The following is a 57,461-nucleotide window of genomic DNA, read 5'->3' on the forward strand; positions in this document are numbered from 1 at the left end:
AAGGAGCGCAGCATGTTGCCGAAGGGGGCCATGCCGGGCCCCGTGTAGGGCTGGCGCAGTTCCAGGAGCAGGTCGGGGCGTACGGCTTCGAGGGCCGCGCGCAGGTCCGTCAGCAGGGCCACCATGGCCGCCCCGATGTCGCCCGCTCCGTCGTGCGCGTACACCATGGCCTGGTCGAGGAAGTCGAGCTTCAGTCCGTCGAGTCCGTACTCCCGGACCAGCCGAACGCAGAGGTCGACGATGTGGGCGCGTACCTCGGGGCGGCGCGGGTCGAGCACGTGCGCGCCGGGCACGGAGGAGGGGGCCGGCGCGCAGTGCGCCCACCGGTCGTGGCAGGCGGCCCCGGAACCGAGCAGCAGGGGGGCCACCCAGGCCAGGTAGCTCAGCCCGTGGGCCTGGACCCGGGCCACGTGCCCGGCGAAGTCGGGGAACTTGGCCAGGTCGGGCCGCCAGTCCCCGCAGCCCGCGTAGCCGCGCCCGTGGCCGAGCTCCTGCCAGCCGTCGTCCAGGATCAGGGCGCCGCAGCCGAGGCCCGCGGCCAGTTCGGCCTGGGTCTCGACGGCGGCGGCGCTCACCTCTTGGTTGAAGGCGTACCAGGTGGAGTAGACGGGGGTGCGGGCCCCCTCGGGCACCGGCATGGGGGCGATCGCGGCGCCGAACCAGGCGCGCAGTACCCGCGCGGCCACGGCCACGGACGGCGAGCGGGGCACGAGCAGGATGCGGTGCGGCTGCTGCGAGGCGGGCAGGTGGAGGTGGACGACGTGGGTGTCGTTCTCCTCGGACACGCCGAAGCGCAGGGTCGCCTCCGGGACCGGGTCGGCCGCGGCGAAGGTCAGCAGGGTGGCGCCGGTGTGGTCGTACAGGCAGCCGGCGGCGTGTCCGTCGACCAGCGAGACCCGGGAGCGGCCCTCCCAGTCCGCTAGGAGGGTGCGCTGCCAGGCGCCCTTGGGATGCCAGTATCCGGCGGCGTCGCCGAGGGGTACGGAGAAGCGGATCTCGACGGGGGCGCCGTCGGCCCTCACTTCCAGTACGCGCAGTCCGTCGGCGGGTCGGCCGAGGGACCAGGCGGGCCTCACGCCGTTGGCATGGGCGAGGACGGCGATCGAGACGCCGTCGAGCAGCGGCTCCTCGCGCGCGGGCGCCAGCCCCGCGGTGGTCACGGCCTCGGTGTCGTCCGCGGGGGCGGTGGTGGTCTGCACGGTTACTCCTTCACGGCGCCGGCGAGGAGGCCGGACACGAACTGGCGCTGTAGCGCCAGGAATACGATGGCCATCGGGATCGCGGCGGCCGCGGTTCCGGCGACGATCGCGCCGTAGTCGGTGTCGTCGAGGCCCTGGAGGGAGGCCAGGGCCACCGGGATGGTCAGCGAGGCGCTGTCGCGCAGGACGATCAGCGGCCAGATGAAGTCGTTCCACTGGTAGAGGAACAGGAAGATCGTCAGGGCGGCCAGCGCGGGCCTCATGGGCGGGAGCACCACCTTCCAGAACAGCCGCAGTTCACCGCAGCCGTCGATGCGTCCCGCGTCGAGGAGTTCGTCGGGCAGCGCGGCCATCGCCTGGCGCATCAGGAAGATGCCGAAGGGCAGGGCCAGGTTGGGCATGATCACGGCCTGGTAGGTGTTCAGCCAGTGCAGTTCGGCCATCATCTGGAAGAGCGGTACGAGCGTGACTTGGGCGGGGATCACGAGCCCGAGCATGAGCAGCCCGAACAGGGGTTCGCGGCCGCGGAAGCGGTACTTGGCGAAGCCGTATCCGGCCAGCGTGCAGACGGCTCCCGCGCACAGGGTGTAGACGACCGCGATGAGCAGGGAGTTGAGGAGCACCCGCCCGAACTGCGCCGTCTCCTGGAGCGACCGCAGGTTGGCCGCCAGGTGGCCGCCGGGCAGGAGCGGCGGCGGATTGTTGAAGATCTCACTGGAGCTGTGGGTGGCCCCGACCATGACCCAGTAGAAGGGGAGCACGACGGCGGCCAGGACGATGGCGAGTCCGGAGGTCAGCAGGATGCTCCTGCCGCGGTGGCGGGCGGTCACGTCTTCTCCCCCAGGAGGCGGAACTGGATGAAGCCGAGGATCCCGATGAGGACGGCCAGGGCGTAGGCGATGGCGGAGGCGTATCCGAAGTCGAAGTATTTGAAGGCGTTCTGGTAGAGGTACACGCCGATGGTCAGGGTGGCGTTGTCCGGGCCTCCGCCGGTGAGCACGTACGGCTCGTCGAAGATCTGCAGGGTGCCGATGGTGGAGAGCACCGTGGTGAGCAGCAGCGCGGGGCGCAGGCCCGGCAGGGTGACGTGCCGGAAGGACGCCCAGGCGCCGGCCCCGTCCACGGCCGCCGCGTCGTACAGCTCGGCGGGCACGGACTGCAGGCGGGCGAGCAGGATCACCGCGTTGTACCCGGTGTAGTGCCAGGTCAGTGCGACACCGAGGGAGACCTTCGCCCACAGGGGGTCGGTGAGCCAAGGCACGGGGTCCAGGCCGACGAGCTGCATCAGCCAGTTGACCAGCCCGAAGTCCTTGTTGAGCAGGACGGAGAAGATGACGCCGTAGGCGACCAGGCCGGTGACCATGGGCAGGAAGAAGCCCAGCCGGAAGACCGCGCGGGCGCGCAGCGTCCGGGAGTTCAGCGCCACGGCGAGCCCGGTGGCCAGGGCCAGCATGACCGGCACCTGGACGACGAGGATCACCGCGGTGTTCTTCAGGGCGGTCCAGAACAGCGGATCGCCCAAGAGCCGGGTGTAGTTGTCGGCGCCGACGAACTGCTCGGTCCCGCCCACGGTCTTGTGGAGGCTGATCACGAAGGACCGGCCGATGGGATAGATCTTGAAGGCGGAGAACAGCAGCAGCGCGGGCAGCACGAAGAGGTACGGGGCGAAGCGCCTGCGCCGCCTGGGCCGCGGGGCCGCCCCCTTGGAGGGGGCGGCGGGGGCCGTGCGGGCGGTGACCGTCGCGGTCATCGGGAGACCTTGCGTCCGGTCTGCCGGCCGAGCTGGTCGGCGGCTTCCTTGAGGACCTTCGCCGGGTCGGCGCCCCCCAGCAGCACCTTGGTCTGGGCGTCGGTGACCAGCTTGAGGGCGCGGGCGTAGTCGGCGGTGTAGTTGAAGGCGGGCGAGGGGGCCTTCAGGGCCTCCAGGAAGACCTCGCTGTTCTTCTGGCCGCTGAAGAACGGCGAGGGCTCGTGGAAGCCCGAGTCGTCGTAGGCCTGCATGAGCGCGGGGGCGATGCCCTTGTCCTTGAAGATCTGTATCTGGGAGGCCGGGCGGGTGAGCACGAACTCGATGAAGGACCAGGCGGCGGCCTGCTGCTTGCTGCTGCCCGCGACGGCGAGGTGCGTGGAGTTGACCGTGGCCGAGGTGGCGCCGCCCCGGCGGACGGCCGGAGGAAGCCGGACCTTCCACTTGCCGGCCTGGTCGGGGACCTGCTCCTCGACGACGCCGCCGAACCAGGTCGGCATGGGCAGGACGGCCGCGGTCCCCTGCTTCAGGGAGCTCATCAGGGTGTTCCAGCCGCCGGAGAGGTCACTGACCAGGCCCGCGTCGTTCATCGTCTTGATGAGGGTCATGGCCTTGACGGCCTCCGGGGAGTCGAGCGTGATGTCCCCGGCGAGGTTGAAGTAGAAGGTGCCCTGGAGTTGCAGGAGCATCTGGAAGAAGTTCGCGGCGTCGGCCTGGGAGGCGGGCTTGTCGATGCCCAGCAGGTAGGCGCCGGTCTTCTGCTTGATCTCCTTGCCCGCCTCGATGGTCTCCTCCCAGGTCTGGAGGGCGCCGGCGTCGACCCCGGCCTTCTCGAAGAAGTCGGCGCGGTAGTAGAAGCCCGCCGAGTTCGCCTCCCAGGGGAGGGCGTTGACCCGCTTGCCGTCGGGAGAAACGGTCTGCCACAGGCCCGGCGCGAAGGCGTCCCGGTGGGCGTTGGCGCCCAGCGGACCGAGGTCGGCGAGGCCGCCGGGGAACTTCTCCACATAGCCCGGCAGGTAGTCGACGCCGATGTGCAGGACGTCCGCGAGGCCCTGGCCGCCGGCCGCCATGCCGGTGGTGATCTTGTCCCAGATGGCCGGGTTGCCGATGTCCTCGATCGTCACCTCGATCTCGGGGTACTTCTTGTTGAACTCCGGGATGAGGGCCTTCAGCCCGGCGGCCGGTCCCTGCCAGGACCAGACCGAGATCTTGCCCTTGTCCTTCGCCCCGCTGGTTCCGCCCTGGCCGGTGTCACCGCTGCCCGAACAGGCGGTCAAGCCGGTGAGCCCGGCCCCCGCGGCGAGGGCGCCACCCATCTGCAGCACTCTTCTGCGTTCCAGTTCCATACCTGACCCACCCCTGCTCACACCGTTGCGGAACTCGACTGGCCAGGACTGTAACCACGCCTTCCCTCCACTTGCAAGAGTCGAGTGAAAACTTTCAGTTCGATCCGTCAGTCACTTTTGACAAGACCATTGCAAATCTTCAGACGGGATTGCTAGCGTGCCGCCCGCCCTGCTCCGCGCAGACGGCCGCCCCCATCGCACGGCCCCACCACCCCAATCAGGGAGAACCCGATGACGCGTTCCCGTGTGTCACTCCTGTCCGCCCTCGCCCTGCTCGTGCCGCTCACCCCGCTCGCCCTCGGCGGCCAGGCCTCGGCGGCGGCGCCGCGGGACACGGCCGCAGGGCAGGCCGCGCTCGCGGCACCCCCCGCGCCCGCGCCGCTCACCGTCACCAATCCCGGCTTCGAACAGGGCGGCACGGGCTGGCGGTTCACCGCCGGCACCGGCGTCGCGACGAACTACCCGCACGGTGCGGCACGGCTCGCCTACCTCGACGGCGGACCCGGCATGAAGGTGTCCCAGACCGTCACGGCCACGGGCCGGGGCGCGTACGACATATCCGCCTGGATCGCGACGGGCGGCCCGAACGGCCGCTACGTCGCCCGCGTCAACGGCGCGGTCGCCGCCTCCCAGACCTTGCCGAGCGCCTCCAACTACCGCCGCTACACCCTCAGCCGGATCGCGCTCGCCCCCGGCGACACGCTGGAGATCGCCTTTGAGTCGGGGGACGGCTGGGTCAACGCGGACGACGTGATGCTCTCCCCCGCCTCCCCGGCGAACCCCCGGATCAGCTCCTCCGACCCGAAGATCGTCGAGATGTTCGACTGGTCCAAGCGGAAGGCCAACAGCTGGGTCCACCTGCCCGGAACCCAGGGGCCGCTCAACGTCGACGAGGGCCGCACCGCCGGCAGCGGCACCGGCACGTACGCAGCCTCCTACTGGGCCGGCTACGCCAACCGCAGCGGCTACTACTCGCGCGACATGGCCCACCAGCTGGCCGGCGCCGGCGTCCTCGGCCTGCACGCCGAGAACAAGGCGATGCTCCGCTCCTTCGCCGCCTCCGCCACCCCCGCGCACAAGTACTACCCGGCATGGGCGTTCAACTTCGACGCGAAGACCTACCTCTCGATCGACTACAAGAGCCCCACGAACTTCGTCCGCGAGGTGCCCGCCACCTTCGAGCTGGTGCAGAAGTCCGAGGAGGCGTACCGCTGGAGCGGGGACCGCTCCTACATCGACGACCCGGCCCTGTGGGACTTCTACCGCCGCGCCACCGACGAGTTCGTCACCCTGCACGACGGGCTCAAGGACAACGGCGCGGTCAAGGTGGCCGAGGGCACCGGCAAGGGCATCTTCCAGGGCACGGCCAGCTACAACGAGCAGAGCAGCGAGCCCCTCGCCGAGGCGGGCGACGCGATCGGCTCCCAGTACCAGGCGTACGTGGCGATGGCCTCGCTCGCCCGGTCCAAGGGGGACTGCGTGCTCGCCGACCGGTTCGAGGCCAAGGCGCGGGATCTGAAGGCGTACTTCAACTCGACCTGGAGCGGCACCGGTTCGGGCGCGAACATGGTGCGCGGCTACACCACGGGCGGGCGCGCCCTGACCGGCTGGGGCAAGGAGAACAGCTGGTTCATGCCGATGAAGCAGATCGTCGAGCCCGGCGCCCGCCGCGAGGCCTACTTGGACTACATCGACCAGCAGGCCTCGGGGTCGGGCCGGCCCACCAACATCGAAGCCCTCACCTACCTGCCGGACACCTTCTTCCGGAACAACCGCAACGACACCGCCTGGAAGTGGATGAAGGACGTCTACGACCACAAGGACATCCAGCACGTCAACACCAAGCAGGGCACGAACGGCGACTACCCCGAGGTCTCGTTCACCCTCCTCGGCCAGACCGTCGAGGGCCTGATGGGAGTCGGCCCCAACGCCCCGGCGCGCACCTTGAGCACCCAGTCCCGACTGCCGTCGGGCATGGACTGGCTGGGGATCGACGACCTGCGGATCGGTGACTCGGCCTTCTCCCTGCGCCACGACGGGGCGACGAAGTCGTCGCTGACGCACAGCTCGGGCAGTTCCCCGTACACCTGGGAGGCCCGCTTCGCCGGCACCTACGCCACCGTCACGGTCGACGGGGTGGCCCGGCCGGGCGTCACCAAGGTGATCGACGGTGTGACGTACACCTACGTGACCCAGGTCGTGTCCCCGGGCCGCACGGTCACGGTCCAGGCCGGCTGACGACAGGGCCCGGGGCGGGCCGGCCGTGCCGCACGGCCGGCCCGCCCCGCCCGACGAGCGCCGTCAGGCGCGCTTCCCGCGCAGGAACCGGCGCAGCCTCGGCAGCGGCCAGGCGTTGATGACGTCGTCCGCGGTCAGCCAGCCGCGCTGCGCCGTACCGACCCCGTAGCGCATGTACGGCAGGTGCGTGGTGGCGTGCGCGTCGGAGTTCACCGCGAACTTCACGCCGTATTTCCTCGCGCTCAGGATGTCCTCGTCCCGCAGGTCGAGCCGCTCGGGGTGGGCATTGATCTCCAGGGCGGTGCCCGTCCGCGCGCACGCCTCGAAGACCGCGTCGAAGTCGGCGTCGATCGCGGGGCGCTTGCCGATCTTGCGGGTGGTGGGATGGCCGATGACGGAGACGTTCGGGTTCTCGCAGGCGCGGACGAGGCGGCGGGTGAGCTCCTGCCGGCTCTGGCCGAAGTGGGAGTGGACGGAGGCCACGCAGATGTCGAAGTCCGCGAGGAACTCGTCCGGCCAGTCCAGGGTGCCGTCCGGGCCGATGTCGAGTTCCGTGCCGTGCAGCAGGCGCATCCCGTGGCGGGCCCCGTCCAGGGCCTGAACCCGCCGGCGCTGGGCGAGGATCTTCTCGGAGGTCATGCGCTGCATGGAGAGGTTCGGCGCGTGGTCGGTGACCGCGTAGTACGCGTAGCCCCGGGCGGCAGCGGCGGCGACCATGTCCTCCAGCGACGCCGGCCCGTCGGTGAGGTCGGTGTGGGTGTGCAGGTCGCCGCGGATGTCCTCCTCTTCCAAGAGGGCGGGGATTTCGCCGCGCAGCCCGGCGGCGATCTCACCGCGGTCCTCGCGCAGGGTCGGCGGTATCCAGGGCAGTCCGAGCCGGGCGTAGATCGCCTCCTCGGTCTCGGAGGTGACGCCCGCGCCGCTCTCGGCGTCGAAGAGCCCGTACTCGGAGAGCTTGAGCCCCCGGCGCACCGCGAGGGCGCGGGTGCGGATGTTGTGGGCCTTGGAGCCGGTGAAGTACTGGAGCCCCGCACCCCAGGAGGCGGGGGGAAGGACCCGCAGGTCCACCTGGAGACCCGTGGCGGTCCGCACGGAGGTCTTCTTCTCCCCCCGCACGATGACCTCGGCCGTGGCGGGGAGGCTCGTCAGGGCTTCCATGAACGGGGCCGAGCGGTGCGCCGCCACCAGGATGTCGACATCGCCGATGGTCTCCTTCATGCGGCGCAGGGAGCCCGCGTACGCGCAGCGGACGCACCCGGGAACCTCCGACAGCTCGGCGACGAGCTGCTCGGCGATGTCCATGGCCGCGCTGACGAGGATGCGGCCCTCACCGGCCTTCCGCAGCACCGTGATGCCGTGCAGGATCTTGTCCTCGGTCCGTTCGCCGAAGCCCTTCAGATCCCGCAGCCGCTCGTGGTGGACCGCGTCGAGCAACTGGTCGACGGAGGTGACGCCCAGCTCCTCGTACAGGACCATGGCCTTGTGGGGCCCCAGCCCGGGGATCGTGATCAGCTCGCGCACGCCGGCCGGTACGGAGGTCCTGGCCTCCTCGACGACGGACATGCGCCCGGTCCGCAGGTACTCGAGGATCTTGTCGGCGAGCGACCTGCCGACGTGGGGGATCTCGCGCAGGCCCGCGGCGTCGAGTGTCGAGACGTCCTGCGGGTAGCCCCCGACGGCACGGGCGGCCTTCTCGTAGGTGCGCGCCCTGAAGGCCTCCCCGCCCCGGATCGCGATGAGGTCGGCGTACTCCTGGAGCAGCGCCTCGACCTGGTCGTTGGCTCGGGCCATGCCTCCAGGGTGCCCCGTGCGGGCCGCGCGGGCACGCCGGGCACCCGGCGGCCGTCCGCCCGGCCCGCGCGGAGGGTCAGCGTGCGGGAAGGGTGAGTTCGCCTCCCCGGTAGAAGCTCTCCCGTTCCTCGACGACGTAGGGGGCCATGACCTCACGCCGCTGCTTCTCCGCGTCGGAGGCCCGCCACGCGTCGCACGCCTGCCGGGAGTCCCAGAGCGACACTCCGGTGATCTCCTGCCCGTCCTCGGACCAGTAGGCGAAGGCGCGGCGCATGCCGTCGGGGTGGGAACCCGGGCGCCACGCCCTCTCGAACTCCTCCAAGGTGCCCGCCTCGATGCGGCGCGTCGTCACCCAGACGAAGTGTTCCTCCATGGCAGCCTCCTCAAGGCCGTCCGCTTCTTTGACCACAGTAGGTCCGCGGGGCCGCTCGCGCCTGCGAGGCGGCCGCTCCGGCGTCCCCCGGTCAGTCGACGCCCAGCAGTCGGCGCCGGTCCTCGCCGCGGGAGGCGAATTCCGCGCAGGGCGCCTGGTGGACCACGCGGCCCTTGCGCATGACGGCGACGCTGCCGGCGACGGAGAGGGCGAGCCCCACGTTCTGTTCGACGAGGACCACGGTCATGCCCTGCGCGCTCACCTCTCGGATCACCTCGCCCACTTGGGCGACGATGGCGGGGGCCAGGCCGTCGGACGGCTCGTCGAGGAGCAGCAGGCGCGGATTGCCCAGCAGGGCCCGCGCGATGGCGAGCATCTGCTGCTCCCCGCCGGAGAGTTCGTCGCCGCGGTGCCCGAGCCGCTCCCCCAGTCTCGGCAGCAGGCCGAGGATGCGCCCGCGGGTCCACGGCCCCCGTACGGCGCGGCGCGGGGAGGCGATCGCGAGGTGTTCGGCCACGGTGAGCGGGGCGAAGACCCGGCGCCCTTGTGGGACGACGCCCACTCCGGCCCGGGCGATGACGTCGACGCGGGAGCCGGCGATCTCCCGGCCGCCGATGGTCACGCTGCCCGTGTAGGGCCGGACCAGGCCCATGACGGTCGAGACGAGGGTCGTCTTGCCGACTCCGTTGCGTCCGAGGACGGCGAGGACGCCGCCGGCGTCGAGGTCGAGGTCGACGCCGTCCAGGACGGTGCCGCCGGCATAGCCGGAGCGCAGCCCCCGCACGCTGAGGAACGGATTCACGAGGCGGCCTCCGTGGTGCCGAGATAGGCGCTCTGGACCCGGGCGGACGCCCGCACCTCGTCCGGGGAACCCGTGGTGAGGTGTCTGCCGAGGTGCATGACCGTCACCGTGTCGGCGAGCTCGAAGACCATGTCGAGGTCGTGTTCGATGAGGAGGACGGTCACGTCGGCGGGCAGCGCCGCGATGAGTTCGGTGAGCCGGGCCGTCTCCGCCGGGGACATGCCGGCGGCGGGCTCGTCGAGCAACAGCAGCCGGGGTTCGGTGGCCAGGGCGACGGCGACCTCCAGCTGCCGCCGTTCGCCGTGGGAGAGCGCCCCCGCCGCGATCCCGTGCCGGCCGGGCAGGCCCACCCGCTCCAGCAGCGCGTGCGCGCGCGCGAGGGCCTCGGGCCGGGCGCTCACCTTCCGAAAGCCGCCGAGACCTGCGCCGCGCCGGCCGCCGGGCCGGCGCAACACGGCGAGCAGGACGTTCTCCAGCACGCTCTCGCGCAGGAAGAGGCTGGAGTGCTGGAACGTCGCCGCGACACCGAGGGCGACCCGGCGGTCCACGGGCGTCCGGGTCACGTCCCGCCCCTCGAGCAGGATCCGCCCGGCGGTGGCCGTCAGCGTTCCGGAGATCAGGCCGAACAGGGTCGACTTGCCGGCGCCGTTCGGTCCGATGACGGCGTGCCGCGTTCCCGCCCGCACGGTGAGACCGAGGCCGTCCACGGCTTTGAAGGAGCCGTAGTGCCGTGAGATCCCTTCCAGTCGAAGGAGATCTGAATCCGTCATGCGGCGGTCCTCTTCCGGGTCGGCCGGGGCGGGAGCCGTAGGCCGGCCAGCCCTCTCGGCAGCGTGTAGACGGCGACGACGAAGAACACTCCGAGCAGCAGCGGGCCGCGCCCGGCGAGGGCTTCGAGGTTCCCGAGGTAGTCGCGGGTGAGCCAGACGAGCGCGGCGCCGGCGCAGGCCCCCCGCAAGGAACCGGAGCCGCCGATGACGACGGCCAGCAGCGCCAGGGCGGCGATCTCGAATCCGGCGTCGCCGGGCGAGACGAACCGCTGCACCGACACCCACAGGGCGCCGGCGACCCCGGCCAGCGCCCCGGCGCCGCAGTAGACGGCCAGGGCGTAGCGCCGGGTGGGGTAGCCGATCGCGCTCATGCGGCGCTCGTTGTCGCGGATTCCGCGCAGGGCGAGGGCGAACGGGGTCGAGCCCAGGCGGGAGACGGCCGCGAAGAGCAGCAGGAACACGGCCAGGACGTACAAGTACACCAGCCCGTCGAGCTCCAGCGCGGGCATGCCGGGCAGCGGGACGACGGGCGGTATGCCGGACAGGCCGTCGGTGCCGTTCGTCAGCGACTTCCAGTTGACGGCGGCGCTGTAGGCGATCTCGCCGATGGCCAGGGTCAGCATCAGGAAGACCACGCCCCGGGCTCTGACGGCCAGCCATCCCGTGGGCACCGCCACCAGCGCGGAGACGCCCGCGGCGATGAGGAGTTGGAAGGCGCCGATGTCGGTCAGGCGGGTCGCCACGATCGCCGCCGTGTAGGCGCCGACGCCGAAGTAGGCGGACTGGCCGAGGGTCGGCAGTCCGGTCAGGCCGGTGAGCAGGTTCACGCTCACGGCGAGGACGGCGAAGACCAGGATGCGCGACAGGGTGCCGACCGCGTACGGGCCGAGGACGAAGGGTGCCGAGGCGAGCCCGGCGGCGACCGCGGCCGTCGTGAGCCGCCGCGCGGTGGCCGGGGCCGGTCCGGGGGCTGCGTCCGGCACGGCGAGCGCAGCGGATGCACCGGGTGCGCCGGGGGTGGACGGGCTCATGTGCGCACCGCCGGGGAGACCAGTCCGTGCGGGCGGACGACCAGCACGGCCAGCATGGTGCCGAAGAGGAGGAACGGTGCGTACTGCGGGAGCAGCGCCACCCCCAGCGTCTGCACCTGGCCGATGAGGAGCGCGCCGGCGAGCGCGCCGCGCACGGAGCCGAGGCCGCCCACGACCACGACCACGAGCGAGAGGACGAGCACGGTCTCGTCGACGCCCGGTCCCGGCCCCAGGATCGGGGCCCCGAGGACACCGCCGACGGTGGCCAGGGCCGCGCCGAGCGCGAAGACCCCGTACAGCACCTTGCGGATGTCGACGCCCAGCGCGCGGACCATGTCCCGGTCCGCGACGGTGGCCCGTACGAGCGCGCCGAGCGAGGTGCGTTCGAAGACGAGGTACACGAGGGTCGCGAGGACCGCCGCGACGCCGATGAAGACGAGCCGGTAGAGGGGATAGGCGTGGCCGAGGAGGTCCACCGTCCCGCGCAACAGGGTCGGCGGGTCCGTGGGCAGTACCTCGCCGCCGAAGGCCGCCGCCAGGAGATCGGCGACGATGAAGGTGATTCCGAGCGTCAGCACGGCCTGGTCCAAGTGCCCGCGCCGGGCCAGCGGCTGCGTGAGGAACGTCAGCGCCGCTCCGCCCGCGGCGCCCACCAGGACACCGGCCGCCAGCGCGAGGAGCAGGCCCGGGAGGCTTCCGTCGGACAGTGCGTAGGCGACGTAGGCACCCGCCAAGTAGAGCGTGCCGTGGGCGAGGTTGAGCACGTCCATCATGCCGAAGACCAGGGAGAGCCCGACCGCGATCGTGAACAGCAGCAGACCGAAGGCGACCCCGTCGATGATGCTGACGAAGTTGCCGTCCAACCATCCGGTCATGTCAGCCGCCCAGCCGGCCGAGCTCGGAGCTCACGGTGTTGGCGCCCTGCTTGACCTCGCGCAGGTACCAGGGCTGGACGGGCGTACCGCCGCTGTTGAAGCGCCAGGTGCCGCGCGGGCTGTCGATGTCCCCGGTCTTCGCGATGGCCGCGTTGACCGTCTGCGAGGTCACCGTGGAACCGGCGGCCTCGATGGCCCGGTCGAGGACTTGCGCCGCGTCCCACGAGGCCATCGCGTAGGTGGTCGGGGCGGAACCGTAGGCGGTCGTGTAGGCCGGTGCGAAGAGCTTGTTGGCCGCGTTGTCCAGGTCGGCGCTGTAGTTGAGTGCGGTGAGGACGCCGGTGGCGGCCTCTCCCTGGCCCTTGAGCACGCCGCCCTCGGTGAGGAAGCCCGGTGCGTAGAGCGGGATCCTGCCCGCCAGTCCGAAGTCCCGGTACTGCTTGACGAAGTCGACGGCCGCGCCGCCCGCGTAGAAGCAGAAGACGGCCTTCGCCCCGGACTTCTCGATCTGCGCCAGGTAGGGCTGGAAGTTCTTCGTACCGGGGAACGGTGTGTAGACCTCCTCCCCCGCGATCTCGCCGCCCGCCGGGAGGAAGGTGGACTTGAAGCCCTCCACCTCGTCCTTGCCCGCCTGGTAGCCCGCCGCGATCAGGAAGACCGGGCCGCCGGCCTTCCCGGCCACGTGCTTGCCCAGCGCCTTGCCCGGTTCGTCGTTGACGTACGAGGTGCGCCAGATGTATTCGGTCCCGGTCAGCGTCGTGGGCGAGGCGTTCGAGCCGACGAGCGGGACCTTGCCGTTCTCGAACAGGTCCTTGACCCCGTTGATGGTGGCCGAGCTCACCACTCCGCTCACCGCCAGCACCCGGTCCTGCTTGACGAGCTTCTCCGCCGCCGCCTTGCCCGAGTCGGCCGTCTCCCCCTCGTCGGCCACCACGATCTCCACCTCGCGCCCGCCGAGTCTGCCGCCGTGCTGTGCGACGTAGAGCTCGAAGCCCTGTCTCATGTCATCGCCCAGCGCCTTGTAGGTCCCCGACTGCGGGACGAGGAGTCCGATCTTCACCGGCCCGCTCCGCTCGCCGTCCCGCTCTGTTCCGAGGCTGGCACCACCACATGCCGTGGCCAGCAGGAGAGCCGTCGATACGGCCACCAGCCCAACGGGACGAAACCGACCTGCCATGGGAACTCCGTACGTCGTCAACCGGCCTTGAGGGGCTGGATGGTGGTGATGTGGGGGGAGGTGACACGTGTCTATCGCGTAATTGAGACGACCGTCAAGACTTCGCGATATTTTGGGACCGCAAGAGGCGCACCCCTTGACCCCGCCTCGACGTGTGTCGTAACACTGACCATCGTCAATTTCACGCTATGCCACGTGGGCGGCGGGCCCATGATCAGTCAGGGAGTGAACACCATGACCGACGATCCATCGCGGCGCGCAGTCCTGAGGAACAGCGGGGTGCTGGCAGGCGCCGCCCTGATCACCGGCCTGCCGGGCGGGGGTGCGGCCCAGGCCGCTCCGCGCGCCGACGGGCCCCCGCCCGTCGCGGAACCGCCGGCGGGCCGGCTGCTCGGGAGCAGGGAGGGAGGCCTCTGCGTTTTCAAGGGCGTGCCCTACGCCGCCCCGCCGGTCGGCGCACTGCGCTGGCGGCCGGCCCAGCCCCATCCCGGCTGGCAGGGGACGCGTGACGCGACCGCCTTCGGCCCGAGCGCACCGCAGCCCTACCGGGAAGGCGGCGACCAGGTGCTCGGAACGCACGGATCACCCCCCTTCGACGAGGACTGCCTCACGCTCAACGTCTGGACCCCCGCGACCGACGGCGCCAAGCGGCCGGTGATGGTGTGGATCCACGGCGGCGGCTTCGTCTCCGGTTCCGGCTCCGTGCCGGGCTACTCCGGCGAGACCTTCGCGCGTGACGGCGACCTCGTCGTCGTCACCGTCAACTACCGTCTCGGGCCGCTGGGTTACCTCTACCTCGGCGAGGGCGGAGCCGGGGGGAACTTCTGGCTCACCGACCAGCTCGCCGCACTGCGCTGGGTACGGGACAACATCGCCGCCTTCGGCGGGGACCCGGACGCGATCACCCTCGCGGGCCAGTCCGGCGGAGCGTTCTCGGTCGCGGCGCTGGCCGGCGCCCGACCCAAGGGCCGCCCGCTGTTCCGGCGCGCCATCCTGCAGAGCCCCCCGCTCGGGCTGAAGGTCCCCACCCGCGCCGAGTCGCTCCAGCGCACCGCCACCTACATGGACATCCTGGGGGTCGGGAACGTGGCGGAGCTGCGGGCCGTGCCCTGGCCCCGCCTGGTCGCCGCCACCCTCGAGATGTTCGGGCGCACCGGCCGCTGGGGGTACTGGTCCACGCCGTTCCTGCCGGTGCTCGACGGGGTCACACTGGACCGCGACCCCGCCGACCTGCTGGTCAGCGGCGCCGGGGCCGACATCGAGGTGCTGATCGGCTGGACCAGGGAAGAGGCGAACTTCGCCTTCGCGCTCAGCGGGCCGTACACCGCCGCGACCAGGGACCAGGTGCTCGCACGGGCCCGGGACACCTTCGGGAACCGGGCGCAAGAGGCGTACACGGCGTACGAGGAGGCCCGGCCCGGCGCCCGGCCGGTGGACGTGCTCATGGATCTGATCACCGACGACCTCTTCCGCATGCCCGCTCTGGCGCTGGCCGAACGGCGGGCGGCCCGCGGACGGCCGGCCTGGGCGTACCAGTTCAACCTCCCGACGCCCGCGCACGGCGGTCAACTCGGGGCCGCGCACTGCCTGGATCTGCCGTTCGCCTTCGACAACTTCGACAAGTGGTCCCAGGCGCCCTTCCTCGCGGGGCTGGCCCCCAGGGTCCGCGACGGCCTGGCCGCCACCGTGCACGCCGCCTGGATCTCCTTCATCCGCACCGGCGACCCCAACCACCACCCCATGCCGCGGTGGGACCGCTACGACCAGAACTCCCGCACGACGATGGCCCTCGACTCGGTCACCACCGCCGTGGACGACCTCGCGGGCTACTGGCGGCGCCTGCACCGGCAGGCGGCGCCGTAGCCGCGCGCGCCGGCCTACGCCGAGTGGCCCGAAGGGTGGCCCGACGGGTGGCCGGACGGGTCGCCCGACGGCTGGGAGCCGTGCGAGGGGGGCGAGTCGAGGGTCCCGCCGAGGGCGGCCTGGAAGGGGGTCAGGGCTGCCGGTGAGGGGCCGGTGACGATCCAGCGGTCTCCGACGAGGTACGCGCCTCCGTACTGGCGGGACTCCGCCAGCCACGCGGCGCGGCCCTCGTCCGTGGCGAAGGTGGCCAGCCGGAAGGCCTGGGAACCCACCTCGCAGGCTCCCTCCCGCACCTCCTGCGCGTCGACCGTGACCTCGGGGGTGCACCCGAGCGCGGTGGCGATCCGGTCCAACGGGGCGGGGGCGGCGGTGGGGCCCGGAGTACCGGCCGGGGAGGGCCGGGCCCCGGCCCCGCAGCCGGCGCAGAGCAGCGACGCCAGGAGGACGGCGACGCAGGGCACGAGGTGGCGGGCGCCGACGGCGGACGCCGGCCGTTTGGCTGCCACGGCCGGTCAGCCGGCCGCCGGGACCTTCTTGCCCGCGTCGTTCACCGCGAACCAGAGGCCCTGCTTGCCGTGTCCCTCGGTCTGGCCCGGCGCGGTGTCCCCGGAGAAGAGGTAGACCGGCCAGCAGTCGATCGTCAACTGCTCGCTGCCGTCCGGGCGCTTCACCGATCCGACGAGCTCCGGCGCAATTCCGGACACCTTTTCCTTGTCCACCGCCGCGGCCGGCTTCCACGTTTCCAGACAGGCGTCGAGACAGCCGAATTTCATGGGCCAGGCACTGTCCTTGTCGAAACGGTAGAGCGTACGCCCTTCGGAATTCACGAGGATCTTCCCCAATTCCGCGTCGGTGGCCACGGAGAGCGCCCCGCCCTCCGCCTGTCCGGCCGCCCCTCCGGCTTTTTTGCCGGCCGCCTTGTCGGCCGCCTTCTTCCCGTCCGCCGCCACGGCGTGCCAGGTGCCGCCGACGCCCTCGCCCTTCGCGTCGCCCGGCCTTTCGTCCTTCGCGTACCGGTACACGGGCCACCCGGCGAGCGTGAGCTGGCGGGTTCCGTCGGCCCGGTCGACGGCGCCGAGCAGCCCCGCGTCGATGCCCGCCGCGACCTGGGCGTCGTTGGCCGGTACCGGCGGCCAGAGGGTGGCGCAGTCCGCGGCGCAGTTCGACCGGGGCGGCGAGGCCGTGTCCTTGTCGAAGCGGTAGAGCGTGGCTCCCGCGCCGTCGGTGACCACGCTGCCGACCTCGCGGACCTCCCGGACCGACAGGCGGCCGGCGGGGCTCGAGGCCGCACCGCCGGCGTCCGCGCCCGCGGCGGGGTCAGTGGAGCCGTATCCCGAGTCGTAGCCGTCCCCGAGGGCCTGCTCGGCCCCGGCCGGCCGGACCGCGGTCACCGCGCCGGGCCCGCCCTCGCCGCTGCCGCATCCCGCGGCCAGCAGCAGTGCGGCCATCACCGATCCGGCGGCAGCGGCCGCTCGACGCTTGTTGCCCATGATGTCTCCTTCGGTCTCCGCCCGGCGCGCAATCGGTCCGGCGCGCTTTCCGTCCGGTTATTCATAAGCCCTGCGGGGCTCGCCGAATGAGAAATCCCGCGAATTTGTCAGATCACGCCAAACCGCGAACACGGCCCGGTGAAAGCCTTTCACCAACGGCCCTTACCGCCGGTTCATTCCTGAATACGCAGGGCGAGCGCCGGACAACGGCGCACCGCTCGCAGCGCTTTCGGCCGCAGCGGCCCCGGAACCGGCATGACTCCCTGCGCCGGGTAGCCGTCCTCGTCCAGCCGGACCACGTCGGGCAGCAGGTCCACGCACAGCCCGTGCCCCTTGCAGAGCGTCCAGTCCACGACCAGCCGTTCGGGGCTCTCGTCGCTGGGCAGCGGCAGGGCTCCCAGCACGCTCCGCCCGCAGCCGCTGCCCAGCGCGTGGTCGCGGAACTCCTCGGGGAAGACGGCGAGCGCGGAGGCCACGAACGAGGACGTGCCGTCCGGGTGGGAGCAGGCGCCCCGGCCGCGCACCCCGCGCATCCTGGCCTGCACCGCGTCGAGGGCGGCCCCGCCCCCGCCGGCCACCAGCCGCTCCACCGCGTCGGCCAGCGAGGGGAGCCCCCGTACGCACGGACCGCACTGGCCCGCCGACTCCCGTGCCATCCAGCGGGTCACGCGGGCCACCTCACCCGCCGGACAGGTGTCCTCGGGCAGCGGCAGCACGGCGCCGGCGCCGAGTACGGCGTCGTAGGCGGCCAGGGACTTCCGGGACAGTACGGCCTCGCGCGCCGACGCCGGGTCCAGCCACCGGCCGTGGTAGCCGCCGACCAGCACGCCCTGTCCGGGCACCGTGCCGCACAGGTCCAGTACGTACGCCAGGGAGGTGCCGACCGGCACCTCGACGACGGTCGCGCCGGCGACCGTCAGCAGGGTGGTACCGGGCTCGGTCGGCAGGCCGGCCGCGCGGTACTCCGACGCGCCGAGCCGTGCGGCGACCGCGAGCTGCGCGTACGTCTCGGCGTTGGACAGCAGGGTCGGCAGGCCGCCCAACCCCCGCTCGCTGGTCCGGACCTTCTGGCCGGAGGGCAGGGCGGGTCCGCCGTCCAGGCCGTTGACGAGGGCGGTGCCCTCGCCCGTGACGAAGCGTTCGGGAAGTCGGACGACGCGCACGCGGCGGCCCGCCGGGCCCCGTTCGGCGACGGCCGCGCCGAGGGACTGCTCCACGTCCGCCCGGGTGACGCCGACGACCACGTCCTCGGCGCCGAGTGCGGCCGCGGCGAGCAGGGCGCCGTCCAGCACGAGGTGGGGCACGTACAGCAGCAGGGCGGCGTCCTTGAGGCAACTCGGCTCCCCCTCGGTGCCGTTGACGACGACGGCGGTGCGGCCGTCCTGCCCCCGGGCGTTGCGGGTGACGGCCCGGAGCTTGCGCGCGAAGGGGAAGCCCGCTCCACCGCGCCCGACGAGGGCGACGTCCTCGGCGAGCTCCACGAGCGCCTCGGACCCGTACGGGGGCAGCGCGCCGTGCACGCTCAGATGGCCGGCGCGGTCAAGGCGGGCGGCCGTGTCGAGCCCGGCCAGCAGCCGGGGCATGCCCACGCAGCCGAGCGCGGGGCGCACATCGCCGCTCACCGCCGGCCCCGCACGCCGTCGAGCGGCTCGGTGGACCAACCGGACGGCAGACCCGCGGCCGGGTCCGCGTACGGACCGGCGGGCCAGACGGACTCCCCGCCCGCGGCCGGGTCCGCGTAAGGGTCGACGTAGGAGTCGACGTAAGGAACGGCGTAGGTGTCCGCGTAGGGGTCCGCGGACCAGTCGGCCACCTGCTCCCCGGACGAGCCGTCAAGCAGCTCCGAGGCCGCTCCCGGACCGCCGGCGACGGACGTCTTCGGACCGGGCTGCCGGGCCAGGCGCGCGGTCAGCAGCTCCGCCGCCCACTCCGCGGGCCTGCGCACGAAGGGCAACGGGTTCCTCGGAGGCGCCTGCCCCGGCGCGCGGGCGGGAACGGAGGGGGCGGACCGCGCGGGCGCCTCGGCGGCAGGCCGCGCGGGCCCGGTGCGCTGCTGCGTGCGCGGCGCCGTACGGGGAACCGCGCGCGGGCTCGTACGCGGCTTCGCGGCCGACTCCGCGCGGAGCCTCGCGCGGAGCCGGACCGCCAGCACCGCGGCGACCCCGACGAGGCACAGGGCGTAGGCGACCGTCACCCAACCGCTCGCGGAGCGGCCTGACTTGAGACCGTGCACCAGTGACGCCCCCCAGGCGGGGTACGCGCCCATGTGCAGGGCCCGCCACCACAGCGACCGGTTGCGGGTGGCGAAGGCGCTGCGGACGGCGCCGGAGACGGCCACGGCGACGAAGAGGTAGCCGGCCAGGCTGCCGAGCCCGACGAAGAGCCGCCCGTCCACGAAGGGCACGACCACGGCCGCGGCGTCGACCCGGGACCGGGCGACCTTGATCCAGACGTGCAGGACCAGGAAGCCGAGCCCGGCGACCGCGAGGCCGCGGTGCACCCCTTGGGCGACGAGGCGGTGGCCGGAGGCGAGCAGCGTGCGGTCCGTGGCCGCCAGGCCCCACAGGACGGCGCCGGTGAGGGAGACGAGCGAGAGCACGCCCGCCCCGTAGTCGAGGAAGTCCCACAGGTGCGTCAGGGCGCCGGCCCGGGCCGCAACGGACAGGGCGGCCAGGGCCGCGAGCGCCGCGGCCCCGAGGGCCGTGGGGTGCGGGCCCCCGGCGGCGGACAGGAGCGGGGGACGCCGCACGGCCCGGCGGCCGACGGCCGCGGCGGGGGCCGCGCCGGCGTGCCGGCGGGTACGGTCTCTCGCGCGGCGGGCCCGGTGCGAGGGTTGGGGCATGCGGGGCTGGGGCAGGGGCATGTGGTCTCCCATACGGCCGAGCCCGAGCACTTCCACCTCGCGCTCGGCGCCCGGGGGTAGACGTCGCAACCGCTCCTCGACGGGCGGGAGATGGGTGCCTCACCCACCGGGCCGGTTCCGGGAGCGGGGCCGGAGGGCAGAAGCATCGTGGAGCTTCGCAAGCCCTCCACGGGATTTATCGAAACGTGATAATTTCTGGCCCTCGCACAGCCATCGCATCGAACATCCCCGGAAGATTCCCTTCCAGTGGTGCGGTTGCGACGGGGTTGACACCTGATTCGCCGCCGCACCTCCCCGACGGCGATCGAGCCGATGCCGCGGGACTGCAGGCTTGCCACCCTCCCACGGGGCAGGTCATACCCCGGCTTGAACGAGGTAACGATGTGCGAACTTCTGAACCGCATCTGGTCCCGCCCACGCGGCGAGTGGACCCGAGTCCTGCGCAAGGAACTGCCCACACTGGCCGCGAAGATGGTGGAGGAGCTACTGGAGACCGTCCCGGGCTTCCCGGCACTCGTCGAGGACGTCGACGACGAAGTGGTCAGACAGAAGGTGGAGGAGGCACTGCTCACCGCCCTCGGTTACCGCGAGGGCGGCGGGGACGAGCGGCCCGACGCGTGCGCGGACCCGGAAGCCCGGTCCGAGCCCGAGTTCGAAGCCGGAACCGGTGCCCATGACCACGCCCACGCCCACGCCCACAGCCACGGTCGCGCCGACGCCGGGGCCGGGGCCGGGGCGGAAACCGAACACGCCCGGTCGCACGCCCACGTCCCGGGCGACTCCGTACGCACCCACGAGCCGTTCCGGAGCAGCGGGTTGCCGCCCCTGCAGGCCGTGCCCCTGCAACGGTTCGGCTCGGTCCGCGAGCGGGCCCGGCGCGAACTCTTCGCCGTGCTCACGGGAGACACGCCGCTGCGCGGACCGGCCCTCGCCGAGCTGGCGAACGCCGCCGGCTGGCCCCTGCCGGTCGCGGTCAGGGCGGTGGCCCTGGCCTCCCCGGGTGACACCCAGCAGCTCGCGGCCCTCCTCGACGACTGCCTCGGCGGGATGGTCGGGGGGCAGCCCTGCCTCCTCGTCCCCACCCCGGACCCGGAGGCCCGCAGCGCCCTGGACTGCGCGCTGCGCGGCCGCCTCGCCGTCGTCGGCCACCCGGTGGCACCCGGCGACACCGCCTCCTCCCTCCGCTGGGCGGTACGCCTGCTGTCGCTGACCCCCGCTCCTGCCCGGCCCGGCTCCGAGGCGCGGGCGCTCTTCGTGGACGACCACCTCTCGACCCTGCTGCTGCTCCAGGACGAGCCGCTGGCGCACGCGCTCGCCGCGCGCTGGCTGCGCCCGCTCGCGGATCTGACCCCGCGCCAGAGCGAACGCCTCGAAGTGACCCTGCTGGCCTGGCTGGAGGGGGGCGGGGCTCCCGAGGCGGCGAAGGCGCTGAGCGTGCACCCGCAGACGGTCCGGTACCGCATGCGGCAGCTGGAGAAGCTCTTCGGACCGGGCCTGCGGGATCCGCGTACCCGGTTCGAGCTGGAACTGGCCCTCCGTAGCCGCCGGTTGATGGCCCAGGTGCGGCTGCGCCCCGTCCGGGGGATCCGCCGGACGCGTGGCGGCGGCGACCTGAGGCCGGCGCTGGGATCCGGTCGCATAGCCCGCGTCAACGGCCTGTAGGCCGTTCCGGCTCGGCGTCGGCCGCGCACACCACGGCACACGGCGGTGCCGGTCCGGAAGATCTTCGGACCGGCACCGCCTTCGGCGTGTCAGCGGCAGGTGCGCCCGCCGTTGACGCAGCGCACCGCGTCGGCCATCAGCCGGTCCGACATGACGTTGATGAAGTCGCCGTGGTCGGTCACCGGCTTGTGCAGCTGCTCGGGGAAGCTGTCCACCGCGAAGCGCGCGCCGGGCGGCAGCGAGTAGACGATCCGCTGGACGAGCTGCGGGACCGCCTTGAAGCCGGCCGGGCAGGACCCGTCGCGGCCCGCGAAGGCCACGTGGGTACGGTGGTTGGCGCTGTCGGTGTTCTTGCCGTCCCAGCAGCTCTGGAAGTTGAACGTCCGTACCACGTCGCTGCCCTTGGGGCAGAGCGGGTACTTGTCCTTCAGCTGCCGGTTCTCGAAACCGGTACAGCTCCAGGAGGCGTTGGCGTTGGCCGGTCCGTTGGTGAGGGCCTTGGCGTCACCGGTGATGATCCGCAGGAAGCGGGGCATGGCGGTGACGCGGGACACGGGGCTCCCCTTGAACTCGATCGTCACCTGCTTCGGTTGCAAGATGGTGCCCACGTTGGCGTCCTGGCCGCCGCCGGGCGCCGCCGCGTCCTTCTCGGCCTTGCCGTCGCGCAGCCGCAGCACCGGCCAGTAGTAGGTGGACTGGTCGCCGTTGGTGCAGGTGGTGCCGGCCGCGGCCAGGCTGTTGTTGGTGGAGAAGGCGTCCGCGATCTTGTTGCCGACGTAGTCGTGCATGTGGTGGGCGCCGTTGCTCACCCCGGGAGCGACGATCACGTTGTCGGGGTTGAGGTGGCGCTCCTCGTTGCGGCCGCACTGCACGGCGAAGGAGCCTTTGGAAGCACCGGCCTTGACCGCAGGCTTTCGTACGTTCGGCTTCACCTTTCCGATGGCCACGAAGTCGGCGCGTGCCGGACCGCCCTTCGCGGCGCCGTCGGCGCTGACACCGGCGCCCGCGGCGCTGCGGGCGAGGTCACCGTCGGCGGCCGGCGCCTCCTTCATCTCGCAGGCGCTCAGCTCCTCCAGTCCGTCGGGGCGGGCGGCGCTGCGCCCGATCGCCTCGGAGACCCGGCCGATCGTCTCGCTCCGCTCCTCCTTCAGCTCTCCGAGCAGTGCGTCCGCCCGCGCCCGGCCCGTGGAGAGCCGTCCGTAGGCCTCGGCGATCTGGGTGTCGAGACCGGCGAGTTCCTGGTCCACCTCGCTCCGCGCCTGGTCGGGCACCTCGCTCAGCCGGTCCCCCACGTCGGGGCAGTCGATCGTGGACGTGACCGGCGCCGAGCGCGCCGCGTCCTGGCCCGCGGACGCGCCCTGGGCGGCGATGACGACCCCGCCGCCGCCCAGGGCCAGCGCGGCCGCGAGTGCGAGGGCCTTGTAGGCGGGCCGCAGTCGGCGTTTGTGGCCAACCCCTCCTCGGGGCCCCGTACTGTCCTTGACGCTCATGCGATCACTTCACTTCCTCGGCTGGGAATGGGTGGAATGGGTGGCGGGGGCGGAAGAGCCGGCTGAGGGGGCGCCCGGCGCGGGCACCGCGTCCGCCAAGCCGTCGAAGTCGACCAGCCCGCTGGCTTCGAGGACCGAGATGTGGTCCAGCACCGTGGTGTTGGCGTCCGTGGCCAGCTCCCGGACCATGGAGTTGCGCGTCTGCGCGCGGACTTGCGCGACGAGCGTGAAGACCTTGCCGTGCGCCCGGCGCAGCAGCTGGATGAACAACCTCTCGTAGTTGGAGCCTTGGGCCCGGTTCAACTGGTCGAGCCAGGCCTGCTGCTGGACGCTCGGCACGTCGGGCAGCTCGACTCCGAGTGCCTGGCCGACCTCCAGGACCCGCCGGTCCAGCTCGGTGTGCCCCTCCACCAGGTGCTCACCCGCCGTCCGCACCGCTTGACGGCTGCCACGGTCCTGGGCCTGCCGGCCCGCGGGCAGCTCCCACAGCCCGGCGAGCCGGACCTTGCGGACGAAGTCGCGGTCCTGCGGGGTGAGCGGCCCGAAACCGGTGCTCATGACACCGCCTCCGTCGTCGTCCGCGGCCAGGACCGGGGCCGGGGCGGCCGCGACGGCTCTGCCGCCGAAACTCCGCACGGGGATCAGCAGCGCGATCAACGTGAGGGCGAGGGCGCCGATGACGATGCCCGTTCCCATCACGTGGCGCGAGGCGACCGACATTCCTGCGACGCTCGACCGGCGGATCGACAGCACTGTGCCTCCTTTGCTCCCGGTCCGGGCCTGGAGCGGCCGCGCGCCGCTCTGCCGGACCCCCGGGTGCCACGGGACGCTAATGCCCGATCGGGCTCCTCTCCCGAAGGCCCATCACGACTGGACAAACATCCGGACAACACCCCGGATGGCTGCTACGGTGCCGCACGCCCGACTACACGGCGCGAGGCCGTCCCCTGCCCTGACGCGACGACAACACCATCGGCGTGTCGGCCGATTGTCCGGAATTCGGGTCGTTCGTGAGAAGGAGGACCACCCACCCTGCGGATGGATTCGCCCGGGCCTTCGCATGCCACAGGGTGGGGCGACAACCGCCCTCCCGAAAGGAACGGCCCTTCGTGCGCAAGAAACGACTGGCATCCCTCTTCGCCGCCGCCGGGCTCCTCGCGAGCTCCGTACCGCTGCTCGCGGCCACCCAGGCCGCCGCCGCGGCCGCCGACGCCGAGTACCTGAGGCAGAAGCCCGCCTGGCACCGGTGCGCCGCCGACAAGCCGGCCTCGTACGAATGCGCCACCATCAAGGTGCCGCTCGACTACCGCCGCCCCGCGGGCCGTACGCTCGATCTCGCCATATCCCGGCTGCGCAGCACGGATCCGGCGAAGCGGCACGGGGTGCTGCTGACGAATCCGGGCGGGCCTGGCGGCAGCGGGCTCGACCTGCCGCTGGCCCTCCAGGAGGCGCTGCCGCGGGAGGTGGCCGAGCGGTACGACCTGATCGGCTTCGACCCGCGCGGGGTCGGCGCGAGCAGCCCGATCGGCTGCGGACTGACCGACGCCGAGCAGAACTTCGACCGGGCGTACCGTCCCGACACCTACCCCTCCGATGTGGCGTGGGCGCGCACCGTCGCCGACAAGTGCCGGGAGAAGGCCGGTTCGGTGCTCCCCCACATCACCACCCGCAACACCGCGCGCGACATGGACACGATCCGCACGGTGCTCGGCGAGCGGAAGATCTCCTACCTGGGGTACTCGTACGGGACCTACCTCGGCGCGGTGTACACGCAGATGTTCCCGGACCGCACCGACCGGTTCGTGCTCGACAGCGGGGTCGACCCGGACCGGATCTGGCGGGACATGATCCGGGTGTGGGCGACGGAGGCCGAGCCGGCCTTCGCCCGGTGGACGCGCTGGGCGGCGGAGCGCGCGGACCAGTTCCACCTCGGTGACAGCCCGGCGGCGGTGTCCGCGACCTTCTGGGACCTGGTGGCGCGCGCCGAGCGGGAGCCGATCGACTTCCAAGGGCAGAAGTTCGGCGGCGACGACATCCGGGCCGCACGCGGTCTGTTCTTCTCTCCCGCCGACGCCACGCCGCTGGTGGTGGCGCTGAAGGAGGCCGCCGAGGGGAAGCCGGGCGGCGCCTCCGCTCTGGGCCCGGACTTCGACATGAGGGGGGCGCTCACCGGGAAGACGGCGGCGGCCTCCGAACCGGCCTCCGACAACGGCACCGCCGTCTTCTGGAGCGTGGTGTGCGGGGACACGGACGCCTGGCCCCGCGATCCCGAGCGGTACCGGCGCGACGCGGTCCGCGACAAGGCCGCGTACCCGCTCTACGGGGACTTCGCCTCGAACATCAAGCCGTGCGCCTTCTGGCAGCGGCCCGTCGAGGCGGCGACCCCGATGAAGAAGCGGGCCGCCGTACTGACCGTCCAGAACGAGTGGGACTCGCAGACCCCGCTGGTCAGCGGCCAGGGCCTGCACCGGTCGCTGAAGGGCTCGAGGATGGTGCTGGCGCTGGGCGGTGAGGGCCACGGCGTGTACCTCGCCGACCCCGAGTCCTGCGCCAACGCACCGGTCACCGACTACCTCGTCACGGGCAGGCTCCCGGCCAAGGACGTGAACTGCCGTACGGTTCCCGGTCGTTCCTCGCTCCGGCCCGGACCGGACGGGGCTCCGGCTAAGCCGCTGCCGTTCCCGCCCTCGGGGCCGAACCGGTTCTGAGGCCGCGCCGGCGGCCCGGGCGGCGGCGCGCCGGCCCGGGCCGTCACCGGCCTCCGCCCGGCCGCGGCCGTCGCGGCGGCACGGTGACGGAGGAGTCCTCCCGAGCGGCCCCCTGACCCGCCCCCTCACCCGCCGCCGGCCGCGCGGCCGGATCCGGATCAGGGCCGGGGAGCGCCTCCGGCTTCCCGGGCGGCCCGGTTCTGCTCCCGCGCAGCGGGGTCAGTGTCCCCGAGCCGGCGATCAGCAGGCACAGCGCCCCCGCGGCCACGCTCACGGCCGGGACCCCGTGCCGTGCGGCGAGTGCCGTGAGCGCCGCGGCCCCCACCGGGCCCGAGGCGTTGTGCACCGTCCAGAACGCGGAGGTCACCCGGCCGAGCAAGTGGTCCGGGGTGACCTCCTGGCGCAGGGTCATGGAGCAGACGCCGCCCAGCGTCATCCCGAACATGAAGACGGCCGCCATCGCCGCGATCACCGGCACGCTGCGGCTGAGCCCGATGGCCGCCACCGCCACACCGATGAGCCCGGTCGAGCCCAGCCAGCAGGTGCCGAACCCGAGGGTGCGGCGCAGCGGCCCGGCGGCGAAGGCGGCACAGACGACGCCGACGCCGCTCGCGGCGATCACGTAGCCGACGGTCGACGCGTCCCGACCGAGGTCGCTCTGCAGCCGGAAGATCAACAGGTCGGTGGCGCCGACGGTGACGAAGGTCAGCAGGGTGAGCAGGACGGTCAGCGGCCGCAGCAGGGCGTGGGCCCACAGGAAGCGGAAGCCGACCACGAACACCTCGTGCAGCGAGTTCCCCTTCGGCTGCTCCCCGGCCTCCCCCGCCTTCCCGGCCTCCCCCGCCTCCTCGCGCACGGCGAACCGGACCCACCCCAGGCTGGCCGCCGACACCAGGAAGGTGGCTCCGTCCAGGGCCAGCGCCCAGGCGCCGCCCACCCCGGCGACGAGGAAGCCGGCCACGACCGGCCCGAGGAGCGTGCCGAGGGCGAAGGTGCCCATCAGCCGTCCGTTCGCGGCGACGAGGTCCCCGGGCTCGACCAGGGCGGGCACGGCGGTCACGTACGCCACGTCGAACAGGGTCTTCAGTACGGTGACCAGAGCGGTCATCACGTACAGCAGCCATACCCGGGTACCGCCGAACGCCCACATCAGCGGCAGCGAGCCCAGCAGCGCCGCCCGCGCCAGGTCGCACCCGATCATCAGCCGCCGGCGGTCCACCCGGTCCACGACGTGGCCCGCGAAGGTTCCCGCCGCGATCGCGACCGCTCCGGAGACGGCGGTGATCAGGCCCATGCCGACGAGGGACCCGGTGACTTCGAGGACGAGCAGGGGCAGGGCGAGCAGGGAGACGGAGCCGCCGAGAACGGACAGCGCCTGGCCGAGCCAGAAGACGGTGAAGGACCTGTTGTGACGCAGGCCCCTCACCCGAGCAGGGCGTAGACCGTGGAGGCCTTCGCGGCCGGTTCCGACGCGCCCTCGGCGGTCATGGTGATGTCGGCGAAGGCCATCCGCTTGCCGAGTTTGGTGATCCGTACGTCGATCAGCACGTCGGCGCCGACCACCGGCCGCTGGAAGCTGGTGGACTGCTGGACGGTGGTCATCGGGCCGTACGCACCGCGCGCGGCGCAGACCGCGATGACGGTGGCGGTGTCGGCGGCGGCCATCAGGGCCTGGCCGGACAGACCGCCGCCGTCGCGGGCGAGGGTGTCCGACCAGGGCAGCCTGAGCACGGCGTGCCGCTCGCCCGTCTCCTGGACGGTGAGCCCGAGTGCGAGCACCCACGGGGCGAAGTTGTCGTTGAGGATCTTTTCCGCGTCTGCCGGTGTCAGATTCACCGGTCGATTGTGGCGGCCCGGACCGGACCGCCACAACACCTTTGCCCCGAGGGGACGCCGGTCACAGCGCTGCCGGCCTAGAGGGCGGCGGCCAGTTCCGTGCCCTGCCGGATGGCCCGCTTGGCGTCGAGTTCGGCGGCCACGTCGGCGCCGCCGATCAGGTGCGCCTCGACTCCGGCCGCGCGCAGGGCCTCGTACAGGTCGCGGCGCGGTTCCTGCCCGGTGCACAGCACCACGGTGTCGGCGGGTACGAGGCGCTGCTCGCCGCCCACCGTGATGTGCAGGCCCTCGCCGTCGATGCGGTCGTACGCGGCACCCGCGACGGAGACGACCCCGCGGTGCTTGAGCTCCGCGCGGTGGATCCAGCCGGTGGTGGTGCCGAGGCCCGCGCCGACCTTGGTGGTCTTGCGCTGCAGCAGGTGGACCTGGCGCGGCGGGGCGGGCCGGTCGGGGGCGGTGAGGCCGCCGGGGCCGGCGTACGAGGTGTCCACGCCCCAGTGGCGGAAGTAGACCTCGGGGTCCTGGGAGGCGCCTTCGCCGCTGTCGGTGAGGAACTCGGCGACGTCGAAGCCGATGCCGCCCGCTCCGAGGACGGCCACGCGCTCGCCGACGGGGGCGCCGTCGCGCAGGACGTCGAGGTAGCTGAGGACGTTCGGGCCGTCGACTCCCTCGATGTCGGGGGTGCGCGGGGTGACGCCGGTGGCCACGACCACCTCGTCGTAGCCGCGCAGGGTCTCGACGTCGGCGCGGGTGTTCAGCTTGACCTCGACCGCGTGCTCGACGAGCTGGGTGCCGAAGTAGCGGATGGTCTCCTCGAACTCCTCCTTGCCCGGGATGCGGCGGGCGATGTCGAGCTGGCCGCCGATGTGGCCGGAGGCCTCGTAGAGGGTGACGGCGTGGCCGCGGCCGGCGGCGGAGACGGCGCAGGCGAGCCCGGCCGGGCCGGCGCCGACGACGGCGACCTTCTTCTTCAGTTTGGTCGCGGACAGCGTGAGCTCGGTCTCGTGGCAGGCGCGCGGGTTGACCAGGCAGCTGGTGATCTTGCCGCTGAAGGTGTGGTCGAGGCAGGCCTGGTTGCAGCCGATGCAGGTGTTGATGGTCTCGGAGCGGCCGGCGGCGGCCTTGGCCACGAAGTCGGCGTCGGCGAGGAAGGGGCGGGCCAGCGACACCAGGTCGGCGCGGCCGTCGGCGAGCAGCTCCTCGGCGATCTCCGGGGTGTTGATGCGGTTGCTGGTGACGAGGGGAACGGAGACCGCGCCCATCAGCCGCTTGGTGACCCAGGTGTAGGCGCCGCGCGGAACGGAGGTGGCGATGGTGGGGATGCGGGCCTCGTGCCAGCCGATGCCGGTGTTGATGATGGTGGCGCCGGCCGCCTCGATCTCCTTGGCGAGGCGGACGACCTCGTCGAGGGTGGAGCCGCCGGGGATCAGGTCGAGCATCGAGAGGCGGTAGATGAGGATGAAGTCCTCGCCGACGGCCGCGCGGGTGCGCCGGACGATCTCCAGCGGGAAGCGCACGCGGTTCTCGTACGCGCCGCCCCAGCGGTCGGTGCGCTTGTTGGTGGCGGCGGCGATGAACTCGTTGACCAGGTAGCCCTCGGAGCCCATGATCTCGACGCCGTCGTAGCCGGCCAGCTTGGCGAGGCGGGCGGCGCGGACGAAGTCCTCGACCGTGCGCTCGACTTCGGCGTCGGTGAGCGCGTTCGGGACGAAGGGGCTGATGGGTGCCTGGATCGCGCTGGGGGCCACCAGGTCCTTGTGGTAGGCGTAGCGGCCGAAGTGGAGGATCTGCATGGCGATCTTCCCGCCCGCTTCGTGCACCGCCTCGGTGACCACGCGGTGCTCCGCGGCCTCCTCCTCGGTGGTGAGGCGGGCGCCGCCCTCGAAGGGCCGACCGGCGTCGTTCGGGGCTATGCCGCCGGTGACGATCAGACCGGCGCCGCCGCGGGCGCGCTCGGCGTAGAAGGCGGCGAGGCGCTCGAAGCCGCGCTCGTGCTCTTCGAGGCCGGTGTGCATGGAGCCCATGATCACGCGGTTCGGCAGGGTGGTGAAGCCGAGGTCCAGGGGGCTCAACAGGTGCGGGTACCGGCTCTGGGAACTCATGAGGGGGCGCCTCCTCGCGCGGGGGTGATGAACCTGTTCTAGCGAGCGGGCGCTTATTTTGCAACTAGGTGCAAAACCGGGTCCGGGGGTCTCTCGGACCCCCGGACCCGCCGTTCCCGGGCCCCGGCGCCCAGCAGGCGGAAAGCTGTGGCGGAGCTCACGCCCCGGAACTCCGCCGCCGCATCCCCGACGCCCGGCGCGGCATGCCCCGGGCCGCGCCCTCCGGCGCCGGGCACTCGGGCCGGGAGCCGCCTCAGACGCCGGACTGCATGGCCGACAGGCGGCGGACGAAGAGGACGGCCAGGCCTGCCGCCACGGCGTAGAGCAGGTCCGAGGCCGCGGCGAGGAGGACGGCCTCGCGCACGGCGCTCTGGGTCGTGGCGCCTGCGGCGAACCGGCCGGCACCGAGCGACACCAGCATCGCCGCGGCGAACGCCCCGGCCCAGGCGAAGACGGGGGCGGGCGAGGCCAGGGCGGCCTTGCCGGGCAGCCGCGACGCAGTGGTCGCCCATACCTTCTGGGCGATCATGCAGGGCAGCACCGTCCAGCCCAGGGCCGGGATGAACCAGACCCCGATCGCCCAGCCGGCGCCACCCCGGAACTTCCCCTGGGCGTACACACCGGCGTTCACCCGGACCCGGTGGAACCAGATGATGAAGACCACCGCCGTGGGGAGCATGGCCAGCATGACCAGGCTCGTCGCCATCGTGACCCACGTCATGGACCGTCCCAGTCCCATGAACTCCGCGAAGCTGTCCAGCGCCCGGTAGCGGTTGAGCCCGGCGGCCACGGCGAGAAGGCGGGTCGCGGCGCACAAGCCGAGCAGCACGGTCAGCGCCGTGGCCAGCCCCTTCGGGGAGCGGAGCAGCGAGCGCGCCGGGGGCGCGCCGAGCAGAGGCTGTTTCGCGGTGGCGAAGGACATGACGAGGGACCCCCCACGGGTGCACGGTGATGGCATGAAGAAGCCCGCCGACGGTGGCGGGCGGGCAGGCAGGCAGGCAGGCAGGCAGGCAGGCAGGCAGAAGGGCAGAAGATACGGCACCGGCGCGCTCGCCTCCCCCGCGGGGCCGCCCCGGAGCGGGTAGATCGGACCGGGCCGGCCCCGCGGCGGCGTTCAGGTCAGGCCCGGTGGAGGCGGACCGTGACGATCTGGAACGGGCGCAGGGTCAGGGCCACCGTGCCGTCCGCGGTGGCGGCGCCGACGGCCGCGCCCTCCACCGGGCGCTCCAGGAGGTCGCTCTCGATGGCCGCCGCCAGCGGGAAGCCCGCCCTCAGGGTGGCTTTCGCGCGTCCGCCGCGGGATTCGTAGAGGCGGACGACGACGTCGCCGCCGCGGTCCTCGGCGAGCTTGACCGAGGCGACGACCACCGCGTCCGTGTCGACGGCGACGAGCGGCGCCACCGGTCCCGCGCCGGACACGACGCGCTCGGGCAGGTTCAGCGCGTGGCCCTCGCGGACCGCGTCGCCGATGTCCGCGCCCGGGGCGAGCGAGAAGCGCAGGGTGTGCGCGCCCTGGTCGGTCTCCGGGTCGGGGTAGCGGGGGGCCCGCAGGAGGGAGAGCCGGACGGTGGTGGTCTGGCCGCCGTCGGGCCGCACGTCGCGGGTCACGTCGTGGCCGTACGTGGAGTCGTTGAGGACGGCTACGCCCCAGCCCGGCTCCTGCGCGTGGATCCAGCGGTGCGCGCAGATCTCGAACTTGGCCGCCTCCCAAGAGGTGTTGGTGTGGGTGGCCCGGTGGACGTGGCCGAACTGCGTCTCGGAGGCGGACCGTTCGGCTTTCACGTCCAGCGGGAAGGCCGCCTTGAGGAACTTCTCCGTCTCGTGCCAGTCCACTTCCGTGACGATGTCCACGGTTTTGGCACCGGCCCTGAGCGTGAGCGTCTGGACGGCCGAGGAGGAGCCGAACGAGCGGGTCACCCGTACCGTGGCGTGCGAAGCACCGGCCTCGGTGACCTCCAGCGCGTCCACGCCCACCAGGTCGGTGACCTTGTTGCGGTAGAAGCCGTCGATGTCCCACGCGTCCCACATGTTCGGGAAGTCGGGGTGGATCTGGAGCAGGTTCGCCGCGGCGCCGGGCGCGACCGCCTCCCGGCCGGCCTCCAGGTCGTACGCGGACACGATCAGGCCGCGGCCGTCGATCTCCACGCGCAGACGCCCGTTGGCGAGGGTCCGCCCGCCGCCCGCCCGTTCCCCGACGGTGACGGGGTGCCCGGCGGCGGCCGGCAGTCCCGCGCCGCCGGCCGGGATGCCGCGCCGGGCGTGCGGGGCGCAGTTGAAGACGAGCCGCTCCTCGCCCTCGCCCGCCAGCGCCGTCTGCGCCGCCAGGGTGATCCCGCTCAGTTCCTCCCGCACGCGTCCGTACGTCGCGCGCGCCTCGCGGTGCACCCAGGCTATGGAGGAGCCGGGAAGGATGTCGTGGAACTGGTGCAGCAGCACGGTCTTCCAGATCCGCTCCAGGTCCTCGTACGGGTAGGCGTACCCGGGGACCTTCACCGCGGCCGTGGACGCCCACAGTTCGGCCTCGCGCAGCAGCGACTCGCTCCGCCGGTTGCCCTGCTTGGTCTTGGCCTGGGACGTGTAGGTGCCCCGGTGAAGCTCCAGGTAGAGCTCGCCGGCCCAGACCGGCGCGTCCGCGTACTCGGCGCGCGCCTTCTCGAAGAACGCGTCGGGGCGCTCGATCTCGACGCGCGGGGAGCCTTCGAGGTCCCGCTGCCGCTTCGCCCGGGCGAGGTGCTCGCGCGTGGGGCCGCCGCCTCCGTCGCCCCAGCCGAAGGGAGCCAGTGAGCGCGAACCCCGCCCCTTCTCTTGATAGTTGCGGGCCGCGTGCGCCATCTGGACGCCGCCCAGATCGGAGTTGTAGGTATCGACCGGCGGGAAGTGCGTGAAGACGCGGGTGCCGTCGATGCCCTCCCACCAGAAGGTGTGGTGGGGGAACTTGTTGACCTGGGACCAGGAGATCTTCTGGGTCAGGAACCACTGGGAGCCGGAGAGCTTGACGATCTGCGGCATCGCGGCGGTGTAGCCGAAGGAGTCGGGCAGCCAGACGTTCCTCGTCTCGATGCCGAACTCGTCCATGAAGAACTTCTTGCCGTAGAGGAACTGGCGGACCATGGCCTCGCCGCCGACCATGTTGGTGTCGGACTCCACCCACATGCCGCCGACCGGCACGAACTGTCCGTCCGCGACCTTCTTCTTGATCCGCTCGAAGAGCTCGGGCCGGTAGGTCTTGATCCATTCGAGCTGCTGGGCCTGCGACATGGCGAAGACGAACTCGGGGTGCGAGTCCATCAGGTTGACCATGTTGGACGCGGTCCGGGCGACCTTGCGCACCGTCTCGCGCAGCGGCCAGAGCCAGGCGGAGTCGATGTGGGCGTGGCCGACGGCGCTGATCCGGTGCGCGGAGGCGTGGGCGGGGGCGGCCAGTACGCCGACGAGCCGCGCGCGGGCCGCGGCCGCCGTGCCGGGGACGTCGCACAGGTCCACCGCGTCGAGGGCGCGGTCGATGGCGCGCAGGATCTCGTAGCGCCGGGCCTCGCCCTCGTCGAGCTGCGTCATCAGGTCGTAGAGGACTTCGAGGTCCTGTACGAGTTCCCAGACCTCGGTCTCGAAGACGGCGAGGTCCATCCGGGCGAGCGTGTAGAGGGGCTGGTCGCCGCAGGTCCGCTCGTCCCCCTCGTAGGTGATCGAGTGGTCGACCAGGACCGGGTTCGAGGCGGCCTCGACGTACCACTCGATCCACTCCCCGCCGGCCGCCCGGTCGGCCACGCGCACCCAGTCGTTGTACGGGTTGAGCGCCTTGACCTCCGTGCCGTCGGCGCGGTGGACCAGGCCCTCGCACTGGAAGCCGGGCATCATCCGGTCGAAGCCGAGGTCGAGGACGGCCTCGACGGTGCGTCCCGCCCAATCGGCCGGGACGGCGCCGGTGAGCTTGAACCAGGTGGTGCCCCACGCCGGGCCCCAGGTGTCGCCGATCGCGCAGGGTCCGTACGGGGCCGCCAGGCCTTCGGCGACGGGTACGGGCTCGCCGGGGGCCTCCCAGCGCTCGACGGTCAGCGGGACGGAGCGGGAGCGCACGGCGGGTTTGACGCGCTCCTTGAGGACACGGCGCAGGCGGTGCTCGGTGATGCTGCGGTCGTCATGCATGACGGCTGCTCCACTCCGGGAGAGGGGGTACGGGTACATCGTGCGGTCGAGCGGGGAGGACGGGGGGGCGGGCTCGGGTCAGGTCTTCACGGCTCCCTCGCCCACGCCCTTGAAGAAGAACCGCTGGAGGGCGAAGAAGAGGAGCATCATCGGGATCAGCGCGGCCATCGCCCCGGCGGCGATGGTCCGCTGGTCGCTGACGGTAGTGGCGCCGGCCAGGGTCTTCAGGCCAAGCTGAAGGGTGTAGTTGTCGCTGTCGGTCAGCACCAGCAGCGGCCACAGGAAGTCGTCCCAGGCGCCCATGAAGCTGGTGATGCAGACGACGGCCATCGCTCCTTTGGCGGCGGGGAGGAAGACCCGGGTGAAGCGGGTCCACTCGCCCGCGCCGTCGATGAGCGCCGCTTCCTCCACCTCCTTGGGAACGGTGAGGAAGGCCGATCGCATGATCATGATGTTGAGGACGGAGACGGCGCCGGGCAGCCAGACCCCGATGAGGGTGTCGACCAGGCCCATCCCGCGGACCGTGAGGAACATCGAGATCATCACGGACTCGAAGGGGAACATCAGCGTCGCCACCAGCACGGTGAAGACGGCCTCGCGGCCCTTCCAGCCGGCCCTGGAGAGGGCGTAGCCGCCCATGGCCGCGCACAGCATGTTCGAGGTGACGGCGAGCAGCGCCACGGTCAGGGTGTTGCCGACGTACTGCAAGAGCGGGAACGACTCGGCGACCCGGACGTAGTTGTCGAGGGTGGGCCGCGAGGGCAGCACGCCGTCGTACACGTTCTCGGTGCGGCCGCGGATCGAGGTCAGGAACTGCCAGACGATCGGCCCGAGCGTGATCACGAGCATGAGGACGAGCGTGGCGTACCGAACGGCGAGGCCGACCCGGTACCTGCGGGCTTCGGCTCCGACGCGCCGGCGCGTCTCGCTCCCGGGGGAGGCCGGGCCGCTCAACTCTCGTCCCCCTTCGACAGACGGCGGCCCAGCAGGCTGAAGACCAGTGTCAGCAGGAACAGCAGGATGGACAGGGCCGCCGCGTACCCGGTCTCGCCGGCGAACCCGAGACCGACCTGCCGGATGAGGAACGGCAGGGTGCGGGCGCCGCCGCCGGGACCTCCGCTCTCGCCGCCGAGGATGTAGATCTCGGTGAAGACGCGGAGCGCGGAGATGGCGGAGAGGGTGGCCACGAGCAGCATCATCGGCTTCACCTGCGGGACGGTGATGCTGAAGAAGCGGCGGACGGGGCCGGCGCCGTCGAGCGCCGCGGCCTCGTAGAGCGAGGCGGAGACGTTCCCGAGGGCCGCCAGGTAGAAGACCATGTAGTAGCCGAGGCCCTTCCACACGGTCACGATCATCGCGGAGACCAGCAGCATCGTGCTGTCGGTCAGGAACGGGATGGGCTCGGCGATGACGCCGAGCCCGCGGAACAGCGTGTTGACGAGGCCGTCGCTGCGCAGTACCCACTGCCAGATCAGGCCGACGACCACCGCCGAGGCGATCACCGGGGTGTAGAACGCCGAGCGGAAGAAGCCGATGCCGGGGACCTCTTTGCGTACGAGGACCGCGAGGGCCAGCGGGAGGAGCACCAGGCACGGGACGACGACCACGAGGTACAGCACGCTGTTGCCGGTGGCGACCCAGAAGTCGGGGTCGGCGAAGGCGCGGGTGTAGTTGCCGAAGCCGACGAAGCCTCCCCCGCGCAGGATTTGCGCGTCGGTGAAGGAGAGGATGACGGTGTTGACGAACGGCCAGAGGCTGAACACCGTCACCATCACCAGGCCCGGGGCGAGGAAGAGGTACGGGGTCCACCACGTGCGGTGGCGCGGCCCGGCATCGGCCTCCACGGCCCGCTCGGCGTACTTGGCCCGCTCGGCCCGCTCTGCGCGCTTGGATCGAGCGGCCCGCTCGGCCCGCTCGGCCGCGCTCACTTCCGGCCCGTCTTGGCGAGCAGCTTGTTCGCCTCCTCCTGGGCCTTGCGCACGGCCGTCTTGGCGTCCTGCTCGCCCGTGATGGCCTTCTGTACCTCGCGTACGACCGCGTCACCCACCTGGTTGGTCCACTGGACGGGGGTGTTGGCGTCGAGGTCGGCGCTCTTGAGCTGTTCCGCGCCGACCGCGCGCGCCAGGGTCTCCGCGTCCTTGCCGTCTCCCTTGTCGGAGAAGTAAGGATCGGCCAGGCCGACGGCGTTCGACGGGTAGATCGTCGCCCTTTTCGAGAACTCCACCTGGTTGGGGCCGTTGGTGACCCATTTGGCGAACTCGGCCGCCGCGTCCAGGTGCTTGCCGTCCTTCCTGATGCCGAGGGACTGCGCGTAGATCCCGATGTGGCCGAGCGTGCCGGTGACGGCGTTCGCGACCTGCGTGCCGGCGTAGATCTGCGGGGCGTTCTGCTTGATGTCCCTCACGAAGCCCGGTGAGCCGGGACCGAAGACGAGCTTCCCGCCGCCGTAGAGTTGGTTGATGTCGTCCGACGTGAGCAGCGACTCCTTGGGCATGGCGCCCTTGTCGTACAGGTCCTTCATCCGCTCGACCCACGCGACGGCCTTGCCCGTGTCGAAGGTGAAGGCGTCCTGCCGTGCGTTCAGGATCGGCACGCCCATCTTCTGCCAGTCTCCGGGCAGCCGCCCCTTCGGGTCGGCCATGAAGGCGGAGTACCGCCCGCCGGACCGGGCCGCGATCCGCTCGGCGCAGTCGAAGAACTGCTCGACGGTCGTCGGTGGCTGTGCCGGGTCGAGTCCCGCCTTCTCGAAGAGCTCCTTGTTGTACGTGAGGATCTCCGGGGTCACGTACCAGGGATAGGCGAACACGCTGTCCCCCTTGCCCGGCAGCTTGAACTGCTCCCAGGCACCGGGGACGTACTCCTCGGCCGTCCCGGGGTCGAGCTTGGCCACGTCGGCGAGCATGCCCCGGTCGGCGAGGAGCTGGAAGCTGTCGGTGGAGAGGTTGACGACGTCGGGGAGGGCGCCCGCCTGGGCGTCGGCGACGAGCTTCTCGTTGTAGCCGCCGCCCGGCACGTCCTCCCATGTGACCTCGACGTCGGGGTACTTGCTTTCGAAGGAGTCGATGACGCCCTGCACGTAGGCCGTGAAGGCCGGCTTGAGCTGGAGGGTCCGGAACGTGATCCGCCCTGACACCTTTCCGGTCTTCTCCCCTTCCTCCACGTCCGCGGCGCCACCGCTGACGCCGCACGCGGAGCTCGCGAGGAGCGTGCCGGCCAGGAGGGTGGTGAGGGCGCTGCGCTTCACGTTCTTACCGGTCATCGTCGCCGCCTTCGGGGAGTCCGGCCTCGTCGCCGGAGCGCTGCGCCCAAAGTCGCCCGAAACCATGTTCTCGTCAATGCGACCGAAGTCAGGGAGGCAGGTACCCGTATGACTCGAATGGTCTCAGGAGGCGCCGAACCGTCCGAAATTCACTTTATCGTCCCCGCTTCCACCTGCGCTGATGCGCTTCAGTGCGTAAAAATTCTGGCGCGATCGACGCAATACTCAACCTGTTTGCCCGTCGGAGGTTGACCGTTTATCGCCCGTTCCCGAAAACACGCCCTCATCGCTTTACCACGCTTCGGCGCTCTGATTCCCTATGGTGTGCGCGAGCCGTGCCGATGTAGATTCGGCGGCACGGCGTGTAGCTCAGCAGCCAGAGCACCGAAATGCACATTCGGAGGGCGCAGGGGCAGGACCTGCCACGCCGGCGATGAACGAGTACACGACGACGCCACCGCAGGTCGCCCTGCCCTCCTGGGCCACCCCCGGCCTGGCACACACCCGGCTGCGGCCCTACGAGCGGGAAGCCGCCCGGCTGGTCGGCGTACCGCAGAGCCGGCGTGCCCTCTTCGCGGACGGCGTGTCCGGGCCCGGCATCGCCCGCCTGTGGTCTCTCCTGGACAGCGGGCGCTACGAGATCCACGCGCCGGAGGAGGCCGCGCTCCTGTGCGTGGCGTGGCTGCTGCGGGCCGACCGTCCGGACGACGCGGCCGAACTGGCGGGGCTCTTGGAGCCGTTCGCCGACCGTCTGCCGTTCACACCGCGCCCCGAGGCCTCGGGCCCCGACCACAGCGGCCCCGGGACCACGGGCCCCGAGGTCACCGGCCCGGCCCGCGAGGCTGCCCGGCTGCTCGCGCGGCAGCGGCCGCACCGCGCCGTCGCGGCGCAGCGCGAGGCGCTGACCGTGTGGCGGCCCTTCGAGGACGAATTGCTCTCGTACTGGCTGCGCGCGTACGCGGACGGCGCCCGCGCCCCGCTTCCGGAGGGCGCCGCCCTGCTGGAGCGCTACGGTGCCCTGGCGGCGGCCCACCCCCTGACCGGCCGGCACCGCGCGCCCAAGTCGAATGCGGCGGTCCTGCGCCGGGCACTGGAGGAGAGGGTCGCGGGCCGCGAACCGCCGCCCGGTCAAGCGGCGTCGCTCCGGGCCGCCGTGGCGTCGATGGTCGCCAAGCGCGGCCGGCCCGGCTCCGCCGAGCACACCCGGCTGCGGCAGCAACAGGTTCGCCAAGCCGCTCTCCTGCGGGGCCCGTTCGCCGGAGCCGCGGGGGGCGGCCCGGTACCCGGCGCCGAACCGCCCGCCGCGCTGGCGGCGGCCGAGGAGAGCCGGGCCGCGTGGCAGTCGGGGTTGTCCGCCGTCCGCGTGCCGCGGGCCGTGGGGGCGGCCCTCGTCGAGGGGTACCACCCGGAGGTCGCCGACCCCGCGCTGCTGACTCTGCTCACCAAGCTCTACCAGGGCGCCCACCGGTACACCTCCTACCTCTGGGAGCCGACCCGCCTCGCCGCGTGCCCCTGGATCCGCGCGGTGGCGGGAGCGCCCGCCCCGCGGCCGGCGGCGCTCGGCGCCGCGCTGCGAGGACTCGCCGACTTCGCCCTGGAGGCTTCGGCGGACGCCACGGCGGACGTGGCCCCGCCGCTCGTGCGGGGACTGTCCGCGCTGGCCCGGGGGGCCGGGGTCGACGCGTCGTTCGTCACCGAGCCGTTCGGCTCGCGGGACCTCGGGGTCGCGACCGCGGAGGTCGTGTCCGCCGCGCGGGTGGCTGCCGGACTGCTGCGCGGGACGCCGTACGAGCGCTTCCACGGCATCGACTACGCGGCGGTCCGGGAGCTGGCCGACGCCGACGACCGGGACGGCTTCGCCCGACTGTGCTCCGTACGCGCGGGTTACCCGGCGTACGGCCCCGCCACCGTCTTCGCCGCCGACCCGGCGGTGATCGAGCAGGTGCGGGTCCTCACTGCCTGCAATCTCGCCGCCCTGGTCCACGAGACCGGCGCATACCCCCGGTCCGGCTGGGACGCCCTGGCCCGGGCCGCGTTCGCGGGGGCGACGCGCCGCCGGACGGCCACCCCGAAGCGGACGGCCCGCGCTTGGCGGCACCTGCTGTTCCACCTCTCGATGTGCGACGCCGACGAGCGCGCCGCCGTGCTCGCCTGGATCGACGCCCGGACCGGCCGGCTCCCGGCGGGCACGGCCGCCCGGCTGGCACCACCGGTCGCGAGGCTCCGTCAGGCGATGGCGTAGCGGAGAGGGAACAGCGCAGACGGCGTGGCGGGGTGGCGCGCGACCACCACCACCGGGCCGGGAACAGGACCAAAAGCCCTATTTCATCGGGTAGTCGGCCTTCTCCGCGAGCTTGCCGTCCTTGAAGCAGAAACGCAGCACCGTGTTGGCCTCGCCGGCACTGGACACGTACCAGGAGCACTGGCTGTCCGCGGGCTGGGCGGGGCCGCCGTCCTTGAGGGCGGCTTCGACGAAGGTCCGGCCGGACGGCAGGTCGGCGCGGACCTGGGTCTCGGGGTCGCCGACCTTGACGGCCTCGTACACCTGGGGGTCGACGAGGGTCTTGTCGGCCACGTCGGCGACCTTGCCTATCCCGAAGAGCAGGAGAACGAGCATCCCGATCCCCAGAACCACGGCCACCAGGCAGCCGATCAGACATCCATTGCGTCGTGCCACGTCCCGCTCCTCGTGCGTCCGACGGACGATTCCCGTCCGTGCCGACGGACGATTCCCGTCCGTCGGGACGACTCTCGCAAGCGGCCGCGTCCCCCCGCTGTTCTCCAAAGTCTTCGGCTCCCACGACGAACGTCGTTCGAGGTCGGACGGAGTGAGGCATGTATACAGGATGAGAACGACCATTCGGACGAACTGCAAGGAATCATCGTGAGCCAGAACACCGAGCCCCTGATCGTCGTCGGCGTCGACGGTTCGAACCACTCGAAGCAGGCCCTGCGCTGGGGAGTTGCCCAGGCCAAGGCCATCGACGGCCGGGTGCACGCCGTCATGAGCTGGGAGTGGAACACCAACCCCTTCGGCATCAGCCCGTCGGCACAGGACGTGCTGGTGACCGCCGAGGAGGCGGCCCGCCAGCGGCTCGCCGACACCGTGGCGGAGGCGGTCGGCACCTCGCCCGGCGTTCCGGTCTTCCGCCGGGTCGAACAGGGTCCGGCGGCGCAGGTGCTGGTGGACGCCTCGCAGGAGGCCGCGATGACGGTCGTCGGGACCCGCGGCTACGGGGGCGTCAAGGGCGCGCTGATGGGATCGGTGAGCCAGCAGGTGGTGCAGTACGCGGCCAGCACGGTCGTCGTGGTCCGCGAGGACCGCTCCGCCTGACCACCGCCGCCCGGCCGGCCCTCCCCGCCCACCCCCCGTGACCTCTCAGGACGGCGCGCGGCCGAGGTCCGCCGGATCCGTGTTCGCGCCGCACAGCACCACCGCGACCCGCTCCCCCGGCGGCCGCGGAGCGACGCGCAGCGCCGCCAACGCGGTGGCCGCGCCCGCTTCGACCACGATGCGGTGCTCCTCCCACAGCGCGCGCCGGGCGGAGGTGATCGCCGCGTCCGGCACGAGGACCGACTCCGCGTTCCCCGCCCGTACGGCGGCCAGCGCGTCCGCGGAGACCCGGGTCGCCCCCAGCGAGTCGGCGGCCACCGAGTCCACGGCCACGTCCACGAGACGGCCGGCCTCCAGGGCCGCGTTCAGGGCCCGGCAGTTCTCCGGTTCGGCCGCGACGACCCGTACGCCGTGCTCCCGCGCGGCGGCGGCGATCCCGGCGAACAGCCCGCCGCCGCCGACCGCGACGACGACCGTGTCCAGGCCCGGCAGGGCGCCGCGGATCTCGTCGAGCAGGGTTCCGGCGCCGGCCGCGATGAGCGGGTGGTCGTAGGCGTGGCTGCTCAGCGCCCCGCTCGCGGCGGCGAACTCCCGGCAGGCCGCGAGCGCTTCGGCGTAACGGTCGCCGACGAGCCGTACGTCGGCTCCGTAGCCCCGCAGCCGTTCCACCTTGACGCGCGGCGCGGTGGCCGGCAGGAACACGGTGGCGGGCACGGATCCGGCTCGGGCCGCCCAGGCGCAGGCGAGGCCGGCGTTGCCGCCGGAGGCGATGGTGACCCCGGTGTCGGGCAGGGTGCCGGCGGCGCGGTGGGCGGCGAGGAAGTTGCGGGCGCCGCGGGCCTTGAAGGAGCCGGTGTGCTGGAGGTACTCCAGCGCGTACGAGACCCCCTGCGCGCCCGCCGGTATCACCGTGACGGGCCGTACCGCCCCGGCGATCCGGTCGGCGGCGGCGCGCACGGCGGCGTAGTCGAGCTGCTGTTCCACGGACTCACTCCTCTGTTCACGCGTGTTCCACGAAGGGGCGGGCCGGCGGGTCCCGGCCGTCATGCGCCGGGCGGCCGGGCCGCCTCGATCAGCTGGCGCAGGGCGCCGTAGTACACCTCGTGGTCGGTCAGGGCGGGCAGTACGTCGGCCAGCGCGCCGCCGAGCACCGGGAAGGCCGCCGGGTCCAGGGCGGCGAGCGCGGCGCGCGAGGCGGCGGTGGCTCCGGCGGGGTCCCGGTGCTCGACGAAGGCGGCGCTGCCCAGGGTCAGCAAATACATCCGCCGGTACGCGGTCATCGCCTCGGCGGGGGTCATCCCGGCGGCCACGCTGTCGGCGAGCGCCGGTTCCACGAGCCGCGCGAGCAGCTGCCGCCCGAGCCAGGGGCGGCCGCCGCGCAGGGCCGGCAGCCCGGGGTGCGCGGCGAGGAGCCGGTAGAGCGCGGTGAACCGCTGCTCGGTGGCCTCGGCCCAGCCGGTCCCGGCGGGGACCTGCGGCAGTTGGGCGGCGAGGTGCTCGGTGCAGAGGTCGATCAGGCCCGCGAGGTCGGTGCAGCGCCGCTGGACGGTGGCGTGCGAGACGTCGAGCCGGTCGGCGAGCGCGCGGAAGCTGAGCGCGGCCGGCCCCTGCTCGTCGAGGATCCGCAGGGCGGCGGCGGCGATCGCCTCGGGTGTCGCGCGGTCCAGGGCCGCTGATCTTCTCGGCATGAGATACACCGTATCAGCCACTGTCACACACTTCGCCGCGCCCTGCTCCGATCTGTGCGCGCGTTCGTACGTGCACCCAAATTGCTGGTCATTGGCGCATAATCCGCGACTTATGTTGACAGAGGGTAGTCACACCGCTGCACTGGCGAGCGACAGCCCCCACGTCAAGGAGACTCCGTGCCGCCTCGCCTGCGTGCGTCGCTCCCCTGTCTGACCGCGGCCGCCCTGCTCGCCCTCGCACTGTGCCCGGCCCCGGCGGCGGCCGAGCCCACCGCGACCTCGGACACCCCGCTCGCCCTCACCCCGCCGATGGGCTGGAACAACTGGGCGCACTACATGTGCGACATCGACGAGGCCAAGGTCGTGGCGAACGCCGACGCGCTCGTGTCCACCGGCCTCGCCGCCAAGGGCTACGACACGGTCACCGTCGACGACTGCTGGATGACCAAGAGCCGCGACGCGGACGGCAACCTCGTCGTCGACACGGAGAAGTTCCCGCACGGCATGGCCTGGCTCGGCGCGTACCTGCACGCCAGGAAGCTCAAGTTCGGCATCTACCAGGACGCCGGCCACCTCACCTGCGAGCGCTACCCCGGCAGCGGTTCCCCCGAGGGCGGCGGACCGGACCACTACGCCCGCGACGCACGGCAGTTCGCCTCCTGGGAAGTCGACTACGTCAAGATGGACGGCTGCAACCTGTGGGTGCCCGAGGGCGCCACGAAGGAGCAGGCCTACCGCGACGCCTACAACTCCGTGGCCAAAGCGCTGCGCGACAGCGGGCGCGACATGGTGCTCTCCGCCTCCGCGCCCGCCTACTTCCAACAGGGCGAGTGGGGCGGCGCCGACTGGCACAAAGTGCTCGACTGGGTCGGCGAGACGGGCCAGCTCTGGCGCGAGGGCCGGGACATCAAGGTGTACAAGCCCGCCGCGCCGAACACCTCCCGGTGGAGCTCGGTCATGGGCAACTACGGCTACAACCGCTGGCTCGGCCGGTACGCGGGCCCCGGCAACTGGAACGACCCCGACTTCCTGATCGCCGGCGCCCCCGGGCTCACCGGGGCGGAGAGCCGCAGCCAGGTCGGCCTGTGGGCCATGATGGCCGCGCCGTTCATCCTGTCCTCGCAGGTCTCCGAGCTCGACCGGGCCGGCCTCGCCGCCCTCGGCAACACCGATCTGATCGCGCTCGACCAGGACCCGATGGGCCGGCAGGGCGCGGTGGTGTCCTCCAACACCACCTTCGACATCCTGGTGCGGCCGCTCGCGAACGGGGACCGCGCCGTCGCCGTGCTCAACCGCTCCGGCGCCGTCCGCTCCATCCGCGTACCGCTCGACGAGGTCGGGCTGTCCTCCTGCACGGTCGCCGCGAAGGACCTGTGGAACGGTGAGGTCCGCGAGGTCTCCGGCGCGTTGACCGGCACGCTGGCCGCGCACGACACGGGCGTCTGGCGGCTCACCCCGCGCGCCGGCTGCGCCCCGGCCGTGCCCACCGGCCAGATCACCGGCCAGGGTCCCGGCCAGGGCGCCGCCTGCGCCGACGGTGCGAACACCACAGCGGTGGGCGCCGTCGTGATGGCCGCCTGCACGGGCGCGCCCGACCAGCGCTGGACCGTGGCCCGGGACGGCGCCCTGCGCCTGGCCGGCGACTGCCTGACGGCCGGCCCGGACGGGCTCGTCGAGCTGGCCGACTGCTCGTCCGACCACCTGCGCCGCGGTCCGGGGCAGGGCTGGAGCGCGCACCGCGACGGAACCCTCGTCGACCGGGCGAGCGGGCTCTGCCTGACGGCGCCCGCCCCCGCCGCGGTCCCCGCCGAGCCCGGCGCCCCCGCCGAGCGGCTGGGGCTCTCCCCCTGCGGCGACCACCGGGTCGACCAGGTCTGGGCGCTGCCCGTCTGACGGTCCGCACCCATGGGCCCGCAGACGGGTCATCAGAGGTGCATCCAGCCCCTGCCCGATCCGCCGAGGCCGGCGGACACGACCGAGACGAGGACGACGCTTATGCCGGGCCCCACCCCACGACGCGGCCGGGCCGGACGGGTGCGCCGCCGCGTCACGCTTGCCGCGCTGCCCGCGGCCCTGCTGACCCTGGCGGTCGCGGGGGCCGCTCCCGGGGCCACGGCCCGGGGTGTCCAGCCCCCCGCGGCCGCAGGCGCGGGACACGGGGGGCGGGTCTTCGACGCCTCCCCCGCGCGGGCCGCCCTGCAGCGGCTGCTGCCGCGGCACGCCGGTCAGTTCACGCTGGTGGCGGACCCCACGGCGGCGAAGGACACCTTCACCGTCTCCGGGTCGGCCGGCGCCGTCACCGTCCGGGGCTCCACCGGCGCCACCCTGCTCACCGGGGCCGGCTGGTACCTCCAGCACGTCGCCGGAGCCGACATCGGCTGGCCCGGCGACAGCATCGGGATGCTGCCCGCCGAGCTGCCCGCGGTGCCCGCCCCGGTCACCCGGAGCGCGCTGGTGGCGCACCGGTACGCCCTGAACGACACCGACGACGGGTACTCGGGGCCGTACCGCACCTTCGAGGAGCACCAGCGGCAGATCGACCTGCTCGCCCTGCACGGCGTCAACGAGGTGTTCGTCCAGGTCGGCGCCGAGTACCCGTACTACCGGGCGCTCCAGCGCTTCGGCTATACGGCCGAGGAGCTGCGCGAGTGGATTCCGGGCCCCGGCCACCAGAGCTGGTGGCTGCTGCAGAACCTCAGCGGCTTCGGCGGCCCCGTCACCGAACAGCTGATGAGGACGCGCGCCGAGTCGGGTGCCAGGATCGCCCAACAGCTGCGCGACCTCGGCATGACCCCGGTGCTGCCCGGCTACTTCGGCACCGTGCCGCCGTCCTTCGCGCAGCGCAACCCGGGCGCGGTGACCGTGCCGCAGGGCGACTGGGCCGGCTTCGACCGGCCCGACTGGCTGGACCCGGCCTCCCCGGCCTTCGCGAAGCTGGCCGCCGACTACTACGCCGAGCAGCGGGCGGTGTTCGGGGACAGCACGATGTACCGGATGAGCCCCCTGCACGAGGGCGGTCAGACCGGTTCGGTCGATGTGAAGAAGGCCGCCGGGGCCGTGCAGCAGGCCCTGTGGGCGGCCCATCCCGGTGCGCTGTGGGCGGTGCTGGGCTGGCAGGACGACCCGACGAAGGAGCTGCTGGCCGGGGTGGACACCTCGAAGCTGCTGATCCTGGACGGGCTGTCGGACCGCTACAACCGCCTGGACCGTGAGGCCCGTTGGGGCGGCGCCCCGTACGCGATGGGCAGCATCTACAACTTCGGCGGCCACACGACGGTCGGTGCGAACACCTCCGTGTGGATCGACCGGTTCGGGTCCTGGCGCGCGAAGGCCGACAGCGCGCTGACCGGCACCGCCTACCTCCCGGAGGCCACCGGTACCAACCCTGCCGGCTTCGACCTCTTCACGGACCTCGCGTGGGAGCCGGGCCCGATCGACCAGCGGCGGTGGTTCGCGGACTTCGCGGGCCGCCGGTACGGGCGGCCCGACGCCGAGGCCGCGGCGGCGTGGGAGGAGCTGCGGACGGGACCGTACAGCACCTCCTCGGGGCTGTGGTCGGAGTCCCAGGACAGCCTGTTCACCGCCCGGCCGAGCCTGACGGCGGCAGGATCGGCGTACTGGAGTCCGAAGGCGCTGCGGTATCCGGCGGGCTCGGTGCGCCGCGCCCTCGGCCACCTGCTCAAGGTGGACCCGCGGCTGCGCGGCTCCAGCGCCTACCGCTTCGACCTGGTGGACACCGCCCGGCAGGCCCTCGCCAATCACTCGCGGGTGCTGCTGCCGCGCATCAAGGCGGCCTACGAGGCCAAGGACCTGGCCCTCTTCCGCCGGCTGACTTCCGAATGGGCGCACTGGCAGGCGAAGTTGGACGAGCTCGTCGGATCCGACCCGAACTTCCTGCTCGGCTCCTGGCTGTCGGCAGCCCGCTCGCACGGCGCGGACGGGGCCGAGAAGGACCGGTACGAGTACGACGCCCGCTCGATCCTGAGCGTGTGGGGCCGGCAGAGCACCAGCGAGGGCGGTTTCCTGCACGACTACGCGAACCGCGAATGGTCCGGTCTCGTCTCGGAGTTGTACGCACGGCGGTGGACTTCCTACTTCGCCTCGCTGGAGGAGGCGCTCGTGCGGCGGACCCCCCCGAAGGCGATCGACTGGTACGCCTTCGAGGAGGCGTGGGCGCGGCTGACCACCCGGCACCCGGACCGGCCGAGCGGTGATCCGTACGACCTGGCGGCCGGGATCGCGGCCGCCTTGCCCGAGGCCCCATGACCTACACCACGGCCGCGGTGGAGGTCGCCGGGTGATCCGGTCTTCACCCCGCCGTGGGAATCCACCCACTCGCGCGAGGGAGCCGCGAGCCGAGCTCCAGCCGCGAGGGCGGGGCGCTGGGTTCACTGGCGGAAATCGATCAGGGGCGGGCGGCCCGGGGAGCAACCGGCGGCCGCCCCTTCCGACGCCGGGAGCGCCCGCCATGTCCCAGACCGACCCGACGACGCCCTCCGCCGCCCCGGAGCCGCTGACGCCCCTCGCCGGCGAGGGCGACGGTCCCGCTTCCGACCGGTTACGCCGGTCCCCGGCCCGGGCGCACGACCCGCAGCTCCGCGCCGACCTGCGGGAGCCGCTCACCGCGGGCGTCGTGGAGCTGCGCAAACGCGGGCAGGTCGCCACGGGCCGCCGGCCGGGGCCGGCCGGCGGCGCGGAGAGCCACCTCGTGACCATGGCCCGCCGGGCCGCCGAGCGGGCCGGCCGCCCCCGCGCGTGAGGGGGCGTCACCCGGGCGGGCGGCGAGGTCGCGCAGACGCCGTCGGTTCCGCTCGGTACCGTGAAGACACGGCTGCGCGGCGACCTGCCGCGACTGCGGACGTGTCGTGGTCTCCCGGGACCGGGGCCGGGCGGTGTTCCTGACCGCCGGGATGCCCGCCGCACCGGCCGGGCGGGTGTTCAGCTGTGGTTCGCCGACCCTCCGGGTGCCATGCTGCCGACAGGGCGGCCGGCCCCTGGGGGGCCGAGCGGACGGGTGGACGGTGAGTGCAATGACCCGAGTGAAGGCAGGACCCGAGCGCCCGCTGCGGTACGCGCTCGGCGCCGTCAGCGGACTGGTCGCCGCTGTCACCGGCCTGGCTCTGGCGCACGTGGCGGCCGCGGCCGTGCGGCCCGAGGCCTCCCCGCTCACCGCCGTCGGCGGGGCCGTGGTGGACCGTACCCCGGCCGCCGTGAAGGAGTGGGCGATCCGCCGGTTCGGCGACGCCGACAAGCTGGTCCTGGCCGTCGGCATCGTCGTCGTCCTCTGCGCGATCGCGGCCGCGGCCGGGCTGCTGGCCGTACGGCACCTGCCCGCGGGCACGGCGCTCGCTGCCGCCGTCGGGGCGGTCGGGGCGGCGGCGGCGCTCAGCCGGCCGGAGGCGGGCTGGAAGGACGCACTGCCCTCACTGGTGGGCGGGGCCGTCGCCGCCGGGGTGCTGTACCTGCTGGTCACGGCCCTGGAGCGGCCCGGACCCGGACCCGCGACCACGGGCATGGACCGGCGCGGCTTCGGCCGCCTCGTCGTCGGCGCCCTCGCCCTCTCGGCCGGGGCGGGGTACGCCGGGCGAAGGCTCGGCGCCTTCGGCTCGGCGGGGGCCACGTCCTCCCGGGCGGACCTGGTCCTCCCGGCGCCCTCCGTACCGGCTCCACCGGTCCCGGCCGGGGCCGGTCTGCGGGTCCCCGGGATCTCCCGCTTCCTCACCCCGAACCCCGACTTCTACCGCGTCGACACCGCCCTGGTCGTACCGCGCGTGGACGCGGACGCCTGGCGGCTGCGCATCCACGGGGACGGAGTGGCCAGACCCCTCACCCTCGACCTGCGCGAGCTGCTCGCGCGCCCTCTGGTCGAGCACGACATCACCCTGACGTGCGTGTCCAACGAGGTCGGCGGCCCCTACGCGGGCAACGCCCGATGGCTCGGCGTGCGCCTCGCGGACCTGCTCCGCGAGGCCGGCGTGCGGCCGCCGTCGCAGGGCGGTCCGGCCGACCAGCTGGTGGCGCGCTCGGTGGACGGGATGACCCTCGGCACCCCCGTCGAAGCCGTGATGGACGGCCGGGAGGCACTGCTGGCCGTCGGGATGAACGGCGAGCCGCTCCCCTTCCGGCACGGCTTTCCCGTACGGATGGTCGTGCCGGGCCTGTACGGGTACGTCTCCGCGTGCAAGTGGCTCCGCGAGCTGCGGCTGACCACCTTCGACGCCTACGACGCCTACTGGGTGCGCCGGTCCTGGGCCCCGCGGGCTCCGGTCAAGACCCAGTCGCGCATCGACACCCCGCGCCCCTCCGCCGAACCCGCGCCGGGTCCGGTGGCCGTCGCCGGGGTGGCGTGGGCGCAGCACCGGGGCATCGCACGGGTCGAGGTACGGGTGGACGCGGGCCCCTGGCACGAGGCCCGGCTCGGGGACGCGGACGGCGACGACACCTGGCGCCAGTGGGTGTGGACGTGGGAGGCGGCTCCGGGCCGGCACGCCCTGGAGGTCCGTGCCACGGACCGGACGGGCGCCGTGCAGACGGGGGAACGGGCCGGGACGGTCCCCGACGGGGCGACCGGGTGGCACTCGGTGGTCGTGCGCGTCCGGTCGGCGTGAGGAGCGGGCGTGCGGCGTCCCGGTCGGGATCCCGGCGCGCGGTGTCCTGCCCCGCCTCAGGCGGCCGGGGACGTCGGCGCGGGGCAGACCATCGCGGCCGGCCCGGCGAGGGCGCGTGCCGCGCGCAGCAGGCCGGGATGCGTGCCGTCGGTGAGGGTCCAGACGACGGCGCCGCCGGCGGGCGGGCACGGGACGGCCGCGAACCGGGCCCGCAGGTCGGCCTCGGCGGTGGCCCGGCACGGCAGGTGCAGGTCCTCGTAGCGCACCGGGGCGGTGTCCACCTGGCGGATCCCGATGCGGCCGCCGTCCCCGATCAGCAGTTCGGTGAAGCCCCGGCCGCCCGGCTCTCCGGGGCCCCGGGCGTGGGTGTTGCCCGGGTACGCGGCGAACGCGCCGGCGCCCGGCACGAGCCGGTGGTGGACGTGGCCGAGCGCCCAGTAGTCGTATCCGGCGCGCGCCAGTGTCCGCGGGTCGGCCGGCGCGCAGATCCGGCGGCTCCAGGCACCGTGCAGGCTGGTGTGCAGGAGCCCGATGTTGACGGTGCCGGGTACACGGCGCGGGTATCCGGCGGCCAGGTCGCGGCGCTCGTCCGGGTCGGCCACCGACTGGCCGTGGACGGTGATCCCGAGGTCGGGCCAGGACACCGACTCGGGGGTGTCCGCCGCGAGCCAGCGCACGGACGGCGGGAGCGAGAGCTTGTGCGGCAGCGGGCTCTGCGCGTCGTGGTTGCCCGAGACCGCCACCGTGCGCAGGCCCGCCTCGTGGAAGGCGCTGAGGGCGTCCTGGCAGGCGGCCAGCGCGCGGGCGTCGGCGTGGCGGCGGTCGAAGACGTCCCCGGCGAGGAGCACCGCGTGGTAGCCGCCCCCGACGATGTGGCGCACGGCCGCGCGCAGGGCCTCGTACGGAGCCTCGTACGGGTCTATCGCGGGCGCACCGGGATAGTCCGCCAGCCCGCCCAGGGCGGACCCTATGTGCAGGTCGGCCAGGTGGGCCACGCGTATCGGTCCGGTGCCGGACGCCTTCACGGGCCGAGGATGAGCTCGGTCTTGAAGGCGTCGCGCTCCAGCAGCCAGCCCTCGGCCCGGAGCTTGCCCATCAGGTCGGAGCGCAGTCGCACGGCATCCCGCAGGGTGTGCGCCTTGGCGGTGACCTCCGCGAACCAGGCCGCCTCGCCGGACGCGGTGGGCAGCCGGCTGACTTGCGTCTCCATCGCGTGATCGAGCATGCGGCCAGGATAGTTCGCCTGGCTTACCGGGCCGTGAAGACGGGATGACGCGGTGACGGCCTGAGCCCATCCGGCCGGTTTCGCGCCCCACCGGGCGAGCTTTCCGGGGAGGCGGTCCAGGACGATGGCGCGGGAGGCCTCGAGGCCGGGGAGTTCGCCGGGGGCCAGGCCCGGGACCCGGCGGCACTTCTTGTTCGTGAAGTCGAGGGTGGCGCGGGTGTGGCTGAGGTTGACCTGGACCCGGTAGTTCCCTTCGCCGACGGCGAAGTCGTGCTCCCCGGCCCGGTCCATCACGCGCCGTACCTCGGCGGGCTCCGAGCCGTCGCCCTCGATCTCGAAGCGGGCCTTGTAGGCGAGCCGGACGCGGTTCTCGTCGTCGTGGCGCCGGATGCGGACGATCCAGCCCTCTCCGTTCAGACTCCGCCCGGCGTCGTCCATGTACTGCGCGACCTCGACGCGGCCGGGCGCGCCCAGCGCCAGCGCCGTGGCCGCCGCCTCCGTGGGCAGCCCGCCGCCGTCCAGCACCTGATCGGGGTCGACCAGCAGCTTGACCTGGTAGACCGTGCGCGCCGCCACCGTCGGCGACACCCTCGTCGGCGCTTGGGACCGGGTCCGGCGATTCGTTGTCTTCGGCGTGTTCCGCATATCCCCGTCGATCATGGCTCATATGACATCGGGGCGGGTGAAACCTCCGGAACCGCCCCGGTGAACAGGCGGCGAATCTACCCCAGGACCAGGGCCCCGGACTGCGCGTCGCCCCAGTGGCCGAGCCCGGCGCTGCGGGCCCTCCCGGACGGCGCGTCGGGTCCTCGGGGCCCCTACTTGCCCGTCAGGCGGACCGGCAGCGCTTCGACGCTGTTGCCGATGAAGCTGCGCTGGTGCGGGAGGTCGGCTTCGGGGACGGCCAGGTCGAGGTCCGGGAAGCGGGTGAAGAGGGCTTCCAGGGCGGTGACGGCCTCCAGCCGGGCGAGCGGGGCGCCGACGCAGTAGTGGGCGCCGTGCCCGAAGGAGAGGCTGCGCGCCGCGGTGGGGCGGGTGACGTCGAAGCGGTCGGCGTCCGGTCCGTGGAAGGCCTCGTCGCGGCCGGCGGCCGTGTAACCGGCGAGGACCGGCGTGCCCTGCGGGATGACGGTCCCGCCGATGATCAGGTCGCGGGTCGGGTAGCGGAACGGGAACCAGCTGACCGGGCCGTCGAAGCGCAGGGTCTCGTCGACCACGTCCGACCAGGTGGCCCTGGACTCCAGGACCAGGGCGAGCTGGTCGCGGTGGGTGCACAGGGCTCGGACGGCGTTGCTGATCAGGTTGAGGGTGGTCTCGTGGCCCGCGACCAGCATCAGCCGCATGGTGCCGATGAGTTCGGCTTCGCTCAGCCGGTCGCCGTCCCCGTCGCGGGCGGCTATCAGCGCACTCGTCAGGTCCTCGCCCGGATCGGCCCGCCGGGCCGCCGCGATCGCGCCGATCAGCTCGACGAGCTCCCGTACGGCCGCCATGACCTCGGCCGGGGTGGCGTCGGTGGCGACGATGACCGTGTTCGACAGCTCGTGCAGCCGGCCCCGGTGCTCGGGGTCCACGCCGAGGAGCTCGCAGATCACGCTCATCGGGAGCGGGAGCGCGAAGTGCGTGCGCAAGTCCACGACGCCGTCGGGGGCTTGGGCCGCGGCCCGCTCCAGGTCGTCCAGCAGCCCGGCCGTCAGCTCCTCGACGCGGGGGCGCAGCCGCTCCACCTGGCGCACGGTGAAGGCGTTGCCGACGAGGGAGCGCAGCCGGCGGTGGTCGGCGTCGTCCGCGGTGTGCATGCCCTGGGCGTTGGCGAAGACGCGCAGCGGCCAGTCCGGCGGGACGGTGCCGTCGTGGAGGGCGCCGAAGTGCCGGGCGTCCTTGGCCACGTCGGGGTGGGCGAGGAACTCCTTCAGCGCCTCGTGGCCGAGGACCACCGCGCCGGGCACGCCGCCGGGAAGCACCACGTCGGCTACGGCGCCCCGCGCGCGCAGCCGGGCGTTGAGGGCGTGCGGGCAGCCGCCGGCGGGGTCGATGACGTGCGCGGGTGCGTGATCGGAGGACAAGCCTGGTCTCCTGACGGTATGAAGGATCTCGGCCAACAGTGCGGCCTGGAGGGCGGGTTGTTCAAGCCCGCCCTCGCCTCGCCCCGCGGCGGGGTCACCCGGACGCGGACGCGCCGCCCCTCTACGGCCGCGCCCGGGCGACGTAGGCTCGTGGTCATGACTGAGGAACGGCGGACCCTCGAAGGCAGGGTGGCCCTGGTCGCCGGGGCGACCCGGGGCGCGGGGCGGGGCATCGCGATCGAGCTGGGGGCGCGGGGCGCCACGGTGTACGTGAGCGGGCGCAGTACGCAGGGCAGGCGCTCGGAGTACGACCGGCCGGAGACGATCGAGGAGACGGCCGAGCTGGTCTCGGCGGCGGGCGGGCGGGGTGTCGCGGTGGTCGCGGACCATCTGGTGCCCGAGCAGGTCCGGGGGCTGGTGGAGCGGATCGACGCAGAGCAGGGCCGCCTCGACGTGCTGGTGAACGACATCTGGGGCGGCGAAGTGCTCTTCGAGTGGGAGAGCACCGTCTGGGAGCACGATCTCGACAAGGGCCTGCGGCTGCTGCGGCTGGCGGTGGAGACCCACGCCGTCACCAGCCACTACGCGCTCCCGCTGCTGCTGCGGGAACCGGGCGGCCTGGTGGTGGAGATGACGGACGGCACGGCGGAGTACAACGCGAGCCGCTACCGCGTCTCGTTCTTCTACGACATCGCCAAATCGGCGGTGCTGCGCATGGCGTTCGCTCTCGGGCACGAGGTGGGACCGCGCGGCGCGACGGCCCTCGCGCTGACCCCCGGCTGGCTGCGCTCGGAGATGATGCTCGACAACTTCGGTGTCACCGAGGCGAATTGGCGCGACGCCTTGGAAAAGGTCCCCCACTTCGCCATCTCGGAGACCCCGTTCTACGTGGGCCGCGCGGTCGCGGCGCTGGCCGCCGACCCGCAGGTGTCCCGCTGGAACGGGCAGTCGCTCTCCAGCGGGCAGCTCGCCGGGGTCTACGGCTTCACGGACGTCGACGGCAGCCGGCCGGACGCCTGGCGCTACATGGTCGAGGTCCAGGACCCGGACCGCCCGGCGGACACGACCGGCTACCGCTAGCGCTGCGGGGCGGGCCGGGCCGGGCCGGGCCGGGTCTACCTCACCGGCGGACACCCGCCGGTGCGGCCGCCGCGCCGTCCGCCGGGGACACGGCGCCCGAGCCGGGCCCGAACCCCCTGACGATCAGCCACCCGGCCAGCCCCAGCTCCCAGGCGAACACCGGGAGCGCGGCGACCGACCCCGCCACGGAGAGCTGCGCGTAGGCCCCGAACATCACGGCGACGGCCGAGGCGCAGATCAGCGGCCCGCCGACCAGCCCGAGCACGGCGATGAAGCGCGGCACCAGCCGTGCGCGGAACGCCACGTACGCGAGCAGGACGGTGTTCAGGCCGAGGGCGATGTTGGGCCCGAGCAGGAACGTCCAGTCGTGCAGCGCCACCAGCGCGGCGTCGGCGCCGTCCGCCGGCCCCGCGTCACGCCGCAGGGTGACGAGCGCCAGGACGGAGACGATCCCCAGGGCGATGACGGCCGCCTCCAGCAGCCGCCCGAAGGCGTACCCGAGCGCGAGCCCCTCGCCGTGGCGCCGCAGGACGGGGAACAGTGCGGCCCCCGTACCGGCCACCGCCACCACCAGCACCACTTCGCAGAGCACCCCGAGCAGCGCCCGCGTATCGGCGCCCTGCGCGAGCCGGCCGTCCGCCGCGCCCAGCAGGGGGCGGTACAGGACCGCCCCGGCTATCGCGGCGACCTCGGTCAGCAGGAACAGCGACCCGGCGGCCACCGCGGTTCTCCGGTCGGGACTCATCTTCTCGGCACCCCTCGCTCGATGTGGTGTACGCCGTACACCTGGCGGTGATCATAGGTGTACGTCGTACACTCGTCAAGGAGAAGGAGCCGTCGAGGAGGGAAGGGGCCGAACCGGAATGACCCGGCAGGAAGCCACGCACACGCAACGGATCCCCCTGAACAGGGACCGCGTCCTGCGCGCCGCCGTCGCGCTCGCCGACGCCACCGGCATCGACGCGCTCAGCATGCGCAGGCTCGCGCAGGAGCTGGACGTCGTACCGATGGCCCTCTACAAGCACGTGGCCAACAAGGAGGAGTTGCTCGACGGCATGGCCGACGCCGTCGTCGGCGAGATCGACCCGCCGACCGCGGGCCCCGACTGGCAGCGCGTGGTCCGGGGGCGGATCCTCTCGGCCCGACGGGCCCTGCTGCGCCACCCCTGGGCGGCCCGGGTCATCGAGTCACGGACCGGCCCCACCCCGGCCGTGCTGGCGTACCTGGACTCGATGGCCGGAAGCTTCCGGGACGGCGGCCTCTCCGCCGACCTCACGCACCACGTCATGCACGCGATGGGCAGCCGCCTGCTCGGCTTCAGCCAGGAACTGTTCGACACCTCGGGGCCCGCCGGCCCGCCGGACCCCGGGCTGGCGGCGCGCTACCCGCACATCGCGGAACTGGCCGCGACGGCCGCACACGACGGGGGCTCCACGGTCGGTGGCGGCTGCGACGACCAGTTCGAGTTCGAATTCGCCCTGGACCTCCTCCTGGACGGCTTCGAAAGCCTCCGCCGCCAGGGCTGGACGTCCGCGCGGAAGGCGTAGCGGGCGGCCTGAACGCGGTTTTCGCCGCCGCGGCCCGGAGGTGCTCCCCGAAGGGCCCTCCGGCGCCCGCCTCCCGAGCGGGGCGAACTACCCGATCGGGGCGAAGAACCGGGCCACGTCCTCATCGGTGACCTCGCCGAGGGTCGCCGGGGACCAGCGCGGGCTGCGGTCCTTGTCCACGACCTGCGCCCGGACGCCCTCCACCAGGTCGGGCGAGGCCAGCGCGTGGCGGGAGACCCGCAACTCCTGTTCCAGCACCGGCTCCAGCGCACCGAGGACTGCGGCCCGGCGGAGGGACTCCAAGGTGACCTTGAGGGCCGTCGGGGACTTGCCGAGGATCGTCTCGGCGGCCTCCTTGGCCGCGGAGTCCCCGTACCCGAGCAGCCGGTCCACGATCTCCTCGACGGTGTCGGCCGCGTAGCAGTGGTCGATCCAGCCCCGCCACCCGGCGAGCCGACCCGGCTCGGGCACGGCGGCGTGGCGCGCCAGCACCTCGCCCGCGGGGGCGTCGGCGAGCTCGGCGGTCAGCGCGGGCAGCCGGCCGGCGGGTACGAAGTGGTCGGCGAGCCCGCACAGCAGCGCGTCGGCGGCCCCCACGGCGGAGCCGGTGAGGGCGAGGTGGACGCCGAGCCGGCCGGGAGCGCGGGCGAGGAGGTACGTCCCGCCGACGTCCGGGACGAAGCCGATGCCGGTCTCGGGCATGGCGACGCGGGAGCGTTCGGTGACGACGCGGACGCTCCCGTGCGCGGACACCCCGACCCCGCCGCCCATCACGATGCCGTCCATGAGGGCGACGTAGGGCTTGGGATAGCGGGCGATGTACGCGTTGAGCCGGTACTCGTCGCGCCAGAACCCGACGGAGGCCCCGGTCCCGGCCACGGCGTCGTCACGGATGGCCCGGATGTCCCCACCGGCACACAGCCCGCGCTCACCGGCCCCCCGGATCACCACCTGCTCGACCCGCGGATCCCCCTCCCAGCCGGCCAACGCCCCGTGGATCCGCAGCACCATGGCATGGGTGAGGGCATTGAGGGCCCTGGGCCGGTTGAGGGTGACCACCCCGGCCCGCCCGTCGAGGGAACACAGCACACTGTCGTCGTCGCTCATCACGCGCCAAGTATGGATCGGACACGGCCCGACCCCGGAGAGCGGGCGGACACCCCCCCGCCCCGATCCGGCCCGCCCCCGCCTTCAGACGCGGGCCTACTCCCTGGTGTGGGTGCCCGGGGTGTGGCCGAAGGCGCGGCGGAAGACGTCGATGAAGGCGCTCGCCGAGGACCAGCCGCAGCGGTGGGCCACCGTCGTCACCGGGGTGCCGACGGCCAGGAGGCGCAGGGCGTGGTGCAGGCGCAGCTGGGTGCGCCACTGGGGGAAGGTCATGGCCAGCTCGGCGCGGAACAGCCGGCTCAGCGTGCGCTCGCCCGCCCCGGCGCCCGCCGCCGCGGCGAGTTCCGCCAGGCCGCGCGGATCCGCCGGATCGGTGTGCAGCAGTCCGCAGACGGCGGCCAGGCGGGGATCGGCCGGGGCGGGGAGGTGTAGCGGCTGGAGCGGCGACGCCCGTAGCTGGTCGAGCAGTACGCCCAGCATGCGGCGGCGCTCCGCGCTGCCGTCCTCGGGGGCCCGGGTGTACGCGAGGATCAGCTCGCGCAGCAGCGGGCCGACGGCGAGCACGGCGGGGGCCGAGAGGGAGAGCGGGTTGAGGTGGGTCGGCAGGCCCACGCAGTGCAGGTCGACGCGGCCGAACGCGCGGTGCGCGTGCGCCGTTCCGGCCGGGATCCACAGAGCGCGGGTGGTCGGCGCGACCCAGGTGCCCGCGTCGGTGGTGACCGAGAGCACCCCGGACCCGGCGTAGCAGATCTGATGGTCGTCGTGGCGGTGCGCGTCGATGCCGCGGTGGGTGTCGAGCTCCCGGACGTTCGTCGCCGCGCGCGGGGTGTGGCGGATTTCCTGCATCACCCGGCAATTTATCGGAAGCGAGCCGCGCAGGGGGAGAGCGATGCTCGACCGGTGACCTCGACCACTCCCTTTCCCCCGTCCGTTCCGGCGTCTCGGGCGCACCGCCCGCCCGGCCCCCGGGCCCGGCGGCGCGCGGTCGCCTTCTCGGCCGGCCACGCGTGCGTGGACGTCTACCAGGGCGCCGTCGCCGCGCTCGTCCCCTTCCTCGTCTCCGAGCGCGCGTACGGGTACGCCGCCGCCTCCGGCATCGTGCTGGCCGCCTCCCTCCTCTCCTCCGTGGTGCAGCCGCTGTTCGGTGTGCTGACCGACCGGTGGCCGATGCCCTGGCTGATACCGCTGGCCACGGGCGCCGCCGGACTGGGCGTGGCCCTGGTCGGGCTCGACGCCGGCTACCCGGCCACGCTCGCGGCGGTGGCCCTGTCCGGGCTGGGCGTCGCCGCCTACCACCCGGCGGCCGCCCGGCTGGTCCGCACGTCGGGCGGACCGGGGCACGGCGCGATGAGCTGGTTCGCGCTCGGCGGCACCATCGGATTCGCCTGCGCGCCTCTGCTGGTCGTCGCCGCGCTGGCGCTGCCGGGGCCGGGGCCGGGGCCGGCGGGATGGTGGCTCCTGGCCCTCCCGGCCGCAGTCGGCGTGTTCCTCAACCGGCCTTCCCCCGCGAAGAGTTCGGAGGGGAGCCGCGCGACCGCCCCCACCGCCTCCGGTCAACCCGCCGACGACTGGCGCGCGTTCCTGCGCCTCTCCTTGGTGGTCGTCGTCCGCTCGGTGGTCTTCATCGGCCTGAGCACCTTCATCGCCCTGTACGTCCGCGAGCGCGGCGGGAGCGGGACCGCCGGGGCGGTGGCCCTGTTCGCCCTCTTCGCGGGGAGCGCCGGCGGCACCCTCCTGGGCGGCCGGCTGGCGGCCCGCTGGGGCCGGACCACCACCGTCCACCGCTCCTACGCGGCCGCGGTACCGGCCGTCGCCGGAATCCTCTTCCTCCCGCTGCCCCTGGTGTACCTGTGCTCCGCGCTGGCCGCCGCCGCGCTGTACGCCCCGTTCTCCCTCCAGGTCACCCTGGGCCAGGACTACCTGCCGACGCGCATGGGCACCGCGAGCGGGGTCACCCTGGGCCTGACCGTCAGCGTCGGCGGCCTCGCGAGCCCCCTCATCGGCGCCGCGGCCGACGCCGCCTCACTGCGCACCGCCCTGCTCC

Annotated in this window: 47 protein-coding genes (2 of these 47 cut by a window edge); 13 read left to right on the top strand and 34 right to left on the bottom strand. The window is 73.1% G+C overall.

Features of this window, described 5'->3' with window-relative positions:
• The 4 genes in view from ACFWBY_RS21560 to ACFWBY_RS21575 are tightly spaced (at most 2 nt apart) and all read right to left on the bottom strand, a layout consistent with a single transcriptional unit that may run on beyond the window.
• A protein-coding gene (locus ACFWBY_RS21560; RefSeq protein WP_385341225.1) for a glycoside hydrolase family 36 protein crosses the window boundary here: on the bottom strand, positions 1–1,199 show its 5' portion. The gene continues 586 nt to the left of window position 1, outside the view; only the first 1,199 of its 1,785 coding nucleotides appear in the window; its start codon is at positions 1,197–1,199; its stop codon lies off the left edge, out of view.
• 2 nt (positions 1,200–1,201) lie between these two features.
• Positions 1,202–2,029, bottom strand: coding sequence for a carbohydrate ABC transporter permease (locus tag ACFWBY_RS21565; protein WP_385341223.1), 828 nt, complete (start codon positions 2,027–2,029; stop codon positions 1,202–1,204).
• Positions 2,026–2,949 carry a carbohydrate ABC transporter permease gene (locus tag ACFWBY_RS21570; RefSeq protein ID WP_385341221.1) on the bottom strand — a complete coding sequence of 308 codons (924 nt, stop codon included), beginning with the start codon at positions 2,947–2,949 and terminating at the stop codon, positions 2,026–2,028. Before ACFWBY_RS21570 ends, ACFWBY_RS21565 begins: the two co-directional genes overlap by 4 nt.
• Positions 2,946–4,292, bottom strand: coding sequence for an ABC transporter substrate-binding protein (locus tag ACFWBY_RS21575; RefSeq protein WP_385341219.1), 1,347 nt, complete (start codon positions 4,290–4,292; stop codon positions 2,946–2,948). The genes ACFWBY_RS21570 and ACFWBY_RS21575 overlap by 4 nt, the downstream gene beginning before the upstream one ends.
• Before the next feature lie 231 nt (positions 4,293–4,523).
• On the opposite strand from ACFWBY_RS21575, the gene ACFWBY_RS21580 reads away from it, so the two are divergent.
• Positions 4,524–6,530, top strand: a complete 2,007-nt coding sequence (locus tag ACFWBY_RS21580; RefSeq protein ID WP_385341217.1) for a hypothetical protein — start codon at positions 4,524–4,526, stop codon at positions 6,528–6,530.
• Between the two features lie 63 nt (positions 6,531–6,593).
• Here ACFWBY_RS21580 and polX read toward each other — a convergent pair whose 3' ends face one another.
• The 7 genes from polX to ACFWBY_RS21615 all read right to left on the bottom strand — a co-directional run bounded on the left by polX (position 6,594) and on the right by ACFWBY_RS21615 (position 13,232).
• Positions 6,594–8,321, bottom strand: coding sequence for a DNA polymerase/3'-5' exonuclease PolX (gene polX / locus ACFWBY_RS21585; protein ID WP_385333787.1), 1,728 nt, complete (start codon positions 8,319–8,321; stop codon positions 6,594–6,596).
• A 76-nt stretch (positions 8,322–8,397) separates the two neighbouring features.
• Entirely contained in the window at positions 8,398–8,694 is a 297-nt protein-coding gene (locus tag ACFWBY_RS21590; RefSeq protein ID WP_385333785.1) for a hypothetical protein, read from the bottom strand.
• Between the two features lie 91 nt (positions 8,695–8,785).
• Positions 8,786–9,496 (bottom strand): ABC transporter ATP-binding protein, encoded by a 711-nt coding sequence (locus ACFWBY_RS21595; RefSeq protein ID WP_385333783.1) that lies wholly within the window; start codon positions 9,494–9,496, stop codon positions 8,786–8,788.
• Positions 9,493–10,266: an ABC transporter ATP-binding protein gene (locus ACFWBY_RS21600; RefSeq protein ID WP_385333780.1), complete on the bottom strand. Its 774-nt coding sequence runs from the start codon at positions 10,264–10,266 to the stop codon at positions 9,493–9,495. Before ACFWBY_RS21600 ends, ACFWBY_RS21595 begins: the two co-directional genes overlap by 4 nt.
• On the bottom strand, positions 10,263–11,297 hold the full coding sequence (locus ACFWBY_RS21605) for a branched-chain amino acid ABC transporter permease (protein ID WP_385333778.1): 1,035 nt from the start codon (positions 11,295–11,297) through the stop codon (positions 10,263–10,265). The genes ACFWBY_RS21600 and ACFWBY_RS21605 overlap by 4 nt, the downstream gene beginning before the upstream one ends.
• Positions 11,294–12,172 (bottom strand): branched-chain amino acid ABC transporter permease, encoded by an 879-nt coding sequence (locus ACFWBY_RS21610; RefSeq protein ID WP_385333775.1) that lies wholly within the window; start codon positions 12,170–12,172, stop codon positions 11,294–11,296. The genes ACFWBY_RS21605 and ACFWBY_RS21610 overlap by 4 nt, the downstream gene beginning before the upstream one ends.
• Before the next feature lies 1 nt (position 12,173).
• On the bottom strand, positions 12,174–13,232 hold the full coding sequence (locus tag ACFWBY_RS21615; protein ID WP_385333772.1) for an ABC transporter substrate-binding protein: 1,059 nt from the start codon (positions 13,230–13,232) through the stop codon (positions 12,174–12,176).
• 351 nt (positions 13,233–13,583) lie between these two features.
• Here ACFWBY_RS21615 and ACFWBY_RS21620 point away from each other — a divergent pair, with 351 nt between their 5' ends.
• Positions 13,584–15,212 (top strand): carboxylesterase/lipase family protein, encoded by a 1,629-nt coding sequence (locus tag ACFWBY_RS21620; protein WP_385333770.1) that lies wholly within the window; start codon positions 13,584–13,586, stop codon positions 15,210–15,212.
• Positions 15,213–15,226: 14 nt separating this feature from the next.
• On the opposite strand, the gene ACFWBY_RS21625 is transcribed toward ACFWBY_RS21620, so the two are convergent.
• The 4 genes from ACFWBY_RS21625 to ACFWBY_RS21640 form a co-directional block, all read right to left on the bottom strand.
• Complete coding sequence (locus ACFWBY_RS21625; RefSeq protein ID WP_385333767.1) at positions 15,227–15,718, bottom strand: hypothetical protein; 492 nt, start codon at positions 15,716–15,718, stop codon at positions 15,227–15,229.
• Positions 15,719–15,724: 6 nt separating this feature from the next.
• Positions 15,725–16,702: an SCO0930 family lipoprotein gene (locus tag ACFWBY_RS21630; RefSeq protein ID WP_385333764.1), complete on the bottom strand. Its 978-nt coding sequence runs from the start codon at positions 16,700–16,702 to the stop codon at positions 15,725–15,727.
• A 173-nt stretch (positions 16,703–16,875) separates the two neighbouring features.
• Positions 16,876–18,324: an NADH-ubiquinone oxidoreductase-F iron-sulfur binding region domain-containing protein gene (locus ACFWBY_RS21635; protein ID WP_385333761.1), complete on the bottom strand. Its 1,449-nt coding sequence runs from the start codon at positions 18,322–18,324 to the stop codon at positions 16,876–16,878.
• Positions 18,321–19,634: a hypothetical protein gene (locus ACFWBY_RS21640; protein ID WP_385333758.1), complete on the bottom strand. Its 1,314-nt coding sequence runs from the start codon at positions 19,632–19,634 to the stop codon at positions 18,321–18,323. Before ACFWBY_RS21640 ends, ACFWBY_RS21635 begins: the two co-directional genes overlap by 4 nt.
• Before the next feature lie 312 nt (positions 19,635–19,946).
• On the opposite strand from ACFWBY_RS21640, the gene ACFWBY_RS21645 reads away from it, so the two are divergent.
• On the top strand, positions 19,947–21,227 hold the full coding sequence (locus tag ACFWBY_RS21645; protein WP_385333756.1) for a PucR family transcriptional regulator: 1,281 nt from the start codon (positions 19,947–19,949) through the stop codon (positions 21,225–21,227).
• Positions 21,228–21,316: 89 nt separating this feature from the next.
• On the opposite strand, the gene ACFWBY_RS21650 is transcribed toward ACFWBY_RS21645, so the two are convergent.
• Complete coding sequence (locus tag ACFWBY_RS21650) at positions 21,317–22,717, bottom strand: DUF1996 domain-containing protein (protein WP_385333753.1); 1,401 nt, start codon at positions 22,715–22,717, stop codon at positions 21,317–21,319.
• Between the two features lie 9 nt (positions 22,718–22,726).
• A complete protein-coding gene (locus ACFWBY_RS21655) occupies positions 22,727–23,437 on the bottom strand; it encodes a DUF4142 domain-containing protein (RefSeq protein ID WP_385409686.1) in 711 nt (236 codons plus the stop codon).
• 389 nt (positions 23,438–23,826) lie between these two features.
• Between ACFWBY_RS21655 and ACFWBY_RS21660 the strand changes: the two genes are divergently transcribed.
• The gene (locus tag ACFWBY_RS21660; protein WP_385333747.1) at positions 23,827–25,425 is read left to right on the top strand and encodes an alpha/beta hydrolase; all 1,599 of its coding nucleotides are present in this window, start codon (positions 23,827–23,829) and stop codon (positions 25,423–25,425) included.
• 43 nt (positions 25,426–25,468) lie between these two features.
• On the opposite strand, the gene ACFWBY_RS21665 is transcribed toward ACFWBY_RS21660, so the two are convergent.
• The 8 genes from ACFWBY_RS21665 to ACFWBY_RS21700 form a co-directional block, all read right to left on the bottom strand.
• Complete coding sequence (locus tag ACFWBY_RS21665) at positions 25,469–26,851, bottom strand: MFS transporter (RefSeq protein ID WP_385333744.1); 1,383 nt, start codon at positions 26,849–26,851, stop codon at positions 25,469–25,471.
• Positions 26,848–27,261 carry a PaaI family thioesterase gene (locus ACFWBY_RS21670; protein WP_385333741.1) on the bottom strand — a complete coding sequence of 138 codons (414 nt, stop codon included), beginning with the start codon at positions 27,259–27,261 and terminating at the stop codon, positions 26,848–26,850. The genes ACFWBY_RS21665 and ACFWBY_RS21670 overlap by 4 nt, the downstream gene beginning before the upstream one ends.
• Before the next feature lie 77 nt (positions 27,262–27,338).
• Positions 27,339–29,363, bottom strand: a complete 2,025-nt coding sequence (locus tag ACFWBY_RS21675) for an FAD-dependent oxidoreductase (protein WP_385333738.1) — start codon at positions 29,361–29,363, stop codon at positions 27,339–27,341.
• 253 nt (positions 29,364–29,616) lie between these two features.
• Positions 29,617–30,285, bottom strand: a complete 669-nt coding sequence (locus ACFWBY_RS21680) for a DUF4328 domain-containing protein (protein WP_385333735.1) — start codon at positions 30,283–30,285, stop codon at positions 29,617–29,619.
• A gap of 197 nt (positions 30,286–30,482) precedes the next feature.
• Positions 30,483–33,506, bottom strand: coding sequence for an alpha-mannosidase (locus ACFWBY_RS21685; RefSeq protein ID WP_385333732.1), 3,024 nt, complete (start codon positions 33,504–33,506; stop codon positions 30,483–30,485).
• A 78-nt stretch (positions 33,507–33,584) separates the two neighbouring features.
• Positions 33,585–34,460 (bottom strand): carbohydrate ABC transporter permease, encoded by an 876-nt coding sequence (locus ACFWBY_RS21690; protein ID WP_385333729.1) that lies wholly within the window; start codon positions 34,458–34,460, stop codon positions 33,585–33,587.
• On the bottom strand, positions 34,457–35,278 hold the full coding sequence (locus ACFWBY_RS21695; RefSeq protein WP_385333796.1) for a carbohydrate ABC transporter permease: 822 nt from the start codon (positions 35,276–35,278) through the stop codon (positions 34,457–34,459). The genes ACFWBY_RS21690 and ACFWBY_RS21695 overlap by 4 nt, the downstream gene beginning before the upstream one ends.
• Positions 35,279–35,430: 152 nt before the next feature.
• The gene (locus ACFWBY_RS21700) at positions 35,431–36,765 is read right to left on the bottom strand and encodes an ABC transporter substrate-binding protein (protein ID WP_385333726.1); all 1,335 of its coding nucleotides are present in this window, start codon (positions 36,763–36,765) and stop codon (positions 35,431–35,433) included.
• Between the two features lie 433 nt (positions 36,766–37,198).
• Here ACFWBY_RS21700 and ACFWBY_RS21705 point away from each other — a divergent pair, with 433 nt between their 5' ends.
• Complete coding sequence (locus ACFWBY_RS21705) at positions 37,199–39,007, top strand: hypothetical protein (RefSeq protein WP_385333723.1); 1,809 nt, start codon at positions 37,199–37,201, stop codon at positions 39,005–39,007.
• Between the two features lie 78 nt (positions 39,008–39,085).
• Here the strand turns inward: ACFWBY_RS21705 and ACFWBY_RS21710 are convergent, their stop codons facing one another.
• Positions 39,086–39,442, bottom strand: coding sequence for a hypothetical protein (locus ACFWBY_RS21710; RefSeq protein ID WP_385333720.1), 357 nt, complete (start codon positions 39,440–39,442; stop codon positions 39,086–39,088).
• A gap of 207 nt (positions 39,443–39,649) precedes the next feature.
• On the opposite strand from ACFWBY_RS21710, the gene ACFWBY_RS21715 reads away from it, so the two are divergent.
• A complete protein-coding gene (locus tag ACFWBY_RS21715) occupies positions 39,650–40,099 on the top strand; it encodes a universal stress protein (protein ID WP_385333717.1) in 450 nt (149 codons plus the stop codon).
• Positions 40,100–40,144: 45 nt separating this feature from the next.
• Here the strand turns inward: ACFWBY_RS21715 and ACFWBY_RS21720 are convergent, their stop codons facing one another.
• A complete protein-coding gene (locus tag ACFWBY_RS21720; RefSeq protein ID WP_385333714.1) occupies positions 40,145–41,083 on the bottom strand; it encodes a serine/threonine dehydratase in 939 nt (312 codons plus the stop codon).
• 59 nt (positions 41,084–41,142) lie between these two features.
• Positions 41,143–41,787 (bottom strand): TetR/AcrR family transcriptional regulator C-terminal domain-containing protein, encoded by a 645-nt coding sequence (locus tag ACFWBY_RS21725; RefSeq protein ID WP_385333711.1) that lies wholly within the window; start codon positions 41,785–41,787, stop codon positions 41,143–41,145.
• A 177-nt stretch (positions 41,788–41,964) separates the two neighbouring features.
• Here ACFWBY_RS21725 and ACFWBY_RS21730 point away from each other — a divergent pair, with 177 nt between their 5' ends.
• The 4 genes from ACFWBY_RS21730 (at position 41,965) to ACFWBY_RS21745 (ending at position 48,395) form a co-directional block, all read left to right on the top strand.
• Positions 41,965–43,680 carry a ricin-type beta-trefoil lectin domain protein gene (locus tag ACFWBY_RS21730; protein ID WP_385333708.1) on the top strand — a complete coding sequence of 572 codons (1,716 nt, stop codon included), beginning with the start codon at positions 41,965–41,967 and terminating at the stop codon, positions 43,678–43,680.
• Positions 43,681–43,782: 102 nt separating this feature from the next.
• The gene (locus tag ACFWBY_RS21735; RefSeq protein ID WP_385333704.1) at positions 43,783–46,053 is read left to right on the top strand and encodes an alpha-N-acetylglucosaminidase; all 2,271 of its coding nucleotides are present in this window, start codon (positions 43,783–43,785) and stop codon (positions 46,051–46,053) included.
• Between the two features lie 202 nt (positions 46,054–46,255).
• Positions 46,256–46,546: a hypothetical protein gene (locus ACFWBY_RS21740; protein WP_385333702.1), complete on the top strand. Its 291-nt coding sequence runs from the start codon at positions 46,256–46,258 to the stop codon at positions 46,544–46,546.
• 271 nt (positions 46,547–46,817) lie between these two features.
• A complete protein-coding gene (locus tag ACFWBY_RS21745) occupies positions 46,818–48,395 on the top strand; it encodes a molybdopterin-dependent oxidoreductase (RefSeq protein ID WP_385333699.1) in 1,578 nt (525 codons plus the stop codon).
• 56 nt (positions 48,396–48,451) lie between these two features.
• Here the strand turns inward: ACFWBY_RS21745 and ACFWBY_RS21750 are convergent, their stop codons facing one another.
• The 3 genes from ACFWBY_RS21750 to ACFWBY_RS21760 form a co-directional block, all read right to left on the bottom strand.
• Positions 48,452–49,420 carry an exonuclease SbcCD subunit D gene (locus ACFWBY_RS21750; protein ID WP_385333697.1) on the bottom strand — a complete coding sequence of 323 codons (969 nt, stop codon included), beginning with the start codon at positions 49,418–49,420 and terminating at the stop codon, positions 48,452–48,454.
• Positions 49,417–50,196, bottom strand: a complete 780-nt coding sequence (locus ACFWBY_RS21755; RefSeq protein WP_385333694.1) for a hypothetical protein — start codon at positions 50,194–50,196, stop codon at positions 49,417–49,419. The genes ACFWBY_RS21750 and ACFWBY_RS21755 overlap by 4 nt, the downstream gene beginning before the upstream one ends.
• A gap of 242 nt (positions 50,197–50,438) precedes the next feature.
• On the bottom strand, positions 50,439–51,683 hold the full coding sequence (locus ACFWBY_RS21760) for a cytochrome P450 (RefSeq protein WP_385333691.1): 1,245 nt from the start codon (positions 51,681–51,683) through the stop codon (positions 50,439–50,441).
• Positions 51,684–51,839: 156 nt separating this feature from the next.
• Here ACFWBY_RS21760 and ACFWBY_RS21765 point away from each other — a divergent pair, with 156 nt between their 5' ends.
• Positions 51,840–52,763 (top strand): SDR family oxidoreductase, encoded by a 924-nt coding sequence (locus tag ACFWBY_RS21765; RefSeq protein WP_385333688.1) that lies wholly within the window; start codon positions 51,840–51,842, stop codon positions 52,761–52,763.
• 40 nt (positions 52,764–52,803) lie between these two features.
• Here ACFWBY_RS21765 and ACFWBY_RS21770 read toward each other — a convergent pair whose 3' ends face one another.
• Positions 52,804–53,508 (bottom strand): DUF4386 domain-containing protein, encoded by a 705-nt coding sequence (locus ACFWBY_RS21770; RefSeq protein WP_385333686.1) that lies wholly within the window; start codon positions 53,506–53,508, stop codon positions 52,804–52,806.
• 118 nt (positions 53,509–53,626) lie between these two features.
• Here ACFWBY_RS21770 and ACFWBY_RS21775 point away from each other — a divergent pair, with 118 nt between their 5' ends.
• Positions 53,627–54,310 (top strand): TetR/AcrR family transcriptional regulator C-terminal domain-containing protein, encoded by a 684-nt coding sequence (locus ACFWBY_RS21775; protein WP_385333683.1) that lies wholly within the window; start codon positions 53,627–53,629, stop codon positions 54,308–54,310.
• Positions 54,311–54,397: 87 nt separating this feature from the next.
• Here ACFWBY_RS21775 and ACFWBY_RS21780 read toward each other — a convergent pair whose 3' ends face one another.
• A complete protein-coding gene (locus tag ACFWBY_RS21780) occupies positions 54,398–55,417 on the bottom strand; it encodes an enoyl-CoA hydratase/isomerase family protein (protein WP_385333680.1) in 1,020 nt (339 codons plus the stop codon).
• Positions 55,418–55,513: 96 nt separating this feature from the next.
• Complete coding sequence (locus ACFWBY_RS21785) at positions 55,514–56,263, bottom strand: helix-turn-helix domain-containing protein (protein WP_385333677.1); 750 nt, start codon at positions 56,261–56,263, stop codon at positions 55,514–55,516.
• Between the two features lie 165 nt (positions 56,264–56,428).
• Here ACFWBY_RS21785 and ACFWBY_RS21790 point away from each other — a divergent pair, with 165 nt between their 5' ends.
• Positions 56,429–57,461 carry the 5' portion of an MFS transporter gene (locus tag ACFWBY_RS21790; protein ID WP_385333793.1) on the top strand. It continues 89 nt past the right edge of the window, so the window shows 1,033 of its 1,122 coding nt (coding positions 1–1,033); it begins with the start codon at positions 56,429–56,431; the stop codon falls past the right edge of the window.

Source organism: Streptomyces sp. NPDC060049, assembly GCF_042736715.1.
In the GTDB taxonomy this organism is placed as follows: Bacteria; Actinomycetota; Actinomycetes; order Streptomycetales; family Streptomycetaceae; genus Streptomyces.

Bases quoted from the DNA above. Each gene is read 5' to 3' on its own strand.
- ACFWBY_RS21570 (WP_385341221.1), bottom strand. From the start codon at position 2,949: ATGACCGCGACGGTCACCGCCCGCACGGCCCCCGCCGCCCCCTCCAAG.
- ACFWBY_RS21575 (WP_385341219.1), bottom strand. From the start codon at position 4,292: ATGGAACTGGAACGCAGAAGAGTGCTGCAGATGGGTGGCGCCCTCGCC.
- ACFWBY_RS21580 (WP_385341217.1), top strand. From the start codon at position 4,524: ATGACGCGTTCCCGTGTGTCACTCCTGTCCGCCCTCGCCCTGCTCGTG.
- polX (WP_385333787.1), bottom strand. From the start codon at position 8,321: ATGGCCCGAGCCAACGACCAGGTCGAGGCGCTGCTCCAGGAGTACGCC.
- ACFWBY_RS21590 (WP_385333785.1), bottom strand. From the start codon at position 8,694: ATGGAGGAACACTTCGTCTGGGTGACGACGCGCCGCATCGAGGCGGGC.
- ACFWBY_RS21600 (WP_385333780.1), bottom strand. From the start codon at position 10,266: ATGACGGATTCAGATCTCCTTCGACTGGAAGGGATCTCACGGCACTAC.
- ACFWBY_RS21605 (WP_385333778.1), bottom strand. From the start codon at position 11,297: ATGAGCCCGTCCACCCCCGGCGCACCCGGTGCATCCGCTGCGCTCGCC.
- ACFWBY_RS21610 (WP_385333775.1), bottom strand. From the start codon at position 12,172: ATGACCGGATGGTTGGACGGCAACTTCGTCAGCATCATCGACGGGGTC.
- ACFWBY_RS21620 (WP_385333770.1), top strand. From the start codon at position 13,584: ATGACCGACGATCCATCGCGGCGCGCAGTCCTGAGGAACAGCGGGGTG.
- ACFWBY_RS21630 (WP_385333764.1), bottom strand. From the start codon at position 16,702: ATGGGCAACAAGCGTCGAGCGGCCGCTGCCGCCGGATCGGTGATGGCC.
- ACFWBY_RS21645 (WP_385333756.1), top strand. From the start codon at position 19,947: ATGTGCGAACTTCTGAACCGCATCTGGTCCCGCCCACGCGGCGAGTGG.
- ACFWBY_RS21650 (WP_385333753.1), bottom strand. From the start codon at position 22,717: ATGAGCGTCAAGGACAGTACGGGGCCCCGAGGAGGGGTTGGCCACAAA.
- ACFWBY_RS21655 (WP_385409686.1), bottom strand. From the start codon at position 23,437: ATGTCGGTCGCCTCGCGCCACGTGATGGGAACGGGCATCGTCATCGGC.
- ACFWBY_RS21675 (WP_385333738.1), bottom strand. From the start codon at position 29,363: ATGAGTTCCCAGAGCCGGTACCCGCACCTGTTGAGCCCCCTGGACCTC.
- ACFWBY_RS21680 (WP_385333735.1), bottom strand. From the start codon at position 30,285: ATGTCCTTCGCCACCGCGAAACAGCCTCTGCTCGGCGCGCCCCCGGCG.
- ACFWBY_RS21685 (WP_385333732.1), bottom strand. From the start codon at position 33,506: ATGCATGACGACCGCAGCATCACCGAGCACCGCCTGCGCCGTGTCCTC.
- ACFWBY_RS21695 (WP_385333796.1), bottom strand. From the start codon at position 35,278: ATGGTGACGGTGTTCAGCCTCTGGCCGTTCGTCAACACCGTCATCCTC.
- ACFWBY_RS21700 (WP_385333726.1), bottom strand. From the start codon at position 36,765: ATGACCGGTAAGAACGTGAAGCGCAGCGCCCTCACCACCCTCCTGGCC.
- ACFWBY_RS21705 (WP_385333723.1), top strand. From the start codon at position 37,199: ATGAACGAGTACACGACGACGCCACCGCAGGTCGCCCTGCCCTCCTGG.
- ACFWBY_RS21725 (WP_385333711.1), bottom strand. From the start codon at position 41,787: ATGCCGAGAAGATCAGCGGCCCTGGACCGCGCGACACCCGAGGCGATC.
- ACFWBY_RS21735 (WP_385333704.1), top strand. From the start codon at position 43,783: ATGCCGGGCCCCACCCCACGACGCGGCCGGGCCGGACGGGTGCGCCGC.
- ACFWBY_RS21740 (WP_385333702.1), top strand. From the start codon at position 46,256: ATGTCCCAGACCGACCCGACGACGCCCTCCGCCGCCCCGGAGCCGCTG.
- ACFWBY_RS21745 (WP_385333699.1), top strand. From the start codon at position 46,818: ATGACCCGAGTGAAGGCAGGACCCGAGCGCCCGCTGCGGTACGCGCTC.
- ACFWBY_RS21765 (WP_385333688.1), top strand. From the start codon at position 51,840: ATGACTGAGGAACGGCGGACCCTCGAAGGCAGGGTGGCCCTGGTCGCC.
- ACFWBY_RS21770 (WP_385333686.1), bottom strand. From the start codon at position 53,508: ATGAGTCCCGACCGGAGAACCGCGGTGGCCGCCGGGTCGCTGTTCCTG.
- ACFWBY_RS21775 (WP_385333683.1), top strand. From the start codon at position 53,627: ATGACCCGGCAGGAAGCCACGCACACGCAACGGATCCCCCTGAACAGG.
- ACFWBY_RS21780 (WP_385333680.1), bottom strand. From the start codon at position 55,417: ATGAGCGACGACGACAGTGTGCTGTGTTCCCTCGACGGGCGGGCCGGG.
- ACFWBY_RS21785 (WP_385333677.1), bottom strand. From the start codon at position 56,263: ATGCAGGAAATCCGCCACACCCCGCGCGCGGCGACGAACGTCCGGGAG.